44 protein-coding genes (1 of these 44 cut by a window edge) are annotated in these 41,861 nt (G+C 42.1%); 22 read left to right on the forward strand and 22 right to left on the reverse strand.

Translation table 11 applies throughout. The features are described from left to right. On the reverse strand, window positions 1-1,099 hold the 5' portion of the coding sequence (locus ABWV45_RS13480; protein ID WP_353352240.1) for an NAD+ synthase. It extends 536 nt beyond the left edge of the window; the window shows 1,099 of its 1,635 coding nt (coding positions 1-1,099); the start codon lies at window positions 1,097-1,099; its stop codon lies off the left edge, out of view. Between the two features lie 73 nt (window positions 1,100-1,172). On the opposite strand from ABWV45_RS13480, the gene ABWV45_RS13485 reads away from it, so the two are divergent. From ABWV45_RS13485 to ABWV45_RS13545, 13 genes are all read left to right on the forward strand, one after another. Continuing rightward, window positions 1,173-2,720, forward strand: a complete 1,548-nt coding sequence (locus ABWV45_RS13485; RefSeq protein ID WP_353352241.1) for a sensor histidine kinase — start codon at window positions 1,173-1,175, stop codon at window positions 2,718-2,720. Continuing rightward, window positions 2,717-4,057 carry a sigma-54-dependent transcriptional regulator gene (locus ABWV45_RS13490; RefSeq protein WP_353352242.1) on the forward strand — a complete coding sequence of 447 codons (1,341 nt, stop codon included), beginning with the start codon at window positions 2,717-2,719 and terminating at the stop codon, window positions 4,055-4,057. The genes ABWV45_RS13485 and ABWV45_RS13490 overlap by 4 nt, the downstream gene beginning before the upstream one ends. Window positions 4,058-4,147: 90 nt before the next feature. After that, complete coding sequence (locus tag ABWV45_RS13495) at window positions 4,148-4,690, forward strand: GspH/FimT family pseudopilin (RefSeq protein ID WP_353352243.1); 543 nt, start codon at window positions 4,148-4,150, stop codon at window positions 4,688-4,690. Window positions 4,691-4,808: 118 nt separating this feature from the next. Then, entirely contained in the window at window positions 4,809-5,303 is a 495-nt protein-coding gene (locus ABWV45_RS13500; protein WP_353352244.1) for a GspH/FimT family pseudopilin, read from the forward strand. Beyond that, entirely contained in the window at window positions 5,294-5,926 is a 633-nt protein-coding gene (locus ABWV45_RS13505; RefSeq protein WP_353352245.1) for a hypothetical protein, read from the forward strand. Before ABWV45_RS13500 ends, ABWV45_RS13505 begins: the two co-directional genes overlap by 10 nt. After that, the gene (locus tag ABWV45_RS13510) at window positions 5,926-6,783 is read left to right on the forward strand and encodes a PilW family protein (RefSeq protein ID WP_353352246.1); all 858 of its coding nucleotides are present in this window, start codon (window positions 5,926-5,928) and stop codon (window positions 6,781-6,783) included. The genes ABWV45_RS13505 and ABWV45_RS13510 overlap by 1 nt, the downstream gene beginning before the upstream one ends. Then, on the forward strand, window positions 6,780-7,319 hold the full coding sequence (locus tag ABWV45_RS13515; protein ID WP_353352247.1) for a pilus assembly PilX family protein: 540 nt from the start codon (window positions 6,780-6,782) through the stop codon (window positions 7,317-7,319). The genes ABWV45_RS13510 and ABWV45_RS13515 overlap by 4 nt, the downstream gene beginning before the upstream one ends. Before the next feature lie 10 nt (window positions 7,320-7,329). Continuing rightward, the gene (locus ABWV45_RS13520) at window positions 7,330-7,650 is read left to right on the forward strand and encodes a hypothetical protein (RefSeq protein ID WP_353352248.1); all 321 of its coding nucleotides are present in this window, start codon (window positions 7,330-7,332) and stop codon (window positions 7,648-7,650) included. Window positions 7,651-7,659: 9 nt separating this feature from the next. Continuing rightward, window positions 7,660-11,106, forward strand: a complete 3,447-nt coding sequence (locus ABWV45_RS13525; protein ID WP_353352249.1) for a pilus assembly protein — start codon at window positions 7,660-7,662, stop codon at window positions 11,104-11,106. Between the two features lie 14 nt (window positions 11,107-11,120). Continuing rightward, window positions 11,121-11,510: a type IV pilin protein gene (locus tag ABWV45_RS13530; RefSeq protein WP_353352250.1), complete on the forward strand. Its 390-nt coding sequence runs from the start codon at window positions 11,121-11,123 to the stop codon at window positions 11,508-11,510. Further along, on the forward strand, window positions 11,498-12,028 hold the full coding sequence (locus tag ABWV45_RS13535; RefSeq protein ID WP_353352251.1) for a T6SS immunity protein Tdi1 domain-containing protein: 531 nt from the start codon (window positions 11,498-11,500) through the stop codon (window positions 12,026-12,028). The genes ABWV45_RS13530 and ABWV45_RS13535 overlap by 13 nt, the downstream gene beginning before the upstream one ends. A gap of 105 nt (window positions 12,029-12,133) precedes the next feature. Beyond that, the gene (locus tag ABWV45_RS13540) at window positions 12,134-12,898 is read left to right on the forward strand and encodes an alpha/beta hydrolase family protein (RefSeq protein ID WP_353352252.1); all 765 of its coding nucleotides are present in this window, start codon (window positions 12,134-12,136) and stop codon (window positions 12,896-12,898) included. Window positions 12,899-12,981: 83 nt separating this feature from the next. Next, window positions 12,982-13,614: a MarC family protein gene (locus ABWV45_RS13545; RefSeq protein WP_353352253.1), complete on the forward strand. Its 633-nt coding sequence runs from the start codon at window positions 12,982-12,984 to the stop codon at window positions 13,612-13,614. 1 nt (window position 13,615) lies between these two features. Here ABWV45_RS13545 and ABWV45_RS13550 read toward each other — a convergent pair whose 3' ends face one another. From ABWV45_RS13550 to ABWV45_RS13560, 3 genes are all read right to left on the reverse strand, one after another. Continuing rightward, window positions 13,616-14,056, reverse strand: a complete 441-nt coding sequence (locus ABWV45_RS13550) for a hypothetical protein (protein ID WP_353352254.1) — start codon at window positions 14,054-14,056, stop codon at window positions 13,616-13,618. A 16-nt stretch (window positions 14,057-14,072) separates the two neighbouring features. Further along, window positions 14,073-15,311 carry a DEAD/DEAH box helicase gene (locus ABWV45_RS13555; protein ID WP_353352255.1) on the reverse strand — a complete coding sequence of 413 codons (1,239 nt, stop codon included), beginning with the start codon at window positions 15,309-15,311 and terminating at the stop codon, window positions 14,073-14,075. Between the two features lie 92 nt (window positions 15,312-15,403). Next, on the reverse strand, window positions 15,404-17,335 hold the full coding sequence (locus ABWV45_RS13560) for a beta-ketoacyl synthase (protein WP_353352256.1): 1,932 nt from the start codon (window positions 17,333-17,335) through the stop codon (window positions 15,404-15,406). Window positions 17,336-17,548: 213 nt separating this feature from the next. On the opposite strand from ABWV45_RS13560, the gene ABWV45_RS13565 reads away from it, so the two are divergent. Continuing rightward, on the forward strand, window positions 17,549-18,532 hold the full coding sequence (locus ABWV45_RS13565) for a GlxA family transcriptional regulator (RefSeq protein WP_353352257.1): 984 nt from the start codon (window positions 17,549-17,551) through the stop codon (window positions 18,530-18,532). A 12-nt stretch (window positions 18,533-18,544) separates the two neighbouring features. Here the strand turns inward: ABWV45_RS13565 and arfB are convergent, their stop codons facing one another. From arfB to ABWV45_RS13605, 8 genes are all read right to left on the reverse strand, one after another. Beyond that, complete coding sequence (arfB, locus tag ABWV45_RS13570) at window positions 18,545-18,955, reverse strand: alternative ribosome rescue aminoacyl-tRNA hydrolase ArfB (RefSeq protein ID WP_353352258.1); 411 nt, start codon at window positions 18,953-18,955, stop codon at window positions 18,545-18,547. A 127-nt stretch (window positions 18,956-19,082) separates the two neighbouring features. Continuing rightward, window positions 19,083-19,763, reverse strand: coding sequence for a Fe2+-dependent dioxygenase (locus ABWV45_RS13575; RefSeq protein WP_353352259.1), 681 nt, complete (start codon window positions 19,761-19,763; stop codon window positions 19,083-19,085). Between the two features lie 91 nt (window positions 19,764-19,854). Beyond that, window positions 19,855-22,155 (reverse strand): TonB-dependent receptor, encoded by a 2,301-nt coding sequence (locus tag ABWV45_RS13580; protein ID WP_353352260.1) that lies wholly within the window; start codon window positions 22,153-22,155, stop codon window positions 19,855-19,857. A gap of 1 nt (window position 22,156) precedes the next feature. After that, entirely contained in the window at window positions 22,157-22,963 is an 807-nt protein-coding gene (locus ABWV45_RS13585; RefSeq protein ID WP_353352261.1) for an energy transducer TonB, read from the reverse strand. Then, window positions 22,963-23,370, reverse strand: a complete 408-nt coding sequence (locus tag ABWV45_RS13590; RefSeq protein ID WP_353352262.1) for an ExbD/TolR family protein — start codon at window positions 23,368-23,370, stop codon at window positions 22,963-22,965. The genes ABWV45_RS13585 and ABWV45_RS13590 overlap by 1 nt, the downstream gene beginning before the upstream one ends. 11 nt (window positions 23,371-23,381) lie before the next feature. Beyond that, window positions 23,382-23,813 carry an ExbD/TolR family protein gene (locus tag ABWV45_RS13595; RefSeq protein ID WP_353352263.1) on the reverse strand — a complete coding sequence of 144 codons (432 nt, stop codon included), beginning with the start codon at window positions 23,811-23,813 and terminating at the stop codon, window positions 23,382-23,384. Beyond that, a complete protein-coding gene (locus tag ABWV45_RS13600) occupies window positions 23,810-24,475 on the reverse strand; it encodes a MotA/TolQ/ExbB proton channel family protein (RefSeq protein ID WP_353352264.1) in 666 nt (221 codons plus the stop codon). Before ABWV45_RS13600 ends, ABWV45_RS13595 begins: the two co-directional genes overlap by 4 nt. 164 nt (window positions 24,476-24,639) lie before the next feature. After that, window positions 24,640-25,209: a PhnA domain-containing protein gene (locus ABWV45_RS13605; protein WP_353352265.1), complete on the reverse strand. Its 570-nt coding sequence runs from the start codon at window positions 25,207-25,209 to the stop codon at window positions 24,640-24,642. A gap of 152 nt (window positions 25,210-25,361) precedes the next feature. Here ABWV45_RS13605 and ABWV45_RS13610 point away from each other — a divergent pair, with 152 nt between their 5' ends. Beyond that, window positions 25,362-26,033 (forward strand): glutathione S-transferase, encoded by a 672-nt coding sequence (locus tag ABWV45_RS13610; protein WP_353352266.1) that lies wholly within the window; start codon window positions 25,362-25,364, stop codon window positions 26,031-26,033. A 114-nt stretch (window positions 26,034-26,147) separates the two neighbouring features. Then, window positions 26,148-27,251, forward strand: coding sequence for a phosphoribosylaminoimidazolesuccinocarboxamide synthase (locus ABWV45_RS13615; protein ID WP_353352267.1), 1,104 nt, complete (start codon window positions 26,148-26,150; stop codon window positions 27,249-27,251). Window positions 27,252-27,421: 170 nt separating this feature from the next. Here ABWV45_RS13615 and ABWV45_RS13620 read toward each other — a convergent pair whose 3' ends face one another. The 7 genes from ABWV45_RS13620 to ABWV45_RS13650 all read right to left on the reverse strand — a co-directional run bounded on the left by ABWV45_RS13620 (window position 27,422) and on the right by ABWV45_RS13650 (window position 34,022). After that, window positions 27,422-27,904: a hypothetical protein gene (locus tag ABWV45_RS13620; protein ID WP_353352268.1), complete on the reverse strand. Its 483-nt coding sequence runs from the start codon at window positions 27,902-27,904 to the stop codon at window positions 27,422-27,424. Continuing rightward, on the reverse strand, window positions 27,901-28,617 hold the full coding sequence (locus tag ABWV45_RS13625) for an OmpA family protein (protein WP_353352269.1): 717 nt from the start codon (window positions 28,615-28,617) through the stop codon (window positions 27,901-27,903). The genes ABWV45_RS13620 and ABWV45_RS13625 overlap by 4 nt, the downstream gene beginning before the upstream one ends. Window positions 28,618-28,621: 4 nt before the next feature. Beyond that, entirely contained in the window at window positions 28,622-29,863 is a 1,242-nt protein-coding gene (locus ABWV45_RS13630) for a hypothetical protein (RefSeq protein ID WP_353352270.1), read from the reverse strand. A gap of 148 nt (window positions 29,864-30,011) precedes the next feature. After that, window positions 30,012-30,461 (reverse strand): hypothetical protein, encoded by a 450-nt coding sequence (locus tag ABWV45_RS13635; RefSeq protein WP_353352271.1) that lies wholly within the window; start codon window positions 30,459-30,461, stop codon window positions 30,012-30,014. A 187-nt stretch (window positions 30,462-30,648) separates the two neighbouring features. Further along, entirely contained in the window at window positions 30,649-31,950 is a 1,302-nt protein-coding gene (locus tag ABWV45_RS13640; protein WP_353352272.1) for a sodium ion-translocating decarboxylase subunit beta, read from the reverse strand. Between the two features lie 11 nt (window positions 31,951-31,961). Continuing rightward, window positions 31,962-33,734 carry a sodium-extruding oxaloacetate decarboxylase subunit alpha gene (oadA, locus tag ABWV45_RS13645; RefSeq protein WP_353352273.1) on the reverse strand — a complete coding sequence of 591 codons (1,773 nt, stop codon included), beginning with the start codon at window positions 33,732-33,734 and terminating at the stop codon, window positions 31,962-31,964. Window positions 33,735-33,782: 48 nt separating this feature from the next. Continuing rightward, window positions 33,783-34,022: an OadG family protein gene (locus ABWV45_RS13650; RefSeq protein ID WP_353352274.1), complete on the reverse strand. Its 240-nt coding sequence runs from the start codon at window positions 34,020-34,022 to the stop codon at window positions 33,783-33,785. A gap of 262 nt (window positions 34,023-34,284) precedes the next feature. Between ABWV45_RS13650 and ABWV45_RS13655 the strand changes: the two genes are divergently transcribed. Continuing rightward, on the forward strand, window positions 34,285-35,244 hold the full coding sequence (locus ABWV45_RS13655) for a tRNA dihydrouridine synthase (RefSeq protein WP_353352275.1): 960 nt from the start codon (window positions 34,285-34,287) through the stop codon (window positions 35,242-35,244). A gap of 31 nt (window positions 35,245-35,275) precedes the next feature. Next, the gene (locus ABWV45_RS13660) at window positions 35,276-35,671 is read left to right on the forward strand and encodes a hypothetical protein (protein ID WP_353352276.1); all 396 of its coding nucleotides are present in this window, start codon (window positions 35,276-35,278) and stop codon (window positions 35,669-35,671) included. A gap of 19 nt (window positions 35,672-35,690) precedes the next feature. Here ABWV45_RS13660 and ABWV45_RS13665 read toward each other — a convergent pair whose 3' ends face one another. The 3 genes from ABWV45_RS13665 to ABWV45_RS13675 are packed head-to-tail and all read right to left on the reverse strand — an operon-like array spanning window position 35,691 to window position 38,278. Beyond that, entirely contained in the window at window positions 35,691-37,136 is a 1,446-nt protein-coding gene (locus ABWV45_RS13665) for a sensor histidine kinase (protein WP_353352277.1), read from the reverse strand. Window positions 37,137-37,150: 14 nt separating this feature from the next. After that, entirely contained in the window at window positions 37,151-37,699 is a 549-nt protein-coding gene (locus tag ABWV45_RS13670; RefSeq protein ID WP_353352278.1) for a heme NO-binding domain-containing protein, read from the reverse strand. 21 nt (window positions 37,700-37,720) lie between these two features. Next, entirely contained in the window at window positions 37,721-38,278 is a 558-nt protein-coding gene (locus ABWV45_RS13675; protein WP_353352279.1) for a response regulator, read from the reverse strand. A 145-nt stretch (window positions 38,279-38,423) separates the two neighbouring features. Here ABWV45_RS13675 and nosR point away from each other — a divergent pair, with 145 nt between their 5' ends. The 4 genes from nosR to ABWV45_RS13695 all read left to right on the forward strand — a co-directional run. Then, window positions 38,424-39,698, forward strand: coding sequence for a response regulator c-di-GMP phosphodiesterase, NosR family (nosR, locus tag ABWV45_RS13680; protein ID WP_353352280.1), 1,275 nt, complete (start codon window positions 38,424-38,426; stop codon window positions 39,696-39,698). Between the two features lie 36 nt (window positions 39,699-39,734). After that, the gene (locus ABWV45_RS13685) at window positions 39,735-41,216 is read left to right on the forward strand and encodes a cobyric acid synthase (protein WP_502914682.1); all 1,482 of its coding nucleotides are present in this window, start codon (window positions 39,735-39,737) and stop codon (window positions 41,214-41,216) included. After that, complete coding sequence (locus tag ABWV45_RS13690; RefSeq protein WP_353352281.1) at window positions 41,213-41,455, forward strand: hypothetical protein; 243 nt, start codon at window positions 41,213-41,215, stop codon at window positions 41,453-41,455. The genes ABWV45_RS13685 and ABWV45_RS13690 overlap by 4 nt, the downstream gene beginning before the upstream one ends. A gap of 2 nt (window positions 41,456-41,457) precedes the next feature. Continuing rightward, the coding region (locus tag ABWV45_RS13695) for a transposase (protein WP_502914683.1) at window positions 41,458-41,861 on the forward strand (404 nt) is incomplete at its 3' end.

A 41,861-nucleotide genomic window follows, 5' to 3' on the forward strand; every position in this document is an offset into this window, starting at 1 on the left:
TTGTGCCCTCAAATTCATCCGCGAGAATATCCATGAAACTGTTATACATGGACTCAATAGGCAGGACTTTATAAGGCACACTTAAACGATTGGCTTGATCTTCTGCATCGTGAAGGCTCATTTGAGAGGTGTATTTAAACGGCATCATCACCGCCTCTACCCTATCTTTGCCCAATGCATCCACCGCCACAGCTAATGTCAGTCCGGAGTCGATTCCGCCTGATAACCCGAGCAATACCCCTTTGAAGCCGTTTTTATTAACATAATCACGAACCCCTAGTACCAATGCCGAATAAATAGAAGCTAAGCGTTCTTGCTCTGGTTTAATTACACCTACAATATTTGAACAACTTTGATTAGAAAAATTAAGCTCAACAATTTCATGACTTTCTTCAAAACAGGAAGAAAAGGCCTTTAACTCACCCTTCGCATCCACCACCATGGAGCCACCGTCAAACACTAGCTCATCTTGGCCACCCACTAAATTCACATAAACAATGGGCATCCGCCCTTGCTGGGCACGCTGTTTTAATAGGTCTTTACGGTGTTGAGTTTTATCAATATGGAAAGGAGAGGCATTTAGGTTCAACATGCAAGCCGCGCCGTTAGCCTTAGCCGCGGCCATAACATCCTCTTGCCAGATGTCTTCACAGATACTAATTGCACACGAAACCCCTTTGATGCTGACCACACCAAACTCGCTACCTTCTGCAAAGTAACGTTTTTCATCAAACACCTGATAATTGGGTAATGCATGCTTGGCGTATTCATAAAGGCACTGACCTTTGAAATACACACCCGCCATATTGAACAATTTACCATTTACCCGTTTAGGGTAACCAAGCACCATGTAAATAGGCAATTGAGCCGCCAAGATGTTCGCTAACGCTTCGTTTATTCGAACATCAAGGCTAGGCCGTAATAATAAATCTTCTGGAGGGTATCCCGTCAAGGTCAACTCTGGGAATACCACCACATCAGCGCTCTGCTCAACAGCGTGCTGAGCACTGGCCAAAACCTTGTTTTCATTGCCTGAAATATCACCAACTAACAAGTCAATCTGAGCTAAACAGACCTTAAGAGTTTGTTCGGACACCATTACTACCTTGATTCAAACCACTAAAGCCCCGTATTCTGCGAGAATTGAAAACATTGAGCAATGAATAAATCATATGAATCTCACCATACACCGGCAGTCGGTCACTCAATTTTATGGGTATTTCACCCTAGGATTAGCGTTTTTATTTCTGGGATTTTACCTATTTGAAGAACGCATCAATTGGTGGCAGGCAGATTCATTAAAGGTATTACCGATTATTTTAGGTGGCTATTTGGCATTGTCTATAGCGATTATTCAGCATTCAAATAAACACGATATATTTGAAATGGACTCGCTGCTACCCTATCAACTATTTGAAATCCTCATTATGGGGTTTTTAATGATTTATATTGCCCCAAAACAGCAAGATCTAGCCTTGCTGTTATTATTTCATGTTGGGATAGGCAATCTATTAGTTTCTAAGCTTTACGGTTACTTATTAGCCGCAATGGCTACTATTATGGTACTAACTCAAGGCTTCCTTCATCCTGACGATATCACCGACCGGATTGTATCTGGTTCATTCATTTGTATTTCGTTCTTCATTGAAGCCTTAATAATTCAAACCCTAAGCTCCAGCTTAACTGAAGCACAAACCCAAGCAGTAGAAACCCAGTCTCAATTAGACAGTGCCGCCAAACTTAACGATTTAATTATTGAAAGAATGCACACAGGTGTGTGTGTGGTGAATAAAGCAGGCCAAATCTTGCGTATCAATCGAGCAGCACAAGAAAGGTTAAATAATATTCAGCCCTATGAATTCATACCTTCACGGGTCATTGAGCGATTTAATTATTGGTTAGAGTACGACCTGCAAAATGAATCTCAAATACAATTAAACCCCAATGACGTCCAATCCACTGCATTTGTTTTTTTTGCCAGTATTGATGAAAACAGCACTCTTGTATTTATCGAAAACAAAGACACGGTAATACGTAAAGCCCATCAATTTAAACTAAACTCCCTTGCAAGGATGGCTGCCAGTATAGCCCATGAAATACGCAACCCCCTTAATGCGGTGAGTCATGCAGCTCAATTATTAGTCGAGAATCCTGAGCTTTCATCTGAAGACCAAAGACTATGTGACATCATTTTAAATCATTGCACCCGCATGGATTCAATTATTCAAAATGTTATGCAAATTAGTAAGCGGAGCCCGTCTGAACTGCAATGGATTCAATTAGAAAAATGGTTAAAAGATACCACCCTCGAATTAAGTCAAGAATTTAATTGTACGTTTAAAATTAACGGCCCTGCTTTTGAAGTACGCTTTGACCCAAGCCAACTGCGGCAAGTTCTACTGAACCTTACGCAAAATGCCTGCCGTTATGGTAAAGCGCAAGAAAGTAACGGTATTACTATTTTACTATCCAAAGAAAACCAACGCCCATGTTTAAGTTTCATTGATTCAGGGGATGGTATTTCAGAGCAAGCTCTTGAGTATCTTTACGAGCCGTTTTACACCACATCGGCCAGTGGTACAGGTTTAGGATTATACTTAATCAAAGAGCTATGTGAGGCGAATCACGCCGAAATACGATATGATTCAAACTACAAACAAGGTGCCAAATTCGACATATTTTTTGCCTTTGATTTTGCAAAAGAAAGGGGTAAGTTATGAGCCAAATTTTAATAGTAGATGATGAACCGGATATTCTTGAACTGTTATCCATGACCATTCATCGTTTAGGCTTACAGTGCATTACAGCCTGCTCTATTGCGGATGCCAAACATCAACTCAGCACTCAAAATTTTGACCTATGCCTAACTGATATGCGCTTACCTGATGGCTCCGGTTTAGACTTAGTAGCCGACATGCAAACCCAACATCCAAACACGCCCGTGGTTGTGATTACCGCCTACGGAAGTGTTGAAGTGGCTATTGAAGCCATGAAAGAAGGCGCTTTTGACTTTTTAGCTAAACCTATCGAACTCGACAAACTAAAGTCTGTGATTCGTACCGCCCTTGCTTTAGATACTCCTGAAACTGTCGCTAAAAGTGAATCCTTATTACCCAATATTATTGGGCAATCTACAGCTATCATAGAACTGAAACAACAAATTCAAAAAGTAGCTCGAAGCCATGCTCCCGTATTTATTAATGGTGAATCCGGCTCAGGAAAAGAGCTGGTTGCCCGTGCAATCCATCAACTTGGCCCCAGAAAAGATCAACCATTTATCCCTGTCAATTGTGGTGCAATCCCATCTGAATTAATGGAAAGTGAGTTTTTTGGTCATCGCAAAGGGGCCTTTACTGGTGCGACTCAAAATAAAGATGGTTTTTTTCATGCCGCCAATGGAGGCACCTTATTTTTAGACGAAGTAGCTGACCTGCCATTAACCATGCAAGTCAAATTACTAAGAGCCATTCAGGAAAACGTCGTTAGACCCGTTGGTAGTGAAAATGAAGAAAAAGTCGATATCCGAATCTTATCGGCCAGCCATAAAGATCTACACGAAGAAGTACAAAATCAAAACTTCCGTGAAGATTTATTCTACCGCCTAGACGTTATCAATCTACAGGTTCCATCTTTAAGAGCAAGACAAAGTGATATCCGTATACTCACCGAGCATATCATTCAGCGGCTTAGTGACTCCTTGGGCGTTAAAGATATTCAGTTAAGCTCTGACGCTGAAAATGCTCTGCAAGGCTACCATTTTCCGGGCAACATTCGAGAGCTTGAAAACATCTTACAACGTGCCATGACCCTCATGGACGGTCATGTTATTCATTTAAAAGATTTGGCATTAAAATCAACTACTAGCAACGAAAATTCAAGCCCATTAGTTGAATTTAAACCAGGACAAAGCCTAGAAGACTACCTTGAAGATATAGAGCGTGAAATACTCACCCAAACCCTTGAGCAATGTCGCTGGAATAAAACAGCCGCCGCCGAGCAATTAGGCATGAGCTTTCGTTCCATGCGCTATCGACTTAAAAAACTGAACATCGATTAATATTATACTTTTTTCTAAGTGTAAATATTAATTGGCACGATAGACTAGAAACCTTCTCAAATTAACGCTGTTCTACATGGAGGTAAAACAGTGCGAGGATTCACTCTACTTGAACTATTAGTGGCGATGACAATACTAGTCTCGTTTTTAGGTTTAGGGATTCCTAAGCTTAACCACTTCATTGACCGACATCAGGCCCATACAGATATTCTTACTTTGCGAAGGGTATTATTCCAAGCCAGATCCACCGCGCAACATACATCAAGCCATATTACGGTTTGTCCAACGCGACATAATGCTTGCTCTGATGACTGGCAAGATCCAATCCGAGTATTCCAAGACATCAACCTCAATAACATTCTCGACGAAGACGAAGTCATTTACTCCACCACAGATTTAAGCTCCAACATGGGATATTGGAAAAAGTCCAAAGCTAAGCAAAATTTCGTACGCTTTAACCCTTTAGGCCATGCCTTTTCCTCTGCTTCCACTTTTTTATATTGTCCATACTCTAAACACTATGAGCTGGCTAAAAGTATTATTATCAATTTTCAAGGACGCATTCGCATTGATGATTATTTGAACAGCAAAGGTTCCCCATATTCAAAATATCAACGCTATGCTTGTGAATAATTTACAAGTGTGAATTACGACACATTTGATGACATTTGCATTGCCAGCAAACCTTGAAAACATACCGTTAGTCCGTTTTGATTAGGCACCTGTTTATCTAAGGTCTTAAATAGAGCCTATGAAAAAAGAATACGGCTTAACACTCATCGAACTTATGGTCTCCATGCTGATACTGACAATTATCCTCAGTGCAGGGGTTCCATCACTTAAATCCTTTCTTGATAATAAGCAATTAAGTGTGGTTGGACCTATATTTGAAAAAACCCTTCGCTTAGCCAGAACAGAGGCCCGCAAAGGCAATCAAAACATTAGAATTAGTCCCATCGGAGATGGAAAAGATTGGTCAAACGGCTGGTTAATACAACGAGTGATTGATGCTGAAAACAATGTCGTAGAGTTAATTCGACGCTTTGAAGCCTTACCTGGCAACCCTAGCTTTACCAGTGAACAGTTTAGTCAAGATAACCCAATTGAATTAAGATCCACCAGCGGCCAAGCTGAATCCATTGGTGAATTAGAGTTAACCCTTAATGGATGCCCCGACAACGTCAAATTTACATATCGCCTGTTACTTTCCGGCCACGTAACTAGGAGTACTGGAACATGCTCTTAAATAAAAACCAATTAGGTATCGCCATGATTGAAGTCATGGTCACCGTTTTAATTGTCACCATTGCAGTTTCAGGCATGGGCCTTATGCTACTTCGTGGGATACAAGCTACTCAAGATAGCTCGCAAAAATCTCAAGCCATGTGGATAGTGGAAGATTATGTTGGCCGTATGCGGGCAAACCAAGCAGGTGCGCGCGGTGGCTTTTACGCTCTTAACCCCGAAGATATTGATTGTGAAGCTCCACCAACACAATTATGCGCCGAAACCTACGAAGATGGAATACATAAAGGTGCCGATGATTGCAGCATCGATGAAGCCATCCAAGACAAAAACAAAATGGCGACATTTGACAAATGGATTAGCACCTGCGGTTTAAGCCCCTCTATTTACGACAGCCCATCAGATTTTATTTTAAACCCAAGACTCACCTCAAGGTGTACCAAAGAGAGCGATAGGACTAGTAACTACACGGGTAACAAGGACTGCATTCAGTACTCAGTATCCTTAAAGTGGCAAACTCGACTCAAGCAAGTGGCCAAAGAAGAAGATGATGATGATGAAGAAAAAGAAAAAGAAAAAGATACCAATGTAAGTGAATACACCATGGTAGTGAGGTTCAACTAATGAAGCAGCAACAAGGTTTTACTCTAATTGAATTAATGATTTCCGGTACCATTGGTATTTTTGTTATCACCGGATTACTCAATCTATTTATCACCACAAATAAAACCATCACGCTTTCAGACGCCATGTCCAGAAATCAAGAAACTGGGCGTTTTGCCATGGATTACATGACAACATTTCTTCGTCAAGCTGGTTACAGCGAGGATTCAACTCAACCCCTTTCACCTATATTTGTATCAACAGGTAGCACAGATAATACATTAATCAATTGTACTGATCCCGCACAAGCACAAGCCTGTAGCGTTAATAACCCTGAAAATGAGCCTATATTAGGGGACCGACTATCCATCCCTTTCAATATAGGTGGCAATGCAGGAGATGAAAGCCGTGCCTGTACCGGCACCATAATTGGCGGCACAGCCAACGGCCCGCAAAGGCTGGTTACGGTTTTTTGGGTCAGCAGCGATGAGGATACCTTAAACGAATTAAGGTGCCGTATATTTGACCGAGACGCAAATGGCTGGCTAGATAACCCTGTTTCTATCATCAATAATGTTGAATTATTTGAGTTTCAAATTGGGGTCTCACAATTATATAGTGACCCACATGTATCTCAATACATCAATGTGGGTTCTTACGGCACCCAAGACATTACTCCTGATAGAATTCGCAGTATACGTATTGCACTGCTCACCACCAGCCAAGAAACAGACCATGCAAGTAGAATTAATAGCACATCAAAGGAAAGAATTTACAACTTACTTGATGCACCACTTTATTCTGTAACCGATGGCAACCTTCGAAACATTTTCATGAATACTATTGAGCTACCTAACATGATCGGAGGTGCAATGTGAACATACGGCCATTACCAAATCAAAGCGGCTCTACTTTAGTTATTGCATTAGTGTTTTTACTCATTATTACAGTGGTTGCTGTTTACTCCCTTGAAAGCAGTACCATACAAAGCCGCATGGTAAACAACAGCTTATTCACAACGCTAACTTACCACGAGTGCCGTAACGAGCAAGAAGCACAATTATTGAGATTTAATATCGATGAAGGGGCCGCTATTGGGCCTTTACTTACTATTGCAGGAATACCTGAAGACGCATTAGAAGCAGATAGTTACCAAGATCTATTAAGTGCTCTAAACACCACACAATCGACCATAATAGATGACAAATACGCGCCTCAATCAACAATCACTGTTGCTTGGAGTTATATTAAAGATGCCCCAGCAGGTAGAGACGGCTACGACATAGACACTGAAAGCCAGTTTAAATCCTATATCTACGAAACAACCTGCAATGCAGTATTTAACACAACGTCTAATAATCAAACTTTAGGTGCCGTCGTTAGTGGCCTTAAGCAGTCTGGCGTTATGAATTAAGGAAAAACCAATGAAAATATTATTATCTACTTTGCTACTCTGTTTATTCACTTCAATACTACATGCAGAAACGCTAAAGCATAAAACATCAGCTCTAGAAACCAATGGCATTAAAGTTGAATTTTTTAGCAGTTCTAATTACGGTGTAATTACACCTATTGGCTGCAGCTACTGCTTACAAAAGACCTATAAATTTTATAGTGATATAAACATCAACAAAAAAGGGAAAACAACAACACTTCAATCCCTGTTAGCAGAATATTCCAGAGCAAAATACCCAACCATATTTATTAATTTAGACTCGAATGTAGTCTATAAACTAAATTATTAGGAGTAAATTATGAATAGGTTCGTTATTTACTTTGCTCTAATAGCATCTTCTATCGTCAATGCAGACGACACTGAAATCTATGGTGCCAACGCCATTGACCCAGATAATAGAATAAATTCGAATGTCCTCTTTATTATGGACACATCTGGAAGCATGGATAGAGACGTAGAAACAGCATTAGAGGAATATGACCCATTAACGACATACAGCGGAAATTACGACGTTGGTCAATTTTATAATAGCCTTAATGATAGCTCAAATGATGGGCACAATCTTTCGACTTTAAGCGGCGAAAATTCAAGTGGGTGCAGCTCAACAATCGAAGCTCTTGAAACTGAAGGGCGTATTTCAGGAACATATGCACAATATCGTAGCAGTAGGAGAAGAGTTTCCTGGAGGAGCCTTAGTGACGGAAATCAATCTGACATAAGGTGTAATCAAAGCTGGTCTGACCGTAGCTATATTTTATATAGCGGAAATTACATGAATTACTATCACGGTGAAGCAATTGAAGTCAAAACCCGATTAGAGACTGTGGTGGATATAGTTAATGACCTTACGTTATCTTTGAATAATATTAACTTGGGGTTGATGCGCTTTTCAAGTGATTCCGATGGAGGAATGATCGATATCCCTATATCAGACATATCCACATCAGGAGAACTAATTCGAAATAAATTAGCTGAATATGTCGACAATGGTCCTAATGGAGGCACACCTCTTTCTGAGGCTTTATATGAAGGAATGCTCTATTTAAGTGGCGGGGATATGGATTACGGTTCTGACTCAACACCAAATACAAGTACCAGTGACTCATTACAAGAGGATGGAGAAACCTATAACTCCCCTATTGAACAAGCTTGTCAAAAGAACCACATCATCTTACTTACTGATGGTGAACCAACAAATGATGATAATGCAAACAGTAAAATCCAAAACTTAATTGCAAATATGGCATTACCATCTGCGCTGAATAAATCATGCTCAGGAAGCGGAGAGTGCCTAGACGAACTAGCATATTGGGGACGTAATACTGACCACTCTAGTAGTGTAACTGGTAGTCAAGAAATCACCACTTATACAATTGGCGGGTTTGATGATTTAGGCACTGATAATAACGATGACACAGAAAGTGATGCGGTTACCCTATTAAGACGTACAGCTGACTATGGCGGCGGTAAATTTTTTGCAGCTCGAGATTCACAGCAATTAGCTTCAGCCTTAGATTCAATATTTTTAGATATACTTTCTACAGACTCAACTTTCACAGCACCAGCCGTTTCTGTTAACGCCTTTAATGCATCTGAGCACAGAGACGAACTATTTTACGCATTATTTAGACCTGCTGATAATTTTAAATGGGCAGGAAATTTAAAACGCTATCAGTTGACTCAAGAAGGAATTGTTGTGGGTGCTAACTCTGATAGTCCTGCTATTAGTACTGCAACGGGCTTTTTTAATGAAGGGGTATTCGATTTTTGGAATAATACAGATGAAGCTGACGGGAAGAAGGTCAATTTAGGTGGAGCTGCAAACCGAATTCCTGTTGTACCAAGCAATCGATCAATTTACACAAATAACTCCAGTGGTGATTTAATTTCATTGAATAGTGCAGAAGGTGCTTCACGAGCTAGCTTTAATATGAGTGATGAGGCATACGACGATGACGATTTTCAAGATGTTCTCGACTGGACGCTTGGTGTTGACATTCTAGATATGGATGGCGATAACGATACCGAAGAAACACGTCAACAACTAGGTGATCCACTGCATAGTGAACCTGTTGTGATCACCTATGGTGGTACTGAAGAAAATCCGGACAGTACAATCTTTTTTGGTACTAATGAAGGTTTCATTCATGCTGTCGATACCACTACCGGTGAAGAACAATTTGCATTCTTGCCTAGCGAGTTTCATGCAACGCAAAAGTCATATTACTACAATGTAGGCGCAGCAGCCGATAAACCTTACGGCATGGACGGTTTAATTACCTCTTGGTTTTACGATAAAAACCGTAACAATTTAATCATCAACCCAGAAACAAACCAACTTGAAGAAGATGAACATATTTATCTTTATGCGGGCATGCGCCGTGGTGGCCGTGGTTATTACGCACTGGATGTTACAGACAGAAGCAACCCTAAAATGCTGTTCAAAATTGAAGGTGTAGGTGATGAAGATGAAGGTGAAGGTGAAGGTGAAGGTGAAGGTGAAGGTGAAGGAGATACTTCTGGCGATGACAATGACTCTAATCCATACCGTAAGCTGGGCCAAACATGGTCTAAAATGACCGTAGCTAAAATTAATCACCCTGATGAAAACGGTGTCCTTAAAGAAACACCTGTATTGTTCTTTGGTGGTGGATATGACGAATCCCAAGATGATAACCCTACTCGCCAAAGCGACAACGTAGGCAATGCCATCTTTATGGTGCATGCACAAACAGGTGATTTACTTGGTTGGACAAGTGATGAAAATAGTGGCGCAGATATTATCATCAATGAGATGGTCAATAGTATTCCAGCAAGCCTTTCTGTGGTTGATATCAACGGTGACGGCTTAACCGATTATTTATTTGCAGCTGATATGGGAGGTCGCGTATTTAGAATAGACTTCCCCGGTGGCTCAACCGTTGATGCAACTGGTGGAATGATAGCCAACTTAAATGATGGCACTGTCGAGAATAACCGCCGTTTTTATAACAAACCTAATGTAGCGTTAGTAAAAGATAGGCAGCGCGGCGACTATTTAACCATCGCCATTGGTTCTGGCCACCGTGCCCACCCAGTGCAAACAACCGCTGTTAATAACCGTTTTTATGTGATTAAGGATTTCCATCCATACTCAGCACCGAGTAGTTACACCGCTAAAACCGAAGCCGCTACCACTAAAACCAGCCTTGGTGATACTGAAAATCCAGATCCATCATTACTCTACAATGCCACCAGTTTAATGACAGGCGGGGCTTCGGAATTTACAAATGATATGCCGAGAATAATGGCCGACGGTGGCGGCTGGTACGTTACATTAAGCACTGGTGGCGAAAAAGTATTGGCAGAATCTACCACGTTCTCTGGTGCGGTTATTTTCACTACATTCTCCCCCACCGGTGCAACCAGTAACGCCTGTGGCGCAGATACCGGTTTATCCAGAACTTATGTATTGGATCAAAAAAATGCAATGGCCGTCATTGATCTTAATGGAGACGGCAATATCGATGCAAACGATGCCTCTAAATCTCTTGCTCACTCTGGTATTGCCCCTCGCCCTGTGGTGATATACAGAAGTGGTGGTGGTAAAACCATTGCCATTGGTACAGAAACGATTGATGACTCTCGTTTCAACCCCAATCCAAAGTCTGATTGTCCTAGTGGCTCGTCATGCAAAACTGACAAGCCAAAATGTCTGGGGGCAAACTGTTATGTCAAACCAATGTACTGGCGCCAGAATAATTAAAAAAAGGTTCAAATATGAAGCAGCTGGGTTTTAATTTAATTGAATTATTAATTGTAATGGTCATAGTCGGGATTATTGCCAGTATGGCTTTACCCTCTTACCAGAGCTATGTAATAAGAGCGAATAGAGGTGAGGCCATTAACTCCCTGTTGGATATTATGCGAGCACAAGAAGACGCTTTTATCAATAACTCCGGCTATACAACGGCTTTAACTGATCTGAACTATGATTCAAACCAAACCAGTTATTCAGGTAAATATGTCATATCCGCAAAAAAATGTAGTAGTGGTGGAGAATTAACAGAATGTATTGAGTTAGTAGCTACACCTCAAGGCAGCCAAGCCGTTGATGGCAACCTTACTTTAAATAGCCGAGGTGAACGAACCGGAAAATGGCCGGAATAATTTATCGTCACAAATCAAAAGCCAGCTTTGCTGGCTTTTTTTATGGCACAATAACGCCCATCCATTTAACCATATTTGAAATTATGAATATTTTAGAAAGTGTAAAGTCCCATTGGGGTTGGTCGGGCATCGACCCTACAACCATTATCGCTGAAAATGAGTTTGGTAACTTAATCATGCAAGATGAGGACAACCGCTTCTGGCGATTATGCCCAGAGGACTTGTACTGTGAAGTCATCGCTGACGACAAAGACGAATACAACGACCTAGTAAAAGATGAAGAGTTTAACCAAGACTGGTTCATGGAAGTCATGGTGTATAAGGCCACCGAAAAATATGGCGCCCTTGAAGAAGGCATGAAATTTCACATGTTAGAACCTGGTGCGCTTGGCGGCAAATATGCACCACATAATATCAAACCCATTGCCTTTGAACGCATTATTAAGTTCTCAGGTGAACTTGCCCAGAAAATCAGCCGTGCAGGTGGAAAAAAGGTTAATTACACCCCTTTAACCTAGTTTTTTAGTCGGATTTAATTGCAATAAGACACAATGGGTCGTACATTTATTATTGGTTAATATTTTTGCACTGTTACAACTAAAAGCTGTCGATCTGAGAAGTCTATGTCCAAACACCGCACCAAATTGGAAATCCAAGGTACTCAAGGCACTCTTGCCGCCATCCTCGAAAAACCCGGCCCACACCCTAAAGCCTACGTAATATACGCCCATTGCTTTACCTGCGGTAAAGATAGTTTAGCCGCATCACGAATTAGCCGAGGCTTAGTGGCTCAGGGATTTGCTGTGTTACGTTATGATTTTGCGGGCATTGGTAACAGTGAAGGTGCATTCGAAGATACTAACTTCACAAGCAGTGTTGATGATTTAATAAAAGTCGCCGAACACTTAAAAGAGAATTACGAAGCACCAGCATTGTTAATTGGACACAGTTTTGGCGGTGCAGTGGTTTTAGGTGCAACCAACAAAATTAAAAGCATTAAAGGGGTCGTGACCGTTGCTGCTCCTTCAAAACCCTGCCATGTAATTAAACAATTCGCAGATTTTGAAGATGAAATCCAAGAAAAAGGCCAAGCTAATGTATTACTTTCTGGCCGCCCTTTTGTGATGAAAAAACAATTTTTAGATGATGTCTACAACCAAAACCAAGACGAAACCATTCGTAAGATGAAAACCCCATTATTGGTTTTCCACTCTCCTCGTGATACCACCGTATTAATTAAAGAAGCTGAGCATATTTATAACTATGCCAAGCACCCAAAAAGTTTCATTAGCTTAGAGCCAGCTGACCACTTACTTTCTAGCAGCAAACACGCCGCTTATGTGGCCTCCAGTGTTGCTGTTTGGGCTGAACACTACGTAGAAGAATGATCAAATAAAGCCCTCGCCAGCGAGGGCTTTACCTTTATTTAATCCCCTCTAAACTTCTAACATAGCCTTTTGAAATATTACTCATGTTAGAAGTATTTATAGTTGCTTTCACCACCTTTTTTGCCACCGTTGGCCCATTAGACGTAGCCGCCGTTTTTGCAGCCATGACTCTGGGTACAAAACGTAGCAAAGCGATCTCCATGGCCATGCGAGGTACGTTTATTGCCTGTTGCATTTTATTAGGCTTTGCACTTGGCGGAAAAGTGATATTGAGTGCCCTTGGTATCTCATTAGCAGCGTTAAAGGTGGCTGGTGGTATTTTGTTGCTATTGATTGCTATTGATATGGTATTTGCACGCACCAGCGGTGTCAGCAATACAACCGATGAAGAAACGGACGAAGCCAACAGCAAAAATGATATTTCTGTTTTCCCTTTAGCTACGCCTTTATTGGCGGGGCCAGGGGCTATGGGCGCTGCTATTTTATTAAGCACTCAGCAATCCCACGACCCGTGGAGACAAGCCATGGTGATTGCGGCCATTTTTTCAATTATGGGATTAAGTCTTTGCTTATTGCTATTGGCCACGCAAGTGCAAAGAGTGTTGGGCGTAACGGGTATGCACGTTATTTCAAGAGTATTTGGTGTACTGTTAGCGGCACTGGCTGTTCAGTTTATGTTTGATGGGATTGCAAACAGCCAAGTTTTTAGTCATTAACTTATGGGGTTTCAGTATTTTTCTCTGCTGTTTTAGGACTTTTCTCATGATTATTAAAAAAATCATCGGTTTTTTCAGCCAGAAGCATCTCTAACTCTTCAATGGTTTCTAATTCATCTTTGTCCATTTTTTGAAACGAGCTAGGCAATACTTCCACACCGTATTTTTTCCCTAACGCACAAATAGCCGGTAACGTCACCACCGCACCGGGAGCAATTGCGAGCACCAATAACCCCGCCATTTTATGCACATCTTTTAACTGCTCTAACGCGGCCTGTATTTCATTAGGTTCAGGCTTTTTACCATTGGGTAACTTTTGTGTTAACACATTAAAAAAAGTTTTCATCATGGCACTGGTTTCTTCTTTTTCCTGCTTTAAGCCTTGAATAGTTGAAGAGACTGATTCCATGTATTTTTTTTGTGCATTTAAATAACGTTTCATATGACCCTTTGCCCCACTATGAACGGCGTCGCTTTTGCCCTGTTTGTTGTCCAAAGGCTCTTTGTTTGGCGCGTCGTTTTTGTGCTGCTTTTGAATTCTTGCGATTAGTCGATGACTCTTTGGTTAAATCTGGCTCATATCCTGGAAACCACTGCTGGTTTAAGCGAGTATCCAATAACGCTTCGATTTCTTCCAGTAAATAATGTTCCTCACTATCAAGCAAAGATATGGCCAACCCTGCATCCCCTGCTCGCCCTGTGCGCCCAATGCGATGCACGTAGTCTTCTGCAATGTAGGGTAGTTCATAATTCACCACATAATTAAGTTGGCGTATATCTAATCCTCTTGCGGCTACGTCTGTGGCCACAAGCACCCGAACCTTGCCGCTTTTAAACTCTTTTAAGGCTTTTTCTCTTGCCCCTTGGCTTTTATCCCCATGAATGCTTTGAGTCACTAAACCATCTTTGTTCATTTCTTTGGCTAATGCATCAGCCCCTTGTTTGGTGCGAGTAAACACTAATACTTGTTGCCAGTTTTTACTGCCTATCAAATAAGATAAAAACTCCCGCTTACGTTCAGAATCCATGTTGTAAACGATTTGCTCAACTGGTTCTGCTACGGCGTTTCGTTGGGCAGTTTCGATGATTTTTGGTTGTTTCAACAAACTTTTACTTAACGCAAAAATGCTGTCATCTAAGGTTGCGCTGAATAATAGAGTTTGGCGATTTTTAGGTAATCGCTTTAAAATCATATTTATTTCATCAATAAAACCCATGTCCAGCATGCGGTCAGCTTCATCAAATACCAAGCAAGATAATTGACTAACATCCACCGTGCCTTTAAATAAATGGTCAATTAAACGCCCTGGTGTGGCCACCAGTATTTCAACTCCCTTTTTTAACGCCTCTACCTGAGCCCCAATACTGACACCACCGTAAACTATGGTGGATTGAATATGGGTAAACTGACTATAGGACTTAACGCTTTCAAATACCTGAACCGCCAGCTCTCGTGTGGGCGCTAGAATCAACACTTTAGGGGTTTGTGAGGGCTGAGACTGCTGCAAGAGTTGTTGCAAAATTGGCAGAACAAACGCGGCGGTTTTGCCTGTGCCCGTTTGTGCACCGGCTAACACGTCTTGTTTTTCTAAAACGTGAGGAATCACTTGAGCTTGAATGGGTGTAGGCTCGCTATAATCACGTGCCTGTAGTGCTTTTAATAAGCGCTCGTCCAGCGCCAAAGAAGAAAACCCCATTATCATCTCACCACACAAATAGATGTGCACAGTATATCAGATGACTCAGGGGCTAAGTGAAAGGTTTAGTTCTGTATTTTACGCAATCAACCCTATTCTTTTGTGGCTGCTACAAGCAAATCTGCATAAGTGTGGGTTTGTGGTAATGCCACCGCTTGAGCATAACCTGGCAGACTTACCGCTTGTTCGGTGATTTCAACTTTTGATTCGTCGATAGCTGCTTCCCCATAACGATAAATCACATTCAACTCACCGTTACTGGCTGCTAAATCGTAAGCTTGAGCCACTTCTTGAGTAAAGCCCACACGACTTTCATATTGCTCCATGGTATCCGCGCCATAGCGCTTTTTAAGCATGTCTTTAACAACAAACGGAGAAAGCACCACGGCACTCGCGTTATTTCCACCAAATCCTTTAGAGTTTAAAAATGCTACCTTCCACTCCTCTGGGGCCCGTTGAATATGCTCCATAGGAAGGTCCAAGTGTTCGTCTAAAACGTCTTGTGCAATATGATCAATACCACTGATTTTAGGTAACACACCATGTTCAAACACCCCTAAGGACACAACCAGTTGATCGCCACTGGCAGTGGCAAGTGAATGACCAAGATATGATTTAATCGCCGCCACTGGCCATTGTTCAATACCAAAGGTTTGCGCCACTTGATGATAAATTTGCGATTCGGTCACTCGGTTTAAAGGTGTACTTGAGCCGTGGGCCTGTATAAAGCTGTGCTTTTGCACCGCCTCTTTACCTAACAAAGCCACTGCAGACGACACCGCTTTTGCCATGGTAATCATATTACCGGCGCCAGTGGTTGAAATGGATTTTTTCAAACCGTCAGCATTCACAAATACATCGGTTACCGCACCATAGATTTTTGCCCCTAATTCAACGGCTAATTGATCATCCATCAATAAGGTGTACTGAGAGGACTCTGCAATAGTAAAGCCACAGTTAGTAGAAAACGGACGGCTGCTACGTCTTAAATCCAGCTCTTTATCTTCGTCTAATTTGCTGATGCCTTCCGCCGTTGCAAGGGCGCCCATGCTGGCATAGCCATCCATAATTTCGGGGGTAATTGGGGTTTCACTGTTCCCAACCAAAACCACCTTACGGCGACCACTTTGAATGTCATCAATACCCGCTTTTAAGTTATATAGAAAACTTGCACACGCACCGGTAATCGATGCAGTACCACCTACACTGCCTAGCACATAAGCGTTAATGAAATCCGCCGTCATACTGTTATGACCAAGTGGGCACTGCTTTGAAGTAATACGCTTACCTTGTAAACGGGACTGCAACATACCACCTAAACCCGCTTCATCTAGCTGGCCCATGATATTTGAAGAGTAAACCGCAATTTCATCTGGCTGAACGGAATCGGCAATGGTCTGCCAAGGAATACCTGTGCTGTTGATGGCATCAGAGGCCCCTAGAATGGCCATTTGCAATGAACGAGGGTGAAAACGAGACGCATATTTTTCGCTAGGCTCAAACCCAGTTGGAAATTGCCCAGCCCCTTTCACCACAAAGTCACGCACGCTATCCAGTTTTACTTCCACCGCTTGGCGAAGTTGCACTTTTACTTTACGTGCATCCAGTTCTTCAACGTGCCAGTTGTCTGGTATCACACTAGGTAATTGTTTTTTTGGTAATTCAAACTCGATTGGTGATGCTTCGCTGCTTTCAATGATCACAGATTGCTGCCACCGGCTGGCATCTACATCAAAGTAAGAGCTTTCAATGCGACGCACCAGAGTGCTGTCTAGAATGGTATCGCCGTACTGGGCATCTAACGCTTCAAGGGTTAATTCATTTCCTTGAAGGTCCTCATATGTGTTTTGAGCGCTTTGAGTAACACTCACTAGGCCCATTAACACCGCCAAATTTGCCAAAGTCTGTTGGCGAGTTTGCACATCTAATGAATCAATAATAAGACGACGGTAGCCATGATGAAAAGAACTACGACCAGCAGCGTTATAGCCACCAAACCCAACAATGACAGGCAAACTCGTCATGACACACCCCTAATATTCAAATCTATACCATAGTTTAGTGACAAGTTTGCAACCAATCTCTGTTATTCTGGCCAATTAAAGTGCTATTTTGGCCATATGAATTATTTCGCTTAATATCTAGGCTGAAGCGTAATTTACTAAGGTAACTTTGAAGATTTTTAGTGTTATTTTAGCCATTTATTAAGCTATACTCGCCATTAAGACGGAGGCACCATGAACCACATCACTTTTTTTTGTTGCGACCAAATGCTGGCCTCAAGTATGACCTTGCCAATTGAAATGATGCGCGCTGGGGAGAACGCCGCACAAGTTCAAAATCGTAATAGTACGGCCCTTACCATAGTAACGGCAGGCCTGACTCAAGAAAAAGTACAAACCGCTGCAGGGTTCAGCTTTATACCCGACTACCTAATTGAAGACCTACCTAAAACCGACATACTGTTTTTGCCAGCCTTGTGGCGAAATCCAAAACCCAATTTAAGGCGCAACCCAAAACTCATTGAGTGGATCAAACGCCTGCACAGCCAAGGTACGCTCATCTGCAGTGTGGGTATTGGTGTCAGTTTTTTAGCGGAAACAGGTCTACTCAATGATAAACCTGCCACCACTCATTGGTATTACTTTGATCGCTTTCAAAAAGATTACCCGAACATTCAGTTGAAGCGTCAGCACTTTATTGTGCAATCGGGTAGTCTTTACAGCGCGGCTAGTTTGAATTCACTGGCGGATATAACGGTTTATTTTCTGCAAAGAATTTACAATAAATTAGTGGCCATGCATGTGGAGCGTCACTTTTCTCACGAAGTTCGTAAAGCCTATAACAGTACAAGCTTTGTTAATGAACACAGCCAACATCCAGATGAAGACATCATTCAAATACAAGTATGGATGCAAAAACATTATCCAGAACCAATAACCATGGTGGAATTAGCAACAACATTTGATATTAGCTTACGCACTCTTAATCGACGCTTTAAGCACGCCACAGGCAGTACACCGTTGAGTTATTTACAGCAGTTAAGGATTGATGGGGCAAAAGATTTATTAAAAAATACCAACTTATCAATTTATGACATAGCTAGTAATGTGGGGTACTCAGATTTATCTCACTTTAACCGTTTATTTAAACGACTATTAGCCACATCACCGACACAATACCGTGAAATGGTGCGCGCAAAATTATTCAGCACGCAATAATTGAACTGTACGTTACATCACTCGGCCGCGTAATGCTTTGGTTTGTCCATGTTTGGTTTTCTTATCCATACGTTTCATTTTGGATGAACGTGAGGGCTTAGTAGGCTTGCGGGCTTTTTGAACCACGTTTACTTTTCGGATGAGTTCCGCTAGACGCTCTAATGCAGCCTGACGATTCAATTCTTGGCTTCTGTGTTCCTGACTCTTCATGACAATACAACCATCTTTGGTTAAACGATAGTCATTCAAAGCGAGCAGTTTTTCTTTATAAAATGCGGGCAAACTGGATGCATGAATATCAAAGCGCAAGTGAATAGCACTGGACACTTTATTCACATTTTGCCCACCCGCACCTTGTGCGCGAATGGCTTGTAATTCGATTTCATGGCTGGGGATCGAGACATTATTAGAGATAATCAACATATACGGCACACTAAACGTTTTCATCAGGTTAGCATATTTTAACCTGTGATCCGAGAAACAGATCAAACCGCCAGTAAGTGGCTCTGATTTCCTACTCTGAACATTGCCACTTTATTTTCGATAGCCGTCACATCACAGACCAGTCGCGTAACAAATTGTGATATAAGCCGCTTAAACGTCGCACTTCATGATCCGCAGCACCACGATCAGCTGTTAAAATTTGAATGGATTGATCTAATTCAAATAATTGTTCCCGACGGCTAGCATCAGGCACCATGCTTTGAATCCAAAAAAATGAGGCTATACGCTGACCTTTTGTCACTGGTTTTACTTCATGTAAACTGGACGATGGATATAAAATAATATCACCAGCATTGAGCTTCACCTCTTGCGCCCCAAATTGTGTTTCGATACTTAATTCACCGCCTTCATATTCATCCGCATCGGATAAAAATAACGTGGCAGATACATCCGAGCGCATTATGTTGCCATCTGGCAAGTGCATGATGGCACCATCAATATGCAACCCATAATGGCCGCCCCCTTGATAACAATTAAACCTTGGTGGAAAGACCGTATGAGGTAAAGTTGCCGATATAAATAAAGGGTGTTGCTGCAGTGCTTGTGTAATCACACGGCCCAGTTGTAGCGCCAGTTCTGATTGTTCGTCCAATTGTAAATTTGATTTCACATTGGCTGATAAACCACCTGCTGTGCGCTTTCCATCATGCCACTGAGCTTGCTCCATAGCTTGTCGTAAACGCAATGCATCATCGCGACTGATGATTTGTTCAATGGGTAGTAGCATGCCATCCTCTGTTACTTAGGCTGTTTCATCTCACAAGAAAAACACCGAGTAAACATTACTCGGTGTTTAACTTTTTAACTAACTCGAAGAGTTAGAATTCATAACTTAAGGTCAATTTTGCATTACGTGCATCACCTATGTAGGCAAAGCCACCGCTACGGTAAGCCGTTAAATAGTAATTTTTATCGGTCAGGTTAGCGATATTCAAACGAGCATTTAGGCGCTCGTTAAATTCATAGCTGGCAAATGCATCAAACACAGTGTACTCAGGTACACCACGCTCTTCATTGGCCGCACTATCAGGTTGACCAACAAACACTTCACTTGAGTAATTCACTGCTGCACCAAAGCTAAATTCGTCGGTTAGCTGATAACGCACTTGTGCATAGGCTGATTGGTCGGCAAAGTTCGCAAGTATGCCTCCCTCATCTTCGGCATCATTAGCTTCTAGTATTTCAGATTCCATAATCGACACGCCTAATTGCGTACTTAGGCGATCTGTAATGTTACCCACTAAAGACAGCTCAATACCTTTCACTCGGTTTTTGCCTGTGTTATAGGTACCATCCGTGTCATAGTCTGTGCCTTCCATCACGTCGTCTTTAGTAATTTGAAAGAGCGCCGCGGTTGCCAACAACTTATTGTTTAGCACATTCCATTTTGTACCGACTTCAATGTTTTCTACGGATTCTGGTTTGGCTTTATCAACATTTTCGGTACTTGAGCAAATGCCACCATAACCACAGCTACCACCCACATCTGATTCTCCACCATTAATGTTTGCAGCCGTACTATAAGTCACATATACATTACTATTATCGGTAATTTTATACACACCGCCAACATGGCCATTCCATAAAACATCATCGTATTTATATTCTGAAATAGTTGAATCACGATTAGTGACGATATTTTTATATTTAAAGGTATCAGCACGAACCCCTGCAAATAGGGACAGTGAATTCGATAGTTCGACGGTATCCATTGCGTATACTGATAAGGTATCAATGCTGTAATCAGAATCTTTATTACCTTTAGTAATACTGCGGCCCATTAAACTACCAAGATCATCAACATACTCACCACTGGCATCCACAATACAATAACTCTGCGACGCTGGGTTAGAACCACGGCCAGGCATTGCGCAATTTGTGGTACCGTTGTTTGTCACATTGTAAACACCGTTAACTACATTGTGCTGCGAGTATTCGCTACCAAACACAAACTGATGCTTCATACCAGCCAGCTCAGTATCCACCAACATGTTAAGTTGGTTAGCAAAGTATTCCACTTCCTGCCAACCTTGATGGGTACTTAATGAAATGGTATCAATTGCACCTGCTGGGTCGGATGCATCTCGTGTGCGCCCCCTTGCTCCGGTTACTACGTATCCATTATCTGTGGTGCCAAAGCGAGTGGCATTTTCTAAACGAATATGACTATTCACCTCATATAAAGCACGTAATGTGACGGTATCAACATTGGATTTTAGGAAGTCTTGTTCTTGCGCATACGCGGGCACATCGTGATTCACATTACCGCTTGTACTATCAATGTACGAGCCAAGATCATTACGATCAAATGCCGTTAAGTGATAATAATCACCAATGATTTTTAATTTATCTGAGGCTTGGTAAGTGGCAGACAATGCAACCCCGTTACGCTCCATGTCATTTGGCCCTCGATCTGGTACTTCTTTATATGTATGCATGATGTTGGCACGCACGGCCAAGTCTTCACTCACGGTTTGATTGCTATCTAACGCAATTCTTCGATAGCTATCTGTACCCAAACCCGCTTCTACTTTATTGAAATCATATTCTGTACTGGCCTGTTTTGTAATGCTATTCACTGCACCACCGGAAGACCCTCGGCCAGCAAACGTTGAGCTTGGCCCTTTGGTAATTTCGACTTGCTCTACTGCAAAACTTTCACGAGTCGTCATGCCGGGATCACGTAAACCATCAACAAACACATCCGAACGCGCTTCATGACCACGAATCACGTAGCGATCACCAAAGGCATTACCATTCTCGCCAGTACCTAACGTGATGCCCGGTTGCGCATCCAAGATTTCTTTTAAGTCGCTACGTCCAGACTCTTGAATCTGCGTTTGTGTTAATACCGTAATGGTTTGCGGCGTATCCGCTAAATCTTTTACATGACGGCTATCACCAGACACTTTTGCTTTATAAGGTGCGCCCGGTTCAGCGTATGGATTGGTGTCCACTGTGCGCTCTTCCACCTGCAATGGATCGAGCACAATCGCGTCTTCTGCTGTAGCAGTTTGAATCGCTCCGAATAACAGTGTAGGCAACCCAATTGTAATAGCCGCACTTGGCGCAAGACGGGACTTGCGCAACGTTAGGGATTTTTTATTGTTTGAACTCATGTTAGTCCTTAAAAGAAGAATTAGTAATCAATGTGAAATCGATGGGCTTAACCAGTGACAACTGTGTACGCTGTGGAACAAAATCATCAGGGACCCTAGGCAGTGGCGTTGCATCATCAAACACCTTCAACGCAGCCTCATCCAATAAGGCATAACCGCTTGACGTTTCAATGGATCGACGCAATACATTGCCCTGTCGATCAATCGTAAATGCCACACGGACCGTGCCTTCTTGTTTGTCTTTTTTGGCCGCGACAGGATAGCGTTGATGCTTTGCTAACCAGCGATTCATGTTGTTAATAAAATTTTTCGCTTGGCCTTTCATGCCGCCACCTTGATTCATATCTGCACGCCCCGTTGATTTGGTTGATGCTTGAGTAGGTGCCAAACTGGCTTCTTGATTTGGCTTTGCGTCTTCTCTCTCTTCTTCACTAAGCGAAGCTTCTGCTTCTTTTTTTATTTTAATCGGATCTGCTTTTTGTATTTTAAAACTGTCTGGTTTCAACGCCGTTTTTTCTATTGTTGGCGCTGTTAGCTTGGGTTTCTCAAGCGTCAGCTTTTGTTTAATTTCGTTTGTAGTCATCACCTTTTTTTTGATTTCAATAGGCTTAGGTTGCATTAACGCTGAAAGCCGCTCTTGTGCATTTGCATGAGAGCCAAGCTGGCCTAACCCTACCTCTACTCCCGTCTGGCCAGTCCCTTTTGCATCTCCATCCGTGGCTTGAACATCAACAGAAAGAGCATACAAAACACTGCCATGTAATAAGACGGCGCTTGAAAAAGCTAAGGTCCAACTAAGTTTGCCCACTATTGCGCCTCCATAGTGAACAACCTTAGTTGAATGTTTGTTGAACTTGGTATGGCCGAAATCAAAGTGTCTAATTGTTTAGCCGTGGCGCGGCCATCAGCAAACAAGGCGATAGACGTTGCCTGATTAACCGGAAATGCCGTTTTTAGCTGTGCCGCTTGAATCAATTCACCATTTAATTGAATTTGGCCATCACGTAACAATTCCAAATGCATTGATACCATTTGAGCGGTTTCTAATTTTTTAGACTCTGGCAGCCTAATAGACGCATCCTGTTGTGCTTTAATTTGCCCTGCCACCATGAAAAAAATCAGCAATAAAAACACGATATTGATTAAAGGAATCATATTGTCATCCGATGACTGACTGACTTTTTTATGACTCAACTCTTGTAGACTTTGCCACATAGAAAACTCACTCACTTAACGGCTGCTTGTGTTTCATTATTAATGACATGCCCAAATTGGACATGCTGGAAGCCCATTATTTTTAATTGCTCGTATTGTTGAATGAGTCTATTAACGGGCACCGCTTCTTCAGCACTGATCACTAATGGCTGCGATTCCTTACCCGTTAATAATGCCCGCCCTATTTGCTCTAAGGTTATGGGTCGCGTGATCACATCGGTTAGTAGTGCTAATTCGTCGTCATACACCAAAACAATCGGTGGTAAGTCTTTTTTTGAATCTGCATGGGTACTGGGCAGATTTAGGTCTAGCATTTGCCATTGGCTAAAACTTGAAGTCAGCATGAAAAACATCAACAAGATAAACACCACGTCAATCAAGGCTGTTAAGCTAATGGGTTTTGCCCGCCTAACATGAGCTGAGAATGCTGGATGATGACTCATGACGCATGAAATTGATTAGCTGTATTTTCGGTATTAGGTGTTTGTGCAAAAAAGGTAAACACTTGTCCAAGCTCATCTTGCAGGGCGAGAGTTTGCTGCTCCGCTCGCCTCTCAAAGGTGCTATGAATCAATGACACAGGTATCGCTACCCCCAAACCAACAGCGGTTGTGAGTAATGCTTGCCAGATGCCACCAGACAAAATGGCAGGGTCCACTTGGGCACCAGCCATTTCCATCGCTTTAAACGCCTCAATCATGCCCAACACAGTGCCAAACAAACCAAGTAGAGGTGCTAATGTGGCAATGACTTCTAAAGGGCGTAGCAGTGCGCGATATCCATTGGCCACTCTGTTAGCCAAGCGCACCACTTCCGCTTGTGTGTCTGCAATGGATAGTTGTCCTTGTTGAAATAAATGCACCGCTTGGGCGATCAATAAACTCCGCGGACAGCGTTGGCCGTGGGCTAACAGCGAGATTTGCTTGAGTTCATTTTGCTGCAAATGTTGAAGCAGTTTTGCAGGCGCACCATTTTTGGATGGCCTTTGCTTCAGCCCTTGGGCCAGCTTAAGCAAAGTCAGCGTGGTGGCTGCCACAGAAAACACAATCAGTATGGCCACAACTGGCCCACCCATTTCTTGTATAAATTCAAACACTGGATTCATAACCGCACACCTAGATCAATTAACGCAGATGTTAATCTAAATGATAATTACTATCAATACATTTACAATACTTTAGCATTAATTTATTTCTAGGCGGGCACAAAAAACCCCATGCTAATAATGCTTTTGAGCATATTCACATGGGGTAGTTAACAATGTTGTAGTTAAGCTTTCTTACAATATTCCGCAATGATCACAATGTGAGAGCCATTCACTTTGCCCTCTATGTGCTTAGGATTACTGGTAAGGGAAATGTTTTTAACCAAGGTACCTTGCTTAGCAGTGAAGTTCGCCCCTTTTACCACCAAGTCTTTCACTAGTGTGATGTTATCACCCGCTTTCAAGATGGCTTTGTTAACATCAAATGTAGGTTCGGCGTCTTCGTCAGGCAAACCAAGTTTGGCCCATTTTTCCACTTCTGGGTCTAAATACAGCATATCAAGGCTGTCTTGTGCCCATGTCTCACCTTTGCTTATCAAGGCAAACAACTGACGATAAGCCATTACTTGCACCGGCGCTTCTTGGCTCCACATGCTGTCATTCAAACAACGCCAGTGATTCACATCGATAAAGGATGGGTCCTCAATTTGAGAACGACAAGCCTTACAAAGCACCACGCTTTTATCTAAAGAGCCATCAGAGGGTTCAACCGCAAATGGTGCTAATTGTTCCGTTGCACCGCATAGCTCACATTTATTATCACTGCGTTGCAGTAAGGCTTGTTCAACACTCATGGGAAAAATACCTAATGGACTTACTTTTCGGGCGGGTATTATGCCAGAAACAGCCATATAAATCTTGATTGTTACGCCGAACACCGCAACTATAAGTAATCTGATGCTTGCAACAACACGTATGCTCAACACGACAATAAAAAGAGACCATTATGATCACGCTACATCACCTTAATAACTCACGCTCACAGCGAATTATCTGGCTATTAGAAGAAATCGGTATTGACTATAAAATTGAATTTTACGAGCGCCATCCTGTTACAATTCGGGCACCTCAAGCCTTAAAGGACGTGCACCCATTAGGTAAAAGTCCTGTTATTAGCGATGACCAAACCGGCATCACATTGGCAGAAAGTGGGGCCATCATCGAATATCTAGTACACAACTACGCGCCTCAGTTAAAACCGAACAGTGACTCCCCAATGTATTGGCAATACCAATATTGGATGCATTTCAGTGAAGGCTCACTGATGCCACCCATGCTGATTAGCTTGGTATTTACCCAATTACAAAAAGCCCCCATGCCGTTTTTTATCAAGCCTGTGGCCAAAATGCTTTCCGAAAAAACCATGGCTAACTTTGTCAGCCCCAATATTAAAGCTTTACTTGGTTTCATCGAAAACCATCTAAGCCAAAACACTTGGTTTTGTGGTAATGAACTTAGTGGCGCTGACTTTCAAATGAGCTTCCCATTAGAAGCAGCCGTGGCCCGTGGCATCATTAACGAAAGCCTGCCTCATACCCTTAAATATGTAAAAACTTTCCAAGCCCGAAAAGCGTATCAAGCAGGCTTAGAAAAAGGCGGCGAATACGACTACGCCTAGGCTTCATAAACAAACACCCTTTGAGCTAATATCATAGGGTGTTTAAGTATATTCAATACCCATCCCCGCTCGCCTTTGCTAAAATTCCGCCATATTTATTGATGAGTGGCTATCATGACACAGGCTCAAAACGTACTAGCAGTTAACAACGACCTTCCCATTCGAACAGATAAACCTGTTCACAGTGGTAAAGTACGCAGTGTTTACTGGTTAACCGAAGCCGATAGCAAGCGCCTAATTCAAGAAAAAGGCTATGATGTGGCTCCTGATGCGCCTCTAGCCATTATGGTTATCAGTGATCGCATCAGTGCATTTGATTGTATTTGGCATGGTGAAGGTGGCTTACAAGGCATTCCCGGTAAAGGTGCTGCTCTCAATGCTATTTCTAACCACTGGTTTCAATTATTCAAAGACCATGGTTTGGCCGACAGCCACATTTTAGATATACCCCACCCATTTGTATGGATTGTTCAAAAAGCACGCCCTGTAATGATCGAAGCCATTTGCCGCTCGTATATTACTGGCTCCATGTGGCGTGCTTATAGCAAAGGCGAACGTGACTTCTGCGGTATTCAACTGCCCGAAGGTTTACAAAAAGACCAACAATTACCTGAGCTGTTAATGACCCCAAGCACCAAGGGCATTTTAAAAGGCATTCCAGGCGTGCCAGAACAAGACGACGTAAACGTCAGCCGTGACGACATTCGCAACAACTTTGCAGCCTTCAACCTGAAAAGTGAAAGCGATATTGCGCAATATGAAAAACTATTAACCGAAGGCTTCAATGTCATCAGCCAAGCACTGGCCGACATTGATCAAATTTTTGTAGACACCAAATTTGAGTTTGGTTACGTGACCGATGCAGCTGGCAACGAAAAACTCATCTACATGGATGAAGTAGGCACACCGGACAGTTCACGTATTTGGGATGGCCCACAATACCGCGAAGGCAAAGTAGTGGAAAACTCTAAAGAAGGCTTCCGTCAGTTATTGTTAAACCACTTCCCTGACCCAGACATTTTATTAAATAAAGACCGCATGGATGAGCGCGAAGCACTGGCCCGTGATAATGCATTGCCTGCTGAAGTGTTTGAGCAAGTAAGCAATACCTATGTGGGCATTGCCGAGAAAATCATTGGCAAGCCGCTCACGTTATCTGAAAATCCAAAACAAGAAATTATTGATATTCTGCGTGATGAATATCAGTTGATTGATTAATACCTTAAAAGGATTTGGGGGAAATCATGACCCTTAAAAGGTTTAGCTTTATGGTAGGTGTCGATTGTTTCAGCAACAAATAACAACGAACCACTTATCAAATATTTATCGGGGCCGTTGCTTACGGCCCCGAATCTATTCCTAACTTGTTTAGCGTAATAAGCTAAGCATCACTCAACCCTAAATTCAGGGTTTAAGTCTGTAAAATAACGACCTAAATGAAAGCCCTTTAAAACCCCTTCATTGTATTGCTGATGACGCTGACGATAAGCGTCGTAACCTTGATACTTCATTGCATGCAGACAATATTCGCATGGTGGCTGCTGAGTTAATAACTGCTGCTTAGTGGTTACTTGAATATCATTAAGTTGCCCTTGAAAAATCGATTTTTTTATTTCATCGCAATATGCAAAGTGAAGCGTGTCTTGGAATAAAGCCACCACTGGACTATTTTTAAAATACAAGCTTTGATCCACCCCTGGGTGTAAGGCACTGCCATTCACGCTTAGCCAATCTTTGGCAAGACTTTGTCTGTCTTGCCAACTTAAATGCTTCAGTGGGTTAAATAATTCAAACGTGCCCAGATGTTCAGCCCCCATGTTGGCACGTAATTGGTTTAACACATCATCTTCATTAAAATCGAGTAATTTCATGGTAGGATATCTTCCAATATTGTGGCTATTTTGCCTTCGGCATCCGTTCGTACTTTAAATTCCACTCGACGCGAGCGCTCCCCGTTTTCTTCACCTAATTCATTAACCACCACTTTTGCAGAGGATAATCCATTGGCGGTTAAATAAGTTTTAAGCCATTGTTTTTCATTATTAACCGCTGATAAGTTTAGCAAATAAGCTAAAGTACTTCGGGTACGGGCTTGTGATAAAGCCATGTTATAAATATAGGCATCATCATCACTAATAGCTCCCATCCATGCACTGGAGGTGTGACCCTCTATGCGCACCTCTAAAATATCGTCTCGATATTTATCAGCCGTTATAATCTTTAAATAACGAGGAAAAAAATCCGCTAAGATAATTTTAAATTCAGGATTTAAATCCGACTCTCCTTGCGCAAAGAGCAACTCTGTTTTATTAAACCGAAAAGTAAGGTCGTTTTGTAGCTCTGCTCCCCATTGCGCTAAATCCGGTTCAAATTCTGTCAGTAAATCTTGATACAGTTGCGTGCGTAAATGGTCATATAGGATTGCAACATCGGTTATTTTTTTACGCTGTTTTTCTACATTAACCATAAACACAATAGAGATCAGTAAAAACACCATCATCAGGCCAGCCATCAAGTCACTCACTGCCACCCAATGACCTTCTTGTTCTCGTATGCCTCCTAATTTCTCTTCATCGCTTAACATGTCATTAACCCTTGTTTTGAGCTATTTGAACAATTTCTTTTAAACGATCAGTAAGAGGCCCGTAATCTTGAACAAACTTTTCACTTAAAGCACCAAGTTGCTGCCCCATTGTTTTAAGCGATTTATTCAACTCCTGTTCTAAGGCTGCATCCAGTTTTGCCAGTTTTTTATCACTTTGTGTCATGCTTTGAATAATTTGCTGATCAAGCTTATCAAAGGCTTGTGAATAGGCTTGCTGTAATTCATTGCCCAGTTTGTCTGTGGTGGTGGTCATACTTTGGGTTGTATTAACAAGCATGGCCTCCATACGTTGATTATATTGCTCTAAGGTGGTTGCCAAACCCGATGTCAAAAATGTAATTCGCTCTTCTAATTGAGGTAAGCCTTGCCCTGCTGCATTAACGAGCTGTGCCAAACCTGAGAGATGCTTATCTAACACATCCCGCTGTGTATTCATTCCCTGCAGCATACTGCCTAAACTTTCACTGATTCCATTAAAGGATTCTGCATGGTTCACCATGCTTTCAAATGCATTACTGGCATTCATCATGGACGCACCAATGCGCTGTTGATTATCAGCCAGCTCAATAAGTTGCTGTTTATATTCTTTTTGCCATTGCAACATACTGCCAACGCTTTCATTTAAACGCTTAAAGTTTTCACCGTATTGCTCATCAATCTTGGTATTAAAGTCACGCATCACCACTGCCAACGCTTCAATCAACGCTTGAGTATTCGCCTCTACCATTTTTTCTTGGTAATGCTGCATGGCTGAGATCAAATCTTCATTTTGTCGTTTCTGCTCTATCCGCATTAGCGCAATTTGCTGGAATGCAGTCTCTTGAGTGCTATCGCTCAGGGATTTTAATATGGATTGAAGTGATTCATTTAAGTCATCAATACTGGCCGTTCGCTGGTGGTGTTCTTCACCATGAGTTGCATCCATCACCGCTCTAAACTTAATGCTCAGGGCCCCTAATAAACCCGCTATAGAAGACCAAAACGCCGTTTTCAAACCTGACAACAACTGGGGGACGCTATCTTGTAATGCGGAGGTATCAAAGCTGTTCAAACCTAAAGCGACACCTAGAAATGTGCCAAAGATGCCAATACTGGTGAGTATGGTTGGGGCGGACTCAGCGGTGCGAGAACTGTAGCGAAAAAACTGGAAATAGAGGGTTAATACTACTATTAGACCAATCAGCACCAGCGTCCACGGGGAGAAATCTGCATTCATCAGGGACATAACCATCTATCCATAGAGGTAAGCAGGTCACAACGAAAGGCCCATTTACAGTCATTCTTAAATTTATCTAATCTACCTACAGATTAGACGACACTAGATGGTTACGCTGCTAACTCGGAAAATGGGGCGTTTTATGACTATTCAGCGATTAACTGACATTCCTTATTCCCCAGTTGTAGCTTAAGGACTTATTTTCAGTGAGCCAATTTAAAGCTTCTGGTATTTGGTTAAAGGTTCGCCCTTCAATATGCATTTCCTTTAAGGTACTGATCATAGCAGACCTAGCCGGATTGGCTGGACGTTGACTAATAATGGCAAAGCGTTGCAACTGAGTTTGGCTTAATCCTTCAAAAATGCTTTTTTGTGATTCGCCAGAAAAGTTTAAATAGCTCCCTTCTAAGGCTGTGACATCACTCAACCAGTTTTTAATATCTAACTCCTTTACTTGCTCAGAACAGAAACCATGGACCTGCGTGACTTGACCAACATGGCTTATCTCTCCAAACCAGATACACATCAGCAAACTCAATTCAGTATCAATACTAATACTGGCAAAAACGCGATTTTCGTCATCTGTAAATTGTTTAATGGTGCGCATATTGATCACTTTTTATTGTTTAAGTATTAATCAAGTTTGGCAGAGTTTAGATAATTGAACGTAAATTTTCGAGAACAATTGGTTATTGTTTGTGCTCTTTTTGCAACAATAGCTTATCTATAGATCAAAAAAAAACCCTGTTATGTAAATAACAGGGTTTTTTGTGACTTAGTTCACTTAAGCTAGATTAACCAAAGTAAGACAGCATCACACCGGCTGCAACGGCAGAACCGATTACACCCGCTACGTTTGGACCCATGGCATGCATCAATAGGAAGTTTTGAGGGTTTGCCTCTAAACCAACTTTATTCGATACACGTGCCGCCATTGGTACAGCCGATACACCAGCCGAACCAATTAGAGGGTTAATAGGCGTTTTAACGAATAGATTCATTAATTTCGCCATTAACACACCCGCTGCTGTACCCACACAGAAAGCTACTAAGCCCAATACAATGATGGCAATGGTTTCCCAGTTAAGGAATGCATCAGAACTCATTTTGTAACCAACCGATAGACCTAAGAAAATAGTCACCACGTTGATCAACGCGTTTTGTGCTGTATCGCTTAAACGCTCAACCACGCCAGACTCTTTCATTAAATTACCAAAGCAGAACATACCCAGTAGAGGTGCTGCTGAAGGTAAAATAAATGCTACAAGAATCAATACAGCAACTGGGAACAAAATTTTCTCAAGCTTAGTAACCGTACGAAGCTGTTCCATCTTAATTTGACGTTCCGCTTCTGAGGTTAGGGCTTTCATAATTGGCGGCTGAATCATAGGAACCAGTGCCATATATGAATATGCTGCTACCGCAATCGCACCCAATAACTCAGGAGCCAACTTAGAGGCAATAAAGATAGAGGTAGGGCCATCAGCACCACCAATGATACCAATCGCCGCTGCCTGCATGGCAGAGAAGTCCATGATACCGAAGTACGTCAAAGTAACAGCGCCAATAACCGTACCAAAGATACCGAACTGAGCTGCCGCACCTAATAGCAAGGTTTTAGGGTTTGCCAATAAAGGACCAAAGTCCGTCATCGCACCCACACCCATGAAAATTAACAATGGTGCAACACCACTGGCAATGGTCATTGAGTAAAAGGTATACAACATACCATTATCAAAGCCCAAGCTTCCGCCCAGTGCCACCGCTTGCTTGTATACAAGGGTATCAGCGTGATGATAAGCGTCTAATAAAGCCGCTATATCCGCATTTGCCGCTAAGCCTAATAAAGTACGGAATTGATCCAGTACTTCAGGTGAACCAATTCGGATAGCTTGCTCCGCTGCCGACCAACCAAGGCCCGCACCTGGAATGTTTACCATTAGCGTACCCACTGCAATTGGAAGCAGTAGCAAAGGCTCAAATCCTTTTTTAATGGCTAAATACAGCATTAAAAAAGCAACGATCATCATGGCAGCCTGACCGGGTTCTATTTGATAGATACCCGTGTCATGCCAAAAGTTAAGTAAAGTTTCCATCGACAATCCCCTTACGCGATAGTTAGCAGAGTGTCGCCAACGGCAACAGAGTCGCCTTCTTTAACACTGATGCTACCGACCGTACCAGATTTAGCAGCACGTACTTCGGTTTCCATCTTCATGGCTTCAAGGATAATGATAAGATCACCCTCTTCAACGTGATCACCAACATTCACTTCTACTTTCCAAATGTTACCAGCAAGAGGAGCAGGAACAGGTTCGCCGCCGCCAGCAGCAGGCGCTGCACCACCAGCAGGAGCCGCAGCACCGCCTAGGCTTGTTGGTGCGCCATTTAGAGCACCTAGTTGAGTTACATCACCGCCTTCGTTCACTTTAACAACGTATTCGTTGCCATCAACAGAGATGGTGTAAGTGTCTTCAGCGTCGCCTTTAGGAGCTGGCTCAAACGCGTCAGGGTTACCACGGTTTTCTAGGAACTTAGGCGCGATTTGAGGGAACAATGCGTAAGTTAGCGCATCATCAATTTTGTCAGCGGCAAGTTTGAAGCCTTTATCGGCTGCAAGCGCGTCAACATCTGCAATTAGCTTGTCTAGTTCGTTCTCTAGAAGATCAGCTGGGCGACACGTGATCACTTCAGCACCATCAAGCACACGTGCTTGTAGTTCAGCGTTCATAGGAGCAGGTGCTGCACCGTATTCACCTTTAAGGATGCCTTGAGTCTCTTTAGAGATAGACTTGTAACGCTCGCCCGTTAATACGTTTAGTACCGCTTGAGTACCCACGATTTGAGAAGTCGGTGTTACTAATGGAATGTGACCAAGATCTTCACGTACACGTGGAATCTCTTGTAGTACTTCATCGAACTTATTAGAAGCACCTTGCTCACGTAGTTGGTTTTCCATGTTCGTTAACATGCCACCAGGTACTTGAGCGACAAGGATGCGAGAATCGGTACCGCGTAGTGCGCCTTCGAATTTCGCGTATTTTTTACGAACATTACGGAAATAAGCCGCTATTTCTTCAAGAAGAAGAAGGTCGATACCGGTATCACGATCAGTACCTTGCATAGCTGCTACCACAGTTTCAGTAGCAGAGTGACCGTAAGTACCTGACATAGAGGAGATCGCCGTATCAACACGGTCAATACCCGCTTCGATGGCTTTCAATATAGCCATGTCAGACATACCCGCCGTGGCGTGGCAGTGAAGCTGAACTTCAAGATCCGTTTCTTTCTTAAGACGAGAAACCAGCTCAAACGCTTCATAAGGATTAATGATACCCGCCATATCTTTAATGGCGATAGAGTCAGCACCCAAGTCTTCAATTTGCTTAGCAAGACCTAACCAAGCTTCTAAATTGTGTACAGGAGACGTGGTGTAAGACAGAGTACCTTGAGCGTGCTTACCGTTTGCTTTAACTGCCTTAATAGCAGTTTCAAGATTGCGTGGATCGTTCATGGCATCAAAAACACGGAACACATCAACGCCGTTAGTAGCAGCACGTTCTACGAATTTATTAACAACGTCATCAGCATAATGACGATAACCTAATAGGTTTTGACCACGCAAAAGCATTTGTTGCTTTGTATTTGGCATGGCTTTTTTAAACGCACGGATACGATCCCAAGGATCTTCACCCAAATAGCGAATGCAGGAATCAAATGTGGCGCCGCCCCATGATTCTAAAGACCAGAAACCCACTTGATCTAATTTTTCTGCGATTGGCAGCATGTCGTCAAGGCGCATGCGCGTAGCAAATAGAGATTGATGAGCGTCGCGTAATACGACGTCCGTTATGCCTAATGGTTTTTTAGTATCGGTCATTTGTAATGGCCTATGTAAATTATTGTTCGTTATTTAAAGCCCGTTTGCTCACTTTTGGCGAGAACGGTGCTCTTTTACAGCAGCAGCTAACACTTTTAATAGCTGCGAATCGACGCCCTGTGCTGGAGCTTTTTTAGCTTTCGCTGGAACCGGTGCGGCTTCAGGAAAATACTTCACTACCAGTTTAGACATAATGGTTGTGGCAAAAATAAGCAGTATCAAGAAAACAAATACTGTACCCATGCCAAACGCCATTAGGCCTAGGCCGTCAGCTACGATCGGGGACATATCATCCACTCCTCATTAGTACTGATCGGATCTGCTCACGCAGAGAGTTTAATAACAACTCATAAAAACTTGGATTATTTTTAATTAGTCTTTATTAATAGCATTTTGCCCAAATTTTAATCAAGCCAGACAAAATATCGCGCTAATGTACTTCAAATCAGGGTTTTAGGCAAATTTTGTGCACCACATAAGCACTTGATTTGTCGCATAAAAGAAAGGGAATTCTGGTAGAATAGCCGTCCATTTTTTGAACAACAGACACATGAAATTAGCACTGGCCCCCATGGAGGGCTTGGTAGACGTACATATGCGCAACCTACTCACTCGTGATGGCGCATTTGATTACTGCGTTACCGAGTTTTTACGCATTACCAATCAATTATTACCTGAACGAGTTTTCACCAGAATTTGCCCAGAAGCTCTAAACAACTGGCAAACCCCTTCTGGCACCCCTGTGCATTTGCAATTACTTGGTAGTGTTCCTCAAGTCATGGCAGAAAACGCCTGTCGAGGCATTGAGCTTGGCGCACCAGTCATTGATGTTAATTTTGGCTGTCCATCTAAGTTTGTTTGCAACAGTTCAGGGGGTTCCATATTACTAAGAAACCCTGACAACTTATTTAACGTACTCTCAGCCATGCGCGCCGCCATGCCAGCACACATACCTCTTACGGCCAAAATGCGCTTAGGCTATGAGGATAAATCACTGGCGTTAGAAAATGCACAAGCCGTACAGGACGCCGGTGCAAATATGCTGTGCATTCATGCACGCACTAAAGTTGAGGGCTACAAACCCCCTGCTCACTGGGAGTGGATTGCAAAGATCAAACAGCAGGTAAGCATCCCCATCATGGCCAACGGTGAAATCTGGACGGTAGAGGATTACATTAAATGCAAGCAAGTCAGTGGCTGTGATCAAATTATGCTAGGACGTGGTGCCATAGCCACTCCAGATTTAGCTCTACAAATTAAACATGAACGCAATAAAGTCCACTACACAGCGGAAACGTGGCAAGACCTTTTAAAACATTTGATATGGATGTTGGATGCAACAGTTGCAGGGGGGAACACAAAATTTGCCGGTGATCGCATTAAACAGTGGCTAACGTTTTTGAAAATACAACATAAAGAGGCCCAATCCTTTTTTAATACCGCCAAGCGAGTTAAGCATCATCAAAATATGCGAGAGTTATTGGTTCAAGAAATGTGTACTACTATTTAAAGAGAGAAATTAGAACTTTGTAGGTTTTGACATGTTCGAGTCTCATGGCAAGTATGATATTGGTATAGAAAACAACCTCATTACACTCACCGTTAAAGGTTCTTGGAATATTGAACTGGCTAATGCTTTTTTTATGCATTTCAAAAGCTTCATGGAAAAAGCTTCTAATAACTTTAAACCACCTTTTAATATTCTAGTGATATCCGAAGATAACTGGCTTGCAACACCAGAATGTATAGAGAAATTACTTGAAATCCCAGTGATAGGTCGCTCTCATGGCATAAAAAACGAGGCCTTTGTTTTAGAAACCAAACTGGCCGAAAGTATTTTAAAAAACACGCTATTAGCTCCAGTGGACCTTCCTGCAAACTACCAATTCTTTACTAATCTAGAAGATGCCCACAACTGGATTAAAAGCCTCTCCTGATAACCCATTAACCACGCCACTAACATGGCAATTCAATGGTAAATGTAGTGCCTTCGCCCTCTCTTGAATCCACCTTAATACTGCCACCGTGGCTTTCTATGATGCCATAAGAAATAGATAGTCCAAGGCCTGTGCCTTCACTCACTCCTTTAGTGGTAAAAAAAGGATCGAATATTTTCTCTATCACAGAGGATGGCATACCTTTAGCTGTATCCCGAATAACCAACCTAATGGTTTTCGCTTGTTTTTCAGTTGAGATATAAATATCACCTTCTTCTTCCATAGCCTGTGAAGCGTTGACCAGCATATTCATCACCACCTGACCAATTTGACCTTCGTGGCCTTTTATTAAAGGCAAGTCTTCATCAAATTGCTTATGCAGTGTCACTTTGTATTTCAGCTCGTTCCATACCACTTTAATGATATTATCAATGCACAAATTCAAATTAAACTCAGTAGACTCCTCTTCATCACTGCGCGCAAACGATTTTAAGTTTGAGACAATTTCTTTAACACGGCGCAACCCTTCATCGCAGTCGTTCATGATATTTCCAATATCACCAAAAATAAAATTTAAGTCCTGCTCTTCGTCAATTGCTTTCATTTTCTGAGCTTGCTCCGAATCCAAAGACGCTACAAGCTGACATGAAAGTGAAAAATAATCCGACATAACATCTGTATATTCACGCAACGTTCCTAAATTACTCATCACAAATCCAATTGGATTATTAATTTCATGGGCTACACCAGCGGCTAACTGACCAAGAGAAGCCATCTTTTCTGATTGCACTAACTGAGCCTGAGCTTGTTTTAATTTATCGTGACTAGATTTAATTTCACTAAAGCTCTCTTCAAGTTTTTTGTTATTCGCATTACGCTCTAACATACCGCTAATTTGATATCCGGCCACTTGGCACTGATCAATCACATTAGACTTAAACTCTGTTTCACTGGATAGATACAACTCACAAACAGTGGTCACTTTACCAAAAGACTTAATTGGCAACAGTACCACCCTATCAACCCCATGCTGCTGACAAATATCTAATAAATCTGGCTGATTTAAATCTCGTATTTTTAACGTGGTGCGATCATGATCATTATAAATTGATTTGTGCGCCTCAGAATGCAGCGGGACCAACCTTTCATTCAAGCCGATAGGGTTAGATAGTTTTATTTTACCGCCCTTAATAAAACTATAACGTGAAAAACGAGCATCTAAGAATTGCATACTCTCTTGTGTATATTTCTGCACAACTTGAGTCAAAGACTCATCAGATTGAGTCAGCCTAGCAACTGCCAAAAGATAATCTGATTCCTTTTTTTGTTGCATTAAATCGTTAAATTGATGCTGAATCATATCAATACTGGATTGTACCTCACGGGTTTTCTCATCCAGTAATTTTTCAGCAGCAAATCGAGCTTTTTTTTCACGCTCGTAGGCAGATTGATAAGCATCACTCATATTAAACTCCTACATTAAACCGTTGAAAATTTAACGTTCCAGTGGCATTTTTCGGCGCCGTCATGCATGCATGAAGTATGTTTCATGTTTATATTTTGACCATAAAACTTTGCAGCTCCCTGCAATAAGCCCTCAGCGACTACACATAACTTTCGTTTACTGTAGTAAATTAATTCTCCTTGGCTTTCTGTCTGAGCCGTATATTGAAAGAATGGTGTATAGGCATCGGGATGAATGCGCTTTACATCTTTATGCACAACATCCTCTAAGTTCTTAAGTAATTCTTGCGTATTCGAATAACTTGATATTTCAACAGGGCCTTTTTCTATTAGATAACCAAATAGAAATTCCCCAAACATTTTTAGCCCATCCTCTAACGATACTCCCAACTGCTGACACAACTCTGTTGCCAAACTCACAATTTCATTGTCATCATAACTTCCCCCTGAGGTGTATACGCCCTGACTAGCCACCTTGGAGTTTTCTATCACCCTATTCCATGTTTCCATATCCGTATTTGTTAATACAAATTCTTCTAACGCATTAAATATAATACCTTGCATGGCGATACCTCACTGGCTGAGTTAATGACTCAATTTATCAATCAATTGTTTTAGGGTTTCATTTTCAAATGGTTTTTCTAGTACCGCATCAGCGCCTTGTTCAAGTGCTTTATTTAACTCATGTTTACCTTGTGCACTGATCACAATAATTTTTAGCCCATGCTGCTTAAATTTTTCACGAGATACCGCTAATACATTGAAGCCATCCATATAAGGCATTTTTAAATCTAATGTCATGATACTGGGCTCAAATGATGCCAATAACATACCCGCTTCAAAGCCATCGTGGGCTTGTTCTACTTGCCACCCTAGACGTTTAAAAATCCGTGCAATAGCCGATGCCATTGCAATATCATCATCTACCACCAATACCTTTTGCTTTGTTTCCTGTAATTCTGCCGGAACAGGGATATTGTTCTTAGCCATAAATGCTAACAATGCACTGTGCTGCACCCTGTGATCACCCCGACCGGGTAGCTTATAACCCTTTAGTTCACCCCGCTCAATCCAACGGATCACCGTACGAAAGTTCACCCCTGTGAACCTTGCTACCTCTCCGGTTGTATATACATCTTCCATCACAACCTCGTAGAAGTGATCATTTAATAATCAATTTAGATGTTTTTTAGTATAATTAATAGTCAATCATTATACTTTTTTAATCTTAGACAGCTTAGACAGGTTGAAATATAGTCAATATATCCGTGAATTAAGGGGTGACCCTATGACTGACACAGCTAAAATTCTATTTGTAGACGACGAACCACAAATGCTGACCGCACTTAGCCGTGTATTTAGGGGGAAACAGTTTGATGTTCATACCGCCAATTCAGGCCAAGAAGCGCTGGCCATCTTAGAAAATAGCCAATTTGATGTGATTGTGTCTGATATGCGCATGCCAGAAATGGACGGCGCCACATTTTTATCCCATTCAATAAAACTGAACCCACAAAGTCGAAGAATCCTTTTAACTGGCTATAGCGACCAAGAAAGTACCATTCGCGCGATTAATGATGGCCAAGTTCACCAATATTTAAGCAAACCGTGGGACAACCAATCACTTAGAGAAACCGTAGAAGCTGAAATTATCGAAAAGCAACGTATTGAAGCCGAAACGCCAGATCAGGCAGAGCATCAAGCCCTGCAAAATCAAGTGATAAGTGTATCCAACGAGTTGAAACACGCCACGGTGTTAGCGGACATGGCAAAAGGGGAATTGCTCAATCAATATAACACCACCATCAAAGTTATGAGCAATTTGATTCACATGCGTGTGCCTACTCCAAAAGACATGAATAAGGATGTGGTCAGTCACTGTGTTGCATTGGCCAAATTAATTAAGCTAGACAGTAAAATCATTACTGAAATTCGTAATGCAGCCAGACTATACCAATTAGGTAAAATTAATTTTCCTGAAACGTTATTAAATCAACCCCTACAAGACATGACCAAAGACATGTTAGCGCAATATCAACAGCACCCTTTACAAGGTGCCGATTTATTAACACCCCTGACCAGTATGGATTTCACTGCAAAGTTAATACGTCACCAAAACGAAAATTATAATGGCTCGGGCTTACCAGAAAAATTAAGCAAGAATAAAATTCCTTTAGGCTCACGTATATTACGAATCGTCATTGATTATCAGCAAATGATACATGGAATATACCTAAAGGATGTATTAAGTCATAACGACGCTCTTGAGTTACTGGAAAAAAGCAGTGGAACTAAATACGACCCAGAGTTAGTTAAATTATACAAAAAATTAATATTAGAAATCAGTAAACATAAAACAACTGAAAGCGACAAACTGATTCCGATTGATGAAATCCAACCGGGCGATAAGGTAAACCGAGATGTCTTCAGCCCAGACGGAATCCTGCTCATTGCAAAAGGCATGGATATGACCCCAACATTAATTAACAAGCTCACACTCATTGAGGCTCGCTACAAAAAAACTTTAAATATATTTATTAAAACTCTCGAACCAGCAGATTAATGACGTATCATTAAGCTTTTTAATCACTGGTTTAACGTGACACACTTTCAATCTAATACCACCCTCATGGTGCAAGGCACCACCAGTGACGCAGGCAAAAGTATTTTAGTGGCTGCCATTTGTCGAATACTTGCCAACCACGGTTACAAAGTCGCCCCGTTCAAACCACAAAACATGGCACTGAACAGCGCTGTCACCGCCGATGGTGGTGAAATCGGCCGTGCTCAGGCGGTACAAGCCATGGCCTGTGGCATAAAACCCACCACGGATATGAACCCCGTTTTACTCAAACCCAACTCCGATACCGGCGCGCAAGTGATTGTTCATGGTAAAGCCGTGGCCAACATGGACGCCATGTACTACCACAACCACAAACCTGAATTATTAAACGCGGTTTTAAAGTCCCATCAGCGTTTAGTCAAAGAATATAATTTTGTCATCGTCGAAGGGGCCGGCAGCCCAGCAGAAATTAACCTAAGAGATCGCGACATAGCCAACATGGGATTTGCCGAAGCCGCCGATTGTCCCGTTATCATTGTGGCCGACATTGATCGTGGTGGTGTGTTTGCCCACTTAACGGGTACATTGGATTGTTTAAGCGAATCAGAACAAAAACGCGTTAAAGGATTTGTCATCAATCGCTTTCGCGGTGACATTGCGTTATTAAAACCGGGCCTAGATTGGCTTGAAGAAAAAACCGGCAAACCTGTATTAGGGGTAATACCCTATATTGAGAATTTACATGTAGAAGCCGAAGACGCTATTCACATCAAGCAGCAAACCGACCATGAAAACAACCTACATGTGGTCGTACCTGTATTAACGCGTATTAGTAACCACACCGACTTTGATGCCCTCGCCCTGCACCCTAATGTGAATTTAGAATTCATAAAAGATGCCAAGCGATTCAAAGGGGCCGACTTAATCATACTGCCGGGTACAAAAAACGTCCGCCAAGATTATCAGTGGCTTAAACAAAGCGGCTGGACTAAACACATTGAAAAACACTTAAGGTACGGTGGAAAATTGATGGGCATTTGCGGTGGATTACAAATGCTTGGCCACGCCATACATGACCCAGACGGCATAGAAGGCACAGCAGGCAGCACCCAAACCTTTGGCTATTTAGACTTTGAAACCACACTTGATAAACAAAAATCCCTGCTCAATGTGAAAGGTAAATTTTATGATTCACAACAAAAAAGCATACATGTTAAAGGCTATGAAATTCACGCAGGCATCAGCCAAGGGCCAGACTTTGACAAAGGCATCATAAATTTAGGTGACCACAACGACGGCATATTCAATGCAGAGCAATCCATTTTTGCCAGCTACCTTCACGGCATTTTTGACGAACCAACCATGCTCGATTTTTTATTAAAATGGGCAGGACTAGAACAAGCAGAAGGGTTCGATTATGCGCAACACCAAAACCAAGAGCTGAATCGCCTCGCGCAAGAAGTTGAAAAAGCCATTCCACTATCGGAATGGCTCGACGCACTGGGTGAAACCCCATGACACTGGAACCTGAACAGAACTTTAAAAATTTAGTGGTAAGCCCAACGGTTCTGGATAAAACAGTTACACTACTTAAACGAAAACGACGGCCAGCGTTTAAAAACTGCGAAAGCAATTATCCAGACACCCATGATAAGAAATTATGCCTAGTTCGTATAGGCCAATATTTGATCATTCATACAAACTTCGTATTCACAATCATCAACGGCTCCATCATATTTAAAATATCGGAGGATTGAATATGCCAAAACCAAGGAAGGAACAAGTGAGCCTTGAGGCTACGCCTTATTATCACTGCGTATCTCGCTGTGTACGTAAAGCATTTTTATGTGGTTATGACAGCCATGATGAAGTGAGCTACGAACACAGGCGAGCTTGGCTTGAAAATGAGTTATTAAACCAATCTCAAGTCTTTGCCATTGATATTGCAGCCTACGCCATCATGTCCAATCACTATCACGTGGTGTTACACGTCAATCAAAAGCAAGCTAATAACTGGGATATTGATGAGGTTATTGATCGCTGGCATAAGCTGTACAAAGGCAATGCCCTCAGTCAACGTTATTTAAGTGACCCTAATTTTTCAAAAGGGAATTTTCCAGACACCCATGATAAGAAATTATGCCTAGTTCGTATAGGCCGATA

Origin of the sequence: Oceaniserpentilla sp. 4NH20-0058 (assembly GCF_040371755.1) — a bacterium.
Classification (GTDB): Bacteria; Pseudomonadota; Gammaproteobacteria; order Pseudomonadales; family Oceanobacteraceae; genus Bermanella.

Bases quoted from the DNA above. Each gene is read 5' to 3' on its own strand.
- ABWV45_RS13485 (WP_353352241.1), top strand. From the start codon at position 1,173: ATGAATCTCACCATACACCGGCAGTCGGTCACTCAATTTTATGGGTAT.
- ABWV45_RS13490 (WP_353352242.1), top strand. From the start codon at position 2,717: ATGAGCCAAATTTTAATAGTAGATGATGAACCGGATATTCTTGAACTG.
- ABWV45_RS13500 (WP_353352244.1), top strand. From the start codon at position 4,809: ATGAAAAAAGAATACGGCTTAACACTCATCGAACTTATGGTCTCCATG.
- ABWV45_RS13505 (WP_353352245.1), top strand. From the start codon at position 5,294: ATGCTCTTAAATAAAAACCAATTAGGTATCGCCATGATTGAAGTCATG.
- ABWV45_RS13510 (WP_353352246.1), top strand. From the start codon at position 5,926: ATGAAGCAGCAACAAGGTTTTACTCTAATTGAATTAATGATTTCCGGT.
- ABWV45_RS13520 (WP_353352248.1), top strand. From the start codon at position 7,330: ATGAAAATATTATTATCTACTTTGCTACTCTGTTTATTCACTTCAATA.
- ABWV45_RS13525 (WP_353352249.1), top strand. From the start codon at position 7,660: ATGAATAGGTTCGTTATTTACTTTGCTCTAATAGCATCTTCTATCGTC.
- ABWV45_RS13530 (WP_353352250.1), top strand. From the start codon at position 11,121: ATGAAGCAGCTGGGTTTTAATTTAATTGAATTATTAATTGTAATGGTC.
- ABWV45_RS13535 (WP_353352251.1), top strand. From the start codon at position 11,498: ATGGCCGGAATAATTTATCGTCACAAATCAAAAGCCAGCTTTGCTGGC.
- ABWV45_RS13540 (WP_353352252.1), top strand. From the start codon at position 12,134: ATGTCCAAACACCGCACCAAATTGGAAATCCAAGGTACTCAAGGCACT.
- ABWV45_RS13545 (WP_353352253.1), top strand. From the start codon at position 12,982: ATGTTAGAAGTATTTATAGTTGCTTTCACCACCTTTTTTGCCACCGTT.
- ABWV45_RS13550 (WP_353352254.1), bottom strand. From the start codon at position 14,056: ATGAAACGTTATTTAAATGCACAAAAAAAATACATGGAATCAGTCTCT.
- ABWV45_RS13555 (WP_353352255.1), bottom strand. From the start codon at position 15,311: ATGGGGTTTTCTTCTTTGGCGCTGGACGAGCGCTTATTAAAAGCACTA.
- ABWV45_RS13560 (WP_353352256.1), bottom strand. From the start codon at position 17,335: ATGACGAGTTTGCCTGTCATTGTTGGGTTTGGTGGCTATAACGCTGCT.
- ABWV45_RS13565 (WP_353352257.1), top strand. From the start codon at position 17,549: ATGAACCACATCACTTTTTTTTGTTGCGACCAAATGCTGGCCTCAAGT.
- arfB (WP_353352258.1), bottom strand. From the start codon at position 18,955: ATGTTGATTATCTCTAATAATGTCTCGATCCCCAGCCATGAAATCGAA.
- ABWV45_RS13575 (WP_353352259.1), bottom strand. From the start codon at position 19,763: ATGCTACTACCCATTGAACAAATCATCAGTCGCGATGATGCATTGCGT.
- ABWV45_RS13580 (WP_353352260.1), bottom strand. From the start codon at position 22,155: ATGAGTTCAAACAATAAAAAATCCCTAACGTTGCGCAAGTCCCGTCTT.
- ABWV45_RS13590 (WP_353352262.1), bottom strand. From the start codon at position 23,370: ATGTGGCAAAGTCTACAAGAGTTGAGTCATAAAAAAGTCAGTCAGTCA.
- ABWV45_RS13595 (WP_353352263.1), bottom strand. From the start codon at position 23,813: ATGAGTCATCATCCAGCATTCTCAGCTCATGTTAGGCGGGCAAAACCC.
- ABWV45_RS13600 (WP_353352264.1), bottom strand. From the start codon at position 24,475: ATGAATCCAGTGTTTGAATTTATACAAGAAATGGGTGGGCCAGTTGTG.
- ABWV45_RS13605 (WP_353352265.1), bottom strand. From the start codon at position 25,209: ATGAGTGTTGAACAAGCCTTACTGCAACGCAGTGATAATAAATGTGAG.
- ABWV45_RS13610 (WP_353352266.1), top strand. From the start codon at position 25,362: ATGATCACGCTACATCACCTTAATAACTCACGCTCACAGCGAATTATC.
- ABWV45_RS13615 (WP_353352267.1), top strand. From the start codon at position 26,148: ATGACACAGGCTCAAAACGTACTAGCAGTTAACAACGACCTTCCCATT.
- ABWV45_RS13620 (WP_353352268.1), bottom strand. From the start codon at position 27,904: ATGAAATTACTCGATTTTAATGAAGATGATGTGTTAAACCAATTACGT.
- ABWV45_RS13625 (WP_353352269.1), bottom strand. From the start codon at position 28,617: ATGTTAAGCGATGAAGAGAAATTAGGAGGCATACGAGAACAAGAAGGT.
- ABWV45_RS13630 (WP_353352270.1), bottom strand. From the start codon at position 29,863: ATGTCCCTGATGAATGCAGATTTCTCCCCGTGGACGCTGGTGCTGATT.
- ABWV45_RS13635 (WP_353352271.1), bottom strand. From the start codon at position 30,461: ATGCGCACCATTAAACAATTTACAGATGACGAAAATCGCGTTTTTGCC.
- ABWV45_RS13640 (WP_353352272.1), bottom strand. From the start codon at position 31,950: ATGGAAACTTTACTTAACTTTTGGCATGACACGGGTATCTATCAAATA.
- oadA (WP_353352273.1), bottom strand. From the start codon at position 33,734: ATGACCGATACTAAAAAACCATTAGGCATAACGGACGTCGTATTACGC.
- ABWV45_RS13650 (WP_353352274.1), bottom strand. From the start codon at position 34,022: ATGTCCCCGATCGTAGCTGACGGCCTAGGCCTAATGGCGTTTGGCATG.
- ABWV45_RS13655 (WP_353352275.1), top strand. From the start codon at position 34,285: ATGAAATTAGCACTGGCCCCCATGGAGGGCTTGGTAGACGTACATATG.
- ABWV45_RS13660 (WP_353352276.1), top strand. From the start codon at position 35,276: ATGTTCGAGTCTCATGGCAAGTATGATATTGGTATAGAAAACAACCTC.
- ABWV45_RS13665 (WP_353352277.1), bottom strand. From the start codon at position 37,136: ATGAGTGATGCTTATCAATCTGCCTACGAGCGTGAAAAAAAAGCTCGA.
- ABWV45_RS13670 (WP_353352278.1), bottom strand. From the start codon at position 37,699: ATGCAAGGTATTATATTTAATGCGTTAGAAGAATTTGTATTAACAAAT.
- ABWV45_RS13675 (WP_353352279.1), bottom strand. From the start codon at position 38,278: ATGGAAGATGTATATACAACCGGAGAGGTAGCAAGGTTCACAGGGGTG.
- nosR (WP_353352280.1), top strand. From the start codon at position 38,424: ATGACTGACACAGCTAAAATTCTATTTGTAGACGACGAACCACAAATG.
- ABWV45_RS13690 (WP_353352281.1), top strand. From the start codon at position 41,213: ATGACACTGGAACCTGAACAGAACTTTAAAAATTTAGTGGTAAGCCCA.